The sequence below is a fragment of the Collinsella aerofaciens genome, assembly GCF_040926265.1.
GTDB lineage: Bacteria > Actinomycetota > Coriobacteriia > Coriobacteriales > Coriobacteriaceae > Collinsella > Collinsella aerofaciens_BB.
The window spans coordinates 57,672-114,175 of sequence record NZ_JBCOIL010000001.1; the positions used below are offsets into that span (position 1 = coordinate 57,672).

At 56.6% G+C, this 56,504-nt stretch carries 48 protein-coding genes, 2 tRNA genes and 1 pseudogene (1 of these 51 only partly in view); 10 read left to right on the top strand and 41 right to left on the bottom strand.

From position 1 onward, the window contains the following. The 3 genes in view from rimM to rpsP are tightly spaced (at most 42 nt apart) and all read right to left on the bottom strand, a layout consistent with a single transcriptional unit that may run on beyond the window. Positions 1-332 carry the 5' portion of a ribosome maturation factor RimM gene (gene rimM, locus AB5767_RS00270; RefSeq protein WP_226812527.1) on the bottom strand. 160 nt of this gene lie to the left of the window's left edge, so only the first 332 of its 492 coding nucleotides appear in the window; it begins with the start codon at positions 330-332; the stop codon falls past the left edge of the window. Between the two features lie 34 nt (positions 333-366). Then, positions 367-612 carry a KH domain-containing protein gene (locus AB5767_RS00275; protein ID WP_171021534.1) on the bottom strand — a complete coding sequence of 82 codons (246 nt, stop codon included), beginning with the start codon at positions 610-612 and terminating at the stop codon, positions 367-369. A 42-nt stretch (positions 613-654) separates the two neighbouring features. Beyond that, positions 655-996, bottom strand: coding sequence for a 30S ribosomal protein S16 (gene rpsP, locus AB5767_RS00280; RefSeq protein ID WP_022094749.1), 342 nt, complete (start codon positions 994-996; stop codon positions 655-657). Between the two features lie 201 nt (positions 997-1,197). On the opposite strand from rpsP, the gene dinB reads away from it, so the two are divergent. Then, positions 1,198-2,451 carry a DNA polymerase IV gene (gene dinB, locus AB5767_RS00285; protein WP_368131540.1) on the top strand — a complete coding sequence of 418 codons (1,254 nt, stop codon included), beginning with the start codon at positions 1,198-1,200 and terminating at the stop codon, positions 2,449-2,451. 95 nt (positions 2,452-2,546) lie between these two features. Here the strand turns inward: dinB and rsfS are convergent, their stop codons facing one another. The 19 genes from rsfS to AB5767_RS00380 all read right to left on the bottom strand — a co-directional run bounded on the left by rsfS (position 2,547) and on the right by AB5767_RS00380 (position 22,426). Continuing rightward, complete coding sequence (rsfS, locus tag AB5767_RS00290; protein ID WP_022094751.1) at positions 2,547-3,002, bottom strand: ribosome silencing factor; 456 nt, start codon at positions 3,000-3,002, stop codon at positions 2,547-2,549. Positions 3,003-3,029: 27 nt separating this feature from the next. Beyond that, positions 3,030-3,563: a bis(5'-nucleosyl)-tetraphosphatase (symmetrical) YqeK gene (gene yqeK, locus AB5767_RS00295; protein WP_193221482.1), complete on the bottom strand. Its 534-nt coding sequence runs from the start codon at positions 3,561-3,563 to the stop codon at positions 3,030-3,032. 87 nt (positions 3,564-3,650) lie between these two features. After that, positions 3,651-4,328 (bottom strand): nicotinate-nucleotide adenylyltransferase, encoded by a 678-nt coding sequence (gene nadD / locus AB5767_RS00300; protein ID WP_055285119.1) that lies wholly within the window; start codon positions 4,326-4,328, stop codon positions 3,651-3,653. A 3-nt stretch (positions 4,329-4,331) separates the two neighbouring features. Continuing rightward, positions 4,332-5,798, bottom strand: a complete 1,467-nt coding sequence (gene obgE / locus AB5767_RS00305) for a GTPase ObgE (RefSeq protein ID WP_022094754.1) — start codon at positions 5,796-5,798, stop codon at positions 4,332-4,334. Positions 5,799-5,883: 85 nt separating this feature from the next. Beyond that, the gene (rpmA, locus tag AB5767_RS00310; RefSeq protein WP_006236075.1) at positions 5,884-6,141 is read right to left on the bottom strand and encodes a 50S ribosomal protein L27; all 258 of its coding nucleotides are present in this window, start codon (positions 6,139-6,141) and stop codon (positions 5,884-5,886) included. Between the two features lie 33 nt (positions 6,142-6,174). Then, positions 6,175-6,549: a 50S ribosomal protein L21 gene (gene rplU / locus AB5767_RS00315; RefSeq protein WP_035138585.1), complete on the bottom strand. Its 375-nt coding sequence runs from the start codon at positions 6,547-6,549 to the stop codon at positions 6,175-6,177. A gap of 67 nt (positions 6,550-6,616) precedes the next feature. After that, on the bottom strand, positions 6,617-7,429 hold the full coding sequence (locus AB5767_RS00320) for a TIGR03936 family radical SAM-associated protein (protein WP_368131542.1): 813 nt from the start codon (positions 7,427-7,429) through the stop codon (positions 6,617-6,619). Beyond that, the gene (locus tag AB5767_RS00325; RefSeq protein WP_368131543.1) at positions 7,426-9,303 is read right to left on the bottom strand and encodes a TIGR03960 family B12-binding radical SAM protein; all 1,878 of its coding nucleotides are present in this window, start codon (positions 9,301-9,303) and stop codon (positions 7,426-7,428) included. The genes AB5767_RS00320 and AB5767_RS00325 overlap by 4 nt, the downstream gene beginning before the upstream one ends. Positions 9,304-9,313: 10 nt before the next feature. Beyond that, positions 9,314-10,243, bottom strand: coding sequence for a YcjF family protein (locus AB5767_RS00330; RefSeq protein WP_006236071.1), 930 nt, complete (start codon positions 10,241-10,243; stop codon positions 9,314-9,316). 18 nt (positions 10,244-10,261) lie between these two features. Next, positions 10,262-11,488 (bottom strand): FtsW/RodA/SpoVE family cell cycle protein, encoded by a 1,227-nt coding sequence (locus AB5767_RS00335; RefSeq protein ID WP_195361297.1) that lies wholly within the window; start codon positions 11,486-11,488, stop codon positions 10,262-10,264. A gap of 9 nt (positions 11,489-11,497) precedes the next feature. Then, entirely contained in the window at positions 11,498-13,567 is a 2,070-nt protein-coding gene (gene mrdA / locus AB5767_RS00340; protein WP_368131544.1) for a penicillin-binding protein 2, read from the bottom strand. 13 nt (positions 13,568-13,580) lie between these two features. After that, positions 13,581-14,147 (bottom strand): rod shape-determining protein MreD, encoded by a 567-nt coding sequence (locus tag AB5767_RS00345; protein WP_022094761.1) that lies wholly within the window; start codon positions 14,145-14,147, stop codon positions 13,581-13,583. Positions 14,148-14,158: 11 nt separating this feature from the next. Further along, positions 14,159-15,100, bottom strand: a complete 942-nt coding sequence (mreC, locus tag AB5767_RS00350) for a rod shape-determining protein MreC (protein ID WP_082421788.1) — start codon at positions 15,098-15,100, stop codon at positions 14,159-14,161. 78 nt (positions 15,101-15,178) lie between these two features. Next, positions 15,179-16,210: a rod shape-determining protein gene (locus tag AB5767_RS00355; protein WP_006236061.1), complete on the bottom strand. Its 1,032-nt coding sequence runs from the start codon at positions 16,208-16,210 to the stop codon at positions 15,179-15,181. Between the two features lie 127 nt (positions 16,211-16,337). Further along, positions 16,338-17,642, bottom strand: coding sequence for a tetratricopeptide repeat protein (locus AB5767_RS00360; RefSeq protein WP_368131546.1), 1,305 nt, complete (start codon positions 17,640-17,642; stop codon positions 16,338-16,340). Positions 17,643-17,653: 11 nt separating this feature from the next. Continuing rightward, a complete protein-coding gene (locus tag AB5767_RS00365) occupies positions 17,654-18,196 on the bottom strand; it encodes a peptidylprolyl isomerase (protein ID WP_006236059.1) in 543 nt (180 codons plus the stop codon). Positions 18,197-18,303: 107 nt separating this feature from the next. Continuing rightward, a complete protein-coding gene (locus tag AB5767_RS00370) occupies positions 18,304-19,446 on the bottom strand; it encodes a zinc ribbon domain-containing protein (RefSeq protein WP_368131547.1) in 1,143 nt (380 codons plus the stop codon). A gap of 103 nt (positions 19,447-19,549) precedes the next feature. Then, positions 19,550-22,273: an HAD-IC family P-type ATPase gene (locus tag AB5767_RS00375; RefSeq protein WP_368131549.1), complete on the bottom strand. Its 2,724-nt coding sequence runs from the start codon at positions 22,271-22,273 to the stop codon at positions 19,550-19,552. A 76-nt stretch (positions 22,274-22,349) separates the two neighbouring features. Then, positions 22,350-22,426, bottom strand: a tRNA-Arg gene (locus tag AB5767_RS00380). Positions 22,427-22,630: 204 nt separating this feature from the next. Between AB5767_RS00380 and aroF the strand changes: the two genes are divergently transcribed. The 8 genes from aroF (at position 22,631) to aroQ (ending at position 31,077) form a co-directional block, all read left to right on the top strand. Beyond that, entirely contained in the window at positions 22,631-23,653 is a 1,023-nt protein-coding gene (gene aroF, locus AB5767_RS00385) for a 3-deoxy-7-phosphoheptulonate synthase (protein WP_368131551.1), read from the top strand. A gap of 3 nt (positions 23,654-23,656) precedes the next feature. Then, positions 23,657-24,571 (top strand): prephenate dehydrogenase, encoded by a 915-nt coding sequence (locus tag AB5767_RS00390; protein WP_368131553.1) that lies wholly within the window; start codon positions 23,657-23,659, stop codon positions 24,569-24,571. Positions 24,572-24,607: 36 nt separating this feature from the next. Then, complete coding sequence (gene aroB / locus AB5767_RS00395) at positions 24,608-25,714, top strand: 3-dehydroquinate synthase (protein ID WP_368131554.1); 1,107 nt, start codon at positions 24,608-24,610, stop codon at positions 25,712-25,714. After that, on the top strand, positions 25,708-27,027 hold the full coding sequence (aroA, locus tag AB5767_RS00400; RefSeq protein ID WP_368131555.1) for a 3-phosphoshikimate 1-carboxyvinyltransferase: 1,320 nt from the start codon (positions 25,708-25,710) through the stop codon (positions 27,025-27,027). Before aroB ends, aroA begins: the two co-directional genes overlap by 7 nt. A gap of 1 nt (position 27,028) precedes the next feature. Then, a complete protein-coding gene (aroC, locus tag AB5767_RS00405) occupies positions 27,029-28,126 on the top strand; it encodes a chorismate synthase (protein WP_368131556.1) in 1,098 nt (365 codons plus the stop codon). Positions 28,127-28,179: 53 nt separating this feature from the next. Then, positions 28,180-29,325: a prephenate dehydratase gene (gene pheA, locus AB5767_RS00410; protein WP_368131557.1), complete on the top strand. Its 1,146-nt coding sequence runs from the start codon at positions 28,180-28,182 to the stop codon at positions 29,323-29,325. Then, complete coding sequence (locus tag AB5767_RS00415) at positions 29,326-30,576, top strand: shikimate kinase (protein ID WP_368131558.1); 1,251 nt, start codon at positions 29,326-29,328, stop codon at positions 30,574-30,576. It begins immediately after the preceding gene. A 63-nt stretch (positions 30,577-30,639) separates the two neighbouring features. Then, complete coding sequence (gene aroQ / locus AB5767_RS00420; protein ID WP_368131560.1) at positions 30,640-31,077, top strand: type II 3-dehydroquinate dehydratase; 438 nt, start codon at positions 30,640-30,642, stop codon at positions 31,075-31,077. 104 nt (positions 31,078-31,181) lie between these two features. Here the strand turns inward: aroQ and AB5767_RS00425 are convergent. The 3 genes from AB5767_RS00425 to AB5767_RS00435 form a co-directional block, all read right to left on the bottom strand. Beyond that, positions 31,182-31,258 (bottom strand) — tRNA-Arg (locus tag AB5767_RS00425). Positions 31,259-31,312: 54 nt separating this feature from the next. After that, positions 31,313-32,080 (bottom strand): ABC transporter ATP-binding protein, encoded by a 768-nt coding sequence (locus AB5767_RS00430; protein ID WP_368131561.1) that lies wholly within the window; start codon positions 32,078-32,080, stop codon positions 31,313-31,315. Between the two features lie 11 nt (positions 32,081-32,091). Then, on the bottom strand, positions 32,092-32,937 hold the full coding sequence (locus tag AB5767_RS00435) for an ABC transporter permease (RefSeq protein WP_232219792.1): 846 nt from the start codon (positions 32,935-32,937) through the stop codon (positions 32,092-32,094). A gap of 160 nt (positions 32,938-33,097) precedes the next feature. On the opposite strand from AB5767_RS00435, the gene AB5767_RS00440 reads away from it, so the two are divergent. Then, positions 33,098-34,066: a glycosyltransferase family 2 protein gene (locus tag AB5767_RS00440; protein WP_368131563.1), complete on the top strand. Its 969-nt coding sequence runs from the start codon at positions 33,098-33,100 to the stop codon at positions 34,064-34,066. 105 nt (positions 34,067-34,171) lie between these two features. Here the strand turns inward: AB5767_RS00440 and AB5767_RS00445 are convergent, their stop codons facing one another. The 16 genes and pseudogenes from AB5767_RS00445 to AB5767_RS00520 form a co-directional block, all read right to left on the bottom strand. Further along, the gene (locus AB5767_RS00445; protein WP_368131564.1) at positions 34,172-35,626 is read right to left on the bottom strand and encodes a sugar nucleotide-binding protein; all 1,455 of its coding nucleotides are present in this window, start codon (positions 35,624-35,626) and stop codon (positions 34,172-34,174) included. 14 nt (positions 35,627-35,640) lie between these two features. After that, positions 35,641-36,660, bottom strand: a complete 1,020-nt coding sequence (rfbB, locus tag AB5767_RS00450) for a dTDP-glucose 4,6-dehydratase (protein WP_118267705.1) — start codon at positions 36,658-36,660, stop codon at positions 35,641-35,643. 75 nt (positions 36,661-36,735) lie between these two features. Continuing rightward, on the bottom strand, positions 36,736-37,710 hold the full coding sequence (locus AB5767_RS00455) for a hypothetical protein (RefSeq protein WP_368131566.1): 975 nt from the start codon (positions 37,708-37,710) through the stop codon (positions 36,736-36,738). Positions 37,711-37,719: 9 nt separating this feature from the next. Beyond that, on the bottom strand, positions 37,720-38,157 hold the full coding sequence (locus AB5767_RS00460; protein WP_040360074.1) for a DUF4869 domain-containing protein: 438 nt from the start codon (positions 38,155-38,157) through the stop codon (positions 37,720-37,722). 95 nt (positions 38,158-38,252) lie between these two features. Continuing rightward, positions 38,253-39,152, bottom strand: a complete 900-nt coding sequence (gene rfbA, locus AB5767_RS00465) for a glucose-1-phosphate thymidylyltransferase RfbA (RefSeq protein ID WP_118267703.1) — start codon at positions 39,150-39,152, stop codon at positions 38,253-38,255. 110 nt (positions 39,153-39,262) lie between these two features. After that, positions 39,263-41,539, bottom strand: a complete 2,277-nt coding sequence (locus AB5767_RS00470; protein ID WP_368131568.1) for a glycosyltransferase — start codon at positions 41,537-41,539, stop codon at positions 39,263-39,265. Between the two features lie 13 nt (positions 41,540-41,552). Next, entirely contained in the window at positions 41,553-43,031 is a 1,479-nt protein-coding gene (locus tag AB5767_RS00475; protein ID WP_040360056.1) for a DUF2142 domain-containing protein, read from the bottom strand. A 55-nt stretch (positions 43,032-43,086) separates the two neighbouring features. Next, the gene (locus AB5767_RS00480) at positions 43,087-43,881 is read right to left on the bottom strand and encodes a glycosyltransferase family A protein (RefSeq protein WP_082222967.1); all 795 of its coding nucleotides are present in this window, start codon (positions 43,879-43,881) and stop codon (positions 43,087-43,089) included. 4 nt (positions 43,882-43,885) lie between these two features. Next, on the bottom strand, positions 43,886-44,236 hold the full coding sequence (locus tag AB5767_RS00485; protein WP_082222966.1) for a DUF2304 domain-containing protein: 351 nt from the start codon (positions 44,234-44,236) through the stop codon (positions 43,886-43,888). Positions 44,237-44,247: 11 nt separating this feature from the next. Then, positions 44,248-44,943, bottom strand: coding sequence for a glycosyltransferase family 2 protein (locus tag AB5767_RS00490; protein ID WP_368131569.1), 696 nt, complete (start codon positions 44,941-44,943; stop codon positions 44,248-44,250). Positions 44,944-45,020: 77 nt separating this feature from the next. Beyond that, complete coding sequence (locus tag AB5767_RS00495; protein WP_368131570.1) at positions 45,021-46,295, bottom strand: lipopolysaccharide biosynthesis protein; 1,275 nt, start codon at positions 46,293-46,295, stop codon at positions 45,021-45,023. A gap of 21 nt (positions 46,296-46,316) precedes the next feature. Then, positions 46,317-47,243, bottom strand: a complete 927-nt coding sequence (locus AB5767_RS00500; RefSeq protein WP_006236225.1) for a glycosyltransferase family 2 protein — start codon at positions 47,241-47,243, stop codon at positions 46,317-46,319. A gap of 4 nt (positions 47,244-47,247) precedes the next feature. Further along, entirely contained in the window at positions 47,248-48,225 is a 978-nt protein-coding gene (locus AB5767_RS00505; protein ID WP_115596199.1) for a glycosyltransferase family 8 protein, read from the bottom strand. A 216-nt stretch (positions 48,226-48,441) separates the two neighbouring features. Then, positions 48,442-51,609 carry a hypothetical protein gene (locus AB5767_RS00510; RefSeq protein ID WP_368131572.1) on the bottom strand — a complete coding sequence of 1,056 codons (3,168 nt, stop codon included), beginning with the start codon at positions 51,607-51,609 and terminating at the stop codon, positions 48,442-48,444. A gap of 185 nt (positions 51,610-51,794) precedes the next feature. After that, entirely contained in the window at positions 51,795-54,830 is a 3,036-nt protein-coding gene (locus tag AB5767_RS00515; protein WP_368131573.1) for a L,D-transpeptidase family protein, read from the bottom strand. 178 nt (positions 54,831-55,008) lie between these two features. After that, positions 55,009-56,504: pseudogene (locus tag AB5767_RS00520) on the bottom strand (hypothetical protein); the annotation flags it as partial.

Genomic DNA, 56,504 nt, shown 5'->3' on the forward strand with positions numbered 1-56,504 from the left:
ACGATCGTACCGAGCGAACCGAAGCGCTCGTCGACCACCTCGCGACCCATCAGGTCGGTATAGGCAGCGTCGAGCGAATCGAGCTCAAAGTCGTCACGATTTGCCAGCACGTAGCATCCCGTGATGCCCTCGGCGGCCGTCAAGTCGTCAATGCCCTCAAACGAGACCAGATCGCCATCGCCCGTATCGGTGACGGACACGACCGTGCAAAAGCGGTCGCGCTTGAGCGCCGGCGGCGTCAGGGCGACGCGCATACCCGGCTCTAATACAGAAGGAAGCCCCCGCAGCGGCTGCGCGAGGACCTCCCCCTTCCTTCCGTGCGGCTTGACCACACGGGCGATGTTTTTGTACTGGGACCTCAAGGTCCTAGCCCAGAACCTCTACCTCGACAGCAGTGTCGAGGCGAGCGGCCAGTGCACGGGCGAGCGTGCGAATGGCCTTGATGGTACGGCCACGACGGCCGATGACCTTAGCGACGTCATCCTCGGCGACCGAAACCTCAATCGTAGAGGCGTCGTCACCATCGATGACCTCAAGGCTCACGGAATCCGGGTCGTCGACGATCTGAACAACGAGATATTCGACGAGATCGGCGATGCGATCTGAGAGCATTGCCTCACCCTCGAGCTGTGCAGCGTCAACCTCAGGCACGATTTACTCCTCGGCGCCCTCAGCGGCCTCAGCGGCAGCCTTAGCGGCCTCGGCCTCTTTGGCGAGCTGCTTCTTGGACTTCTTGACGACGGTCTCGGTCTTCTCGCCCTCGTTGGCGGCCTTGACCAGAGCGGCGACGGCGTCGGTGAGCTGAGCGCCCTTGGACTGCCAGTCGGCGATCTTCTCGAGGTCGAGGTTGATGGTCTTGGGGGCGGTCATCGGGTTGTAGCGGCCAACCTCCTCGATGATACGACCGTCACGCGGGGCGCGGGAATCGGCGACGACGACACGGTAGTACGGACGCTTCTTAGCGCCGTGACGAGCAAGGCGAATCTTGACTGCCAAAGGAAACTCCTCCAACCAAGCAGCTTTAGGCTGCAACTACAAACAAACAGTTGAACATAATACGCCATCGACGCGGGCAGGTGAAGTCCGTGAGACCAACTTCTTCGGTGTAGTCGAGGGCAAATCCATATCTTAGACAAGAATTCGGGATTTGCAAGCACATACACGCACCCCACATGAGCTGCGCGGTATACTCATGACATGGAAAGACGCGAACATACATACGGTTATGAGGATGCCATGGGCGTCACGCCGCCTCCCTGGACGGGTCCGGCGGTGGGCCTCATGGACCTCGATGCGTTTTTTGCGAGCGTGGAGATGCTCGACCATCCCGAATGGCGCGGAAAACCGCTCATCGTGGGCGGAGACGCCGATTCGCGTGGCGTCGTGTCCACGTGTTCATATGAGGCACGTCGCTTTGGCGTGCACTCTGCCATGGCCTCGGCCGAGGCGCGGCGCTTGTGCCCGCAAGCCATTTGGACGCATGGGCATTTTGATCGCTACCGCGAGGTGAGCGCGCAGGTCATGGCGATTCTCGCTGACGAGACCCCGCGCGTTGAACGCGTATCCATCGACGAAGCCTTTATCGATATCACACCGGGTCGCTTTGCGCCCGAAGACCCGCTGCTGGTTGCGCGGCGTATAAGCGACCGCGTGGCAGGGCTGGGAGTGACCTGCTCCATTGGCGTGGGCTGCAACAAGACGGTCGCAAAGATCGCAAGCGAGCGGGATAAGCCGTTTGGGCTGACCATCGTGCGCCCCGGAACCGAGCAGCGCTTTTTGGCCGCGCTGCCGGTATCTGCCATGAGCGGCATCGGACGCTCGGCCGAGGAGCGACTGCGCCGCATGCGCATCTACACCCTCGGCGAGCTTTCGCGCGCGCCTGAGTCCACACTGGCCTCTATTTTTGGCGTCAACGGCGAACGCATGCGCCAGCGTGCGCTGGGACTCGAAATCTCAGAAGTCACGAGTCTCGATGAAGAGCGCGAGGTCAAGTCGGTCAGCAATGAACGCACCTTTGCTAAAGATTTGACTGAGCGTGGGGATATTGAGGCGGCTATTGCCCTACTGGGTGAGTCCGTCGGACGCCGTCTGCGCCGTCAGGGGCTGACGGGTGCCACGGTAACGCTCAAGCTTAAGTATTCGTATGGAAGCGGTCGCTCGGCACAGCGCCGACTGCTTCATCCGACAGACGATGAGAACATCTTCGTGGCGGTTGCGCTCGAACTGCTCGACAACATCTGGCAGGAAGGCATGCATGTTCGCTTAGCGGGCATCGGCATGAGCGATTTCGACCACCAAGGCGGGATCCAAACTGACCTGTTCTGCGAGATCGATGACCGCGGAGCCCAATCCAGCGACCGCCGCGACCTATCCGTCGCCATCGACGCCGTCCGAGACAAATTCGGCGACACCGCCCTATCCTTCGGCCGCCAATCCCGCTTCAACGATTAACAGCCTTTGGGCAAAAAGAAAGCCGGGCAGGTGCGGAAAACCGCAACTGCCCGGCGATATGCGTGAGGGTAGCTAACCCCGTCTCAAATGAGCTACTAAAGGAGATTGAGGGGGAGCTGGGGAGCGTCGCCCCAGAGCTTTTCTAGGCGGTAGAAGTCGCGGGCTTCGGGAGTGAAGACGTGGACGACAACCGAACCATAGTCCATGAGCATCCAGGTCTTCTGCTCGCGGCCCTCGATGGAGAACGGATGCTCGCCGCAAGCCTCGGCGACCTTCTCCTCGATCTCGTCGACGATAGAATCGACCTGGCGGTTGTTGGTACCGGTGGCAAGCACAAAGTAGTCGCATACGTCGGAAAGCTCGGTCAGGTCGAGCACCTGAACGTCCTCGCCCTTCTTGTCGTAGGCGGCCTGCGCGGCGGCGCGGGCGACATCCTCGGCGGCGACACCGCTCGCGGACAGCGAGGCGGCGGTGCGGTCGGACGTGGCGGCGAAGCTCTTGTGCTCCACACCTTCAAGAATCTGCTCGTCGGTCATGGTCTCGTCGGCCATGGAATACCTCTTTCTAGACAGCCCGAGCTAGCGCAGCTGGGCGTAATGGTTGTAAATCGTAATAGCCGTGGGATAAAGATAGCGCCCGGACTGGATCACATAGACCAGACCCTGCGCAAAACAGGAGAAGAACAACTCATCGAGCGTCGACTCCCCCACCATCTTGCGCAGCGCATGCGCATAGTCGCCGTGGCGGTTGGGCTCGATGGCATCGGCCACAAAGACCACCATATCGAGCGGCGTCATGTCACAGGCACCCACGGTATGACGGTCGACAGCCTGGAAAACGGCCGGCGACAGTTCGGGAAAAAGCTGCGGAAGTTCATAGGCGGCAACAGGGCCATGCAAAAGCGGCGTCGCGGCGGAAGGAGAGCCGGCAATCTTAATGCCGTAATGCAGAGCGCGCGTAACCAGCTCGTCGTCGGAGAGCACTTTGTCCCAGTCGTGGATCAGACCGGCAGCAGCGGCATCAAAGCGGTCAACGCCGTAGACCTCGGCCAGATGAAGTGCGGTCTCGGCAACACCCAGCGAATGCACATAGCGCTTGCGCTTATCCTTCATGCGAACATCGAGCAGCTCTTGAATGCGCTTGAGCAGCGCGCGCTCATCGCCCTCAAACTGATCCTCTACCGACAACGTAGACCCCCATCACTCAAAATCTTCTTGGCCCAAATCGGCATATAGCCTGCGTTTGCGAATGTAGCCGAGCACGGACTCGCTCGTAAGATAGCGCACGCTCATACCGCGGGCAACACGCTTGCGAATGTTCGTCGAGCTGATCGCCAGCGCCGGAATCTGAATATAGCGCACGTCGAACGGCAGCCCCGACTCTTTGATTCGGGCACGCGCCGTATCGATATCAAAGCCCGGTCGCGTCGCCGCAATAAAGGTAGCAAGCTCAGCGATTCGTTCGGCATCATGCCAAGTCACAATATCGATAATCGCGTCGGCGCCCGTAATAAAGTAGAGCTTTACCTGCGGCGGGTAAAAGTCGCGAAGGGCATGAAGCGTATCGGCCGTATAGGTTACACCCGGACGGTCGATCTCGAACCGGCTCGCCAAAAAGGCCGGGTTCGCGGCGGTGGCGAGGACCGTCATGGCATAACGGTCCTCGGCAGGCGTCACCGGCTTGTCAAGCTTAAAGGCAGGAGAGCCCGCCGGCATAAAGAGCACAGCGTCCAAGTCGAGCGACTCGCGCGCCTGCTCGGCGGTCACCAGGTGCCCGTAATGGATGGGATCAAAGGTGCCACCCATAATGCCGAGCCTAAACTCCTGCCCGTCCTCTAGAGGAAGCTCGGGCAGACCGATTCCACCGCGCAGCGACATGGCTTACTCGCCCTCCGAGGTCTCGGCATCGCCCGCGGCATCCGCCGCATCGACAACCTCGACTCCCTCATCCGCAGCATCGGCCACGTCAATGGCTTCAACGGCAACGTCCTCGCCAGCATCCTCGAGCTCCTCGTACTCCGAGAAGTCCTCGGCGCCCTCAAAGTCAAAGGCGCGCTGGCAAATGCGGACCTCGTCGCCCGCACGGCAACCGGCCTTCTCGAGCGCGTCGTCAACACCCATACGCGCAAACTTATGCTGCAGGTAAATGACGGCTTCCTCGTTTTCCCAGTCGGTCTGGATGACCATACGCTCAATGGCACGACCGACCACGCGGAAGGCACCGGGCTCTTCCTGAACAATGCGGAAACGCTTCTCACGCTGCAGGCGACGGCGCTCCCACTCATCGTCGCGCAGAACGACCGGCTCATCCGAGACAGCCAACTCGGCGCGCAGCTTAGCCACCTGTTCGCCCACGGCAAGCATCAGCGTGTTGAGGCCGGCGCCCGTCACGGCAGACACGGCAAAGAACATATGTCCATCGTCGAGCGCTGCGCGCTTGAGGTCGGCAATCTTGTCGGCCGTGCCCGGCGCATCGCACTTGTTGGCAACGACGATCTGCGGACGCTCCGAAAGCTCGGCGCCATACTGCTCGAGCTCGCGGTTGATGATGTGGTAATCCTCGACCGGATCGCGATCCTCAAAACCACCCGTCATGTCGACGACGTGCATGATCAGGGCCGTACGCTCAATGTGGCGCAGGAACTGGTGACCCAGGCCCTTACCCTCGCTCGCGCCTTCGATAAGACCGGGGACGTCGGCAACGACGTAAGAATATTCACCGGCACGCACCATGCCGAGGTTCGGCACGAGCGTGGTAAACGGGTAGTCAGCAATCTTGGGACGGGCGGCACTCATGCGCGCGATGAGCGATGACTTACCCACGGAGGGAAAGCCCACGAGCGCGGCATCGGCCATAAGCTTCATCTCGAGCTCGATCCAGTGCTCCTCGGCCGGTTCGCCCAACTGGGCAAAGGCCGGAGCGCGACGCACCGACGTCACAAAGTGCGTGTTGCCCAGACCGCCGGCACCGCCGGGCGCCACGACGACGCGCTCGCCGTCGTGCACCAGGTCGGCAATCTCAAACATCGGGGTCTGCGTCTCGGGATCGAGCTCGCGCACCACGGTACCCATAGGGACCTTGAGAATCAGGTCCTCGCCGCTCTTGCCGTTACGACGGGCACCCTGCCCGTGCGTGCCGCGCTCGGCGCGAAAGTGATGCTTAAAGCGGTAATCGATCAGCGAAGACAGCTGAGCATCGGCCTGGATGACGACATTGCCGCCACGACCGCCGTCGCCGCCATCGGGGCCGCCCTTGGGGACAAATGCCTCGCGCCTAAACGACATGCATCCGGCTCCGCCGTCGCCGCCGCACACGTTAATGCGGCTGATATCGGTGAACTGTGACAACAGAATCGCCTCCTACAAAAAAGAGGGAGACCCTTGAATCCTAAAACTCAAGTGCCTCCCACATATGTGCTCTATGAAGGGTGAATTACGCGTTCGCGAGCGGGCGTACGCTGACCCTGTGCTTGATACCCTTGTGGAACTCAACGGTACCGTCGACCAGCGCGAACAGCGTGTCGTCCTTACCACGGCCAACGTTCTCACCCGGGTGGATGTGCGTGCCGTGCTGACGGACGAGAATCGTGCCCGTGGTTACCGTCTGGCCGGCATAGCGCTTCGTGCCAAGGCGCTGACCGCGGGAGTCACGGCCATTACGGGAGGAACCGAGTCCTTTTTTGTGTGCCATTGTGTATACCTACTCTTTCGTTACGAGTGTAATCTACTCGGCGACGGGAGCCTCGGCAACAGCCTCAGCCTCTGCCTTGACAGCCTTCTTGGCGCGGGAGGTAGCCTGAACCTTCACGATCTTCAGCTTGGTGAGCTGCTGACGGTGACCCTTCAGACGACGATAGCGCTTGCGCTTGTGGAACTTGAAGACCAGCTGCTTCTCGCCCTTGAACTGCTCAACGATCTGAGCGGTAACCTTGGCCTTGGCCAGCTTGTCGGGATCGGTGACGATCTTCTTACCATCGTTGAGGAAGATAACCGGCAGGGTGACCTTGTCGCCCTCATTGCCCTCGATCTTCTCGACGGTGATGACATCGTCGGTGGCGACCTTGTACTGCTTGCCGCCCGTGTTAACGATTGCGTACATGTTTACTTGCCCTTCATGCATCAGTTAGTGCAACAGCCGAATATAGTAGCAGGCGAAAATACCCCCGTCAACGAGTATGTGGAGCAAATCCACAAGTTCGCACAGGTATGGGGCTGACGAGTCGGCCCTCGTCGTCCTCGCATGCTTGATTCTGACGCTCGACATCGTAGGAGCAGATGGTCACGAGGTCTTGCATACCGGTGGAAACAATAGGTGCATCCACGCCCGGGGTCAAGCCCTGCAACAAAACATCAGCCGCAGAAAGCAAAATTTCCGGACGCATGGACCCCTCGTTGTCGGCGTGGGTGTCGAGCATGAGCACCAAATGGTCCGGACGCTCCCCCGCCGTGAGCTCATAGCCCACCAGAGTGTGGTCAAGGTCAAGGCGCTTGTTCTTCTTACCGCGCGCGTAGTCGATGCCATGACCTGCACGCAACGTGTCGATTGCGGCGCGCACCTCATCGGCGCTCACGGGTGCCTCGGGGTCCAGGTGCAGGTCGATGCGGTACGACAGGCGCGTGAGCTGAGCCGTAAGCGCCGGCGTGCGCACGTCGATGTAGGCGGCCTCGATGGGCGCCAAATCGGCCGGAGACGCCGCGGCCAGGCGCCCAAAGGCCTCGTCGAGCGTGACGAACTCGGTCATAAACAGGTCATACCACTCGCAGGTCGACGACGTGCCGACGGGCAGCGCCGAGGAGAATCCCACGCGCATGTGCGGAGAGAAGCCCTGCGTGACGGCATAGGGCAGGCCCGCGCGGCGCACGATGCGCTCGATGGTATGAATCAGTTCCAGATGGCCCAGGTACTTAAGGCGATCACGCTTGCCGTAGCGAACGCGCAGCCTAAAGAGCGTGAGATTGTCGGTCAAGCGCTCACTCATGCCCGATCACCCACCAATACGTTCTTGGCATGGAGCGTGGGGCAGATCCCGCAGCCGGTGCACGACGTGCGGGTGCAGTCGGGAGTCGTGACGCCCTCGAGCGAGCGACGGTACTCGCGCTCGAGGAAGCCGCGCGTGCAGCCGGGGCTCACGTGCTCCCACGGCAGGCGCCAGTCCAATTCGTAGGGCAGGTGCACGAGCTCATTGAGGTCGATGCCGTTTTTGGCAGCAGCCTCCTTCCAGTTATCGAGCGAGAAATGCTCTACCCAGGCGTCAAAGCGAGAGCCCGAGCGCCAAGCATCGATGATGACGGGCGTCATGTCACGACCGGCGCGGGACAGCGCGGCCTCGATGAGCGAGGTCTCGGCATCGTGGTAATGAACGCGAACGGCACGGTTGCGAACGCTCGTGATAAGCAGCTTCTGGCGACGCTTGACGTCGTCGTAGTCGAGCTGCGGGCACCACTGGAACGGCGTGGCAGCCTTGGGGATAAAGACCGAAACCGAGATGGACACCGAGATCGAGCCGCGACGAGCCTTGGGCACCACGGAACGACCGAGCTCCAGCACGTGATCGGCCAGATTGGCGATGGCCACGATGTCCTCGTCGCGTTCGCCGGGAAGGCCCATCATAAAGTAGAGCTTCATGCGGTTCCAGCCGGCCTCGAAGGCCGCCTTGGCCGCACGGTCCAGGTCCTCCTCGGTCACGTTCTTGTTAATGATGTCGCGCATGCGCTGGCTGCCGGCCTCGGGCGCGAACGTCAGGCCGCCCTTCTTTTCGCCGGCGACCGACTCGGCCATATCCACGCCAAACGAATCCAGGCGCTGCGACGGAATAGACACGCGAATACCCGTATCCTCCAGGCGACGGTTGAGCCTGCCGAGCACGTCGCGAATGCAGGAGTGGTCGGTCGTGGAGAGCGAGGTCAGCGACACCTCGTCATAGCCGGTCTTTTCCAGACCCTGGATCACCGACGAGACGATCTGGTCGGCCGAGCGCTCGCGCACCGGGCGATACGTCATGCCGGCCTGGCAAAAACGACAGCCGCGGGCGCAGCCGCGCAGAATCTCGATAGACAGGCGGTCGTGGACCAGCTGCGCATAGGGTACGCACGACTGCGACAGCGGATTTGTGGCGCCGAAATCCTCGACGACGCGCTTGTAGACCACGGTCGGCGCATCCTTGCCCTCACGCGGCACGGTGTAGCCATGCGGCGAGCAGGGCTCGTCGTGACGAACCTCATAGAGCGACGGCACGTAGTTGCCGGCAATGGATGCAAGCTGCTCGACAATCTGCGCGCGCGGGACCCCTTCGTCACGCAGGCGGCGATGCAGCTGGCAGGTCTCGAGCAGCGATTCCTCGCCCTCACCGATGAGGATGGCATCGAAGAAGGCCGCGTACGGCTCGGGGTTGTACACCGAGGGGCCGCCGGCGATGATGATAGGGTCGTCTTCACCTCGGTCGGCCGCTAACAGCGGAATGCCAGCGAGGTCGAGTGCCTCGAGGAAGTTCGTCACCGCCATCTCGTGCGGCACATGCAGACCGACGATATCAAACGAAGCGACCGGCGCAGCACCTTCGAGCGACAGCAGAGGAATACCCGCCTCGCGCATGGCGTCACCCATATCGGGCCACGGCACATAGCCGCGCTCGCAGGAGATGCCCTCGGCCTGGTTAAGGATGTTGTAGAGGATGGCGATGCCCTGGTTGGGCAGACCGACCTCGTACACATCCGGGTAGATCAGGCAGCAACGGTAGTCGGCATCGGCCTTGGAAAGCGTGCCCCACTCGTGATCGATATAGCGGCTCGGCTTCTCGACCTTGGCGAGCAACGGCTCAATTAAATGAAAACAATCTTGGTATGCAACGCGCAACGGAAAACCCCTAAGCAGCGAGATCTGATGCGTCCTGGTAGGACGCCATAGGACGGGTAGCGCCCGCGACCGTGGTCACCAGATCGCGAACGCGGGAGAACGTGGCGGTGACCACCTCGTTGGCACGGCTGTAGTCGACATCGCGCTCGTAGAGCGAAACAAGCGCACGGCCCATGCCGTAGGTGCCCGCGGCAGCAGTGAGCGCCTTGACGGCAAACCCAATATGCGGCGTCTGCTTGACGAGTGCGCGGGTGACCGCGCGGATCACAAGACCGCCGGCAAGCACGCCCGCGACCTCGTAGCCGCGCTCGGGCTTAATGCCGCGTCCAAAGACGGCAGCGAGCTCAAAGAGCATGCCCACCTGCGCCAGCGCCATAACGGGATAATCGGCGCCCGGCAAAAACACCAGTGCACCGGTCGCCATATTGGTAAGCGCGCACGAGGTGATGATACGATTGGCCGCCGCGATGCGCATGAAGGCAAAGTTCGCCGCAAAAGCCGTTTCCTTGTCGGTGCGATCGAGAATCCAGCGGGCAAGCGTCTCGAGCAGATACGTCTTATCGGTTGCCGCTACCACGCCGAGCATGGGCGTGGACTCCTCGATAAACGGCACCTCCACAGCAGACTCGGCAAGCACGCACACGGGCGCGCCGGCGATCACGAGCTCCTGCACGGCACTCTCCAAGCGGTCGGAACCACACGAGAGCACCAGCACCACATCGGTATCGGTCTTTGGAGCAATTCGCTCCTCCCCCAGACGCTCGACGCGCACAATACCCGAGGTCGTTTGCGGCACAAAGGCGTCACGCACCGTCTCGGCCAGAAAGCGCGAGGCGGACGAATCCAGATAGACCGAGACGCGCACAGGTGTATCGGAATCCTTCTTAACGGACGCGCCCATCTTAAAAGCGCGGGTCAGCTTATCTACGGGAATTTTCATGGCAAACCCCTCCAGCGGTTACGCGGCGCCCGAACGATGCCGCCATATGGATTGTACGATACCCACCGTCAGCAGCTGAATCATCATCGAAGACGAACCGAAGCTAATAAATGGGAGCGGAATACCGGTAATCGGCATCACGCCGATGCACATGCCGATGTTTTCGAAGGTCTGGAACGCCCACATGCCAACGATGCCCACACACGAAAGACGCAAAAACAGCGACTCACACTTAAAGGCGACGCGAATCGTCGAAAAGATCAGCAGCACGTAGAGGCACAGGAGCAAAAAAGAACCGCAAAAACCAAAGGTCTCGGACAGGAAGGCGAAGACGAAGTCGGTGTGGAACTCAGGCAGAAAGCCGCCGGCCGACTGCGTCGCATGGCCCAAACCCTTACCAAAGAAGCCGCCCGATCCAACGGCGATAAGCGACTGCTGCAGGTTGTAGGCATCGTCCGAATCGGCATTATCGGGGTCGATAAAGACCGTCAGACGGTTCATCTGATACTGCTTGATGAGCACATCGTGGCCGAGCAACGAATCAAAGACCGAATCGAGCGCCAGAACGAGGGCCACCAAGCCCACGAGCAGGGCCAGAGTCGACAGCACCCATTCGCGGCGTGCACCGCTCATGCAGATGACGATGGCGCCCGAAACAAGCACGACCAGGCCCGAGCCCAGGTCGCCCATGGCAACGACGGCCAAAAACGGAATGGACAGCATGCCGCAGAGCTTGACGTAGTCGCGAACGGTATCGATGCGACCGTTATATTGCGAGCCAAGCGTAGCAATAAAGAAGATGGTGATGAGCTTGGCAAGCTCAACCGGCTGGAATGTCAAGCCGATACCGGGAATCTTGATCCAGCCCGTCATGCCCAGACCGCCCGTATAGGACAGGCCCGGAATCTTGGGCGAGAAGATCACGATCAGGTCGATGACGAGCAACGCCGTCGAGAAATTGGAAATACCGCGCAAGTCGGTACGCCAGACCAACACCGCCAGCACCGCCCCGATGCCGATTCCCAGCAGATGGCGTGAGAACGAGGCATCGGCCTTAAACTGCGAAGCCGACCAGATGATGATGGCACCGTAGGCGACGAGCGCCACAGTAGCCACGAGCACACCGATATGCACCTTTTGGCGAAACGTGCCGCGCGAGGCCGAAAGTTGCTTGTTGACGCGGTCCAGGCTGCTGCGAGAGCCGGTCTTGGTTGAACGGAACAGATCCGCCGGAGAAAAATCCATCGCAACCTCCTATCGAACCGAAGAATCGCCCGAGGCCGAAGAGGTATCGGGCTCGTCATAAATCACGCCGAGCACGTCGCGCACGACATGCATCGCGGTATCTGAGCCGCCGCCGCCCTGCTCCAGGACAGTAGCGATGACATACTTGGGGTCATCGGCCGGCGCATAGGCGCAGAACCACGCGTATTCGTCCTCGCCACTTTTCTCGCCCGTGCCCGACTTGCCGTATACCTGCGGCGTCAGGGTGCCAAAGTGCGCCGCCAGGGACGTCGATGCCGTGTAAATCACGTCGTGCATACCGTTGCGAACAAGAGCCAAATCCGAATCGCTGTTGATCTTGGCCTCCAGGCGCTTCTTCTTGCCCTTGCCGTTGTACTTATAGGCATCGCCGTCGCCATCGCGCGACACGGCAGACAAAAACACGTGGGGCACGTACTGTTTGCCGCCGTTGGCAAGACCCATATAGGCGCACGCCATCTGCAGGGGCGTCACCAGGATGTCGCCCTGGCCGATGGCAATGTTAGTCATATCACCGGCATTCCACTTGCGGTCCTCGGCAGAGGCGTCGGTGAAGTACGACTCTTTCCACTCGGCATCGGGAATACGGCCCGCGCCCTCACTCGGCAGATCGATACCGCAGGTCTTGCCTAGACCCCAGCGACGAAAGACCTCCTGCAGGCCCTCGGAATGTTTCTCGTCATAAAAGAACGCCTTGCCCATGTCGTAGAAGACGGGGTCGCACGAGTTGGCGATACCCGACTGCAGCGTCATGGTGCCGTGGCCGGAATGCAGCCAGCAGTACTTGCCCCACGACTTGCCCAGACCCGTCCAATAGCCCGTGCAGTTGGTCGTCTGCCCCGACGTGTAGGTTCCAAACTCAAGACCGGCCAGTGCCGAGAGCGGCTTGATGGTCGAGGCCGACATGTACTGTCCGCTAATGGCGCGGTTGAGCAGCGGGTGCGAACCCTTGTCATCATTGAGCTCGGTCCACACGTCATTTGAGACGCCGCCGATAAAGACGGACGGATCGAACTTGGGCTGGCTCGCCATGCCCAGGATCTCGCCATTGTTGGGATCGAGACACACCACAGCGCCGTTGCCGGCATTGCTGTAGCCAGTGGTCTTGGCAAGCTCGATAGCGCTCGCCAGCGCCGTCTCACAGGCCTGTTGGATCTTAAGGTCGAGCGTGAGCTTAATGTCGGAGCCGGCCTTCGCGGGCACGGCGCCGGCCTGACCGGTCACATTGCCCGAGGCATCGACCTTGACGGTCTGCTCGCCACGAATACCCTGCAGCAGGTTTTCGTAGTAGCTCTCAACGCCCGCCTGGCCCACGATATCGCCCGACTGGTACGTAATCTTGCCAGCAGAAGCATCATCATCGCCAGAGGTTTTCTTATTCTGGGCCTCGAGCTGCTCGGAGGTAATGGTGCCGGTATAGCCCAAGATATGGCATGCCGTCTCGCCGTATGGATACTGGCGCTCGGTACGCTCGGCAATCTTGACGCCCGGGAACTCGCCGGCGTGTTCCTTGATATAGGCAACCGTGGAGCGACGGACGTCCGTCGCGATGGTATGCAGGCTCTGAGCGCCCTCTGTATTGTCCTGAATATTGCGAAGGACCGCCACATAAGGCATTCCAAGCACGTTGGCAAGATGGCGAACCAGAACCTCATCCTCGGCAAGGTCGCGGTAGGCCACGACAGCAAGTGAGGGACGGTTCTGGACAAGCGCCACGCCATTGCGGTCGAGGATGCGGCCGCGCACAGCGGGTGTGGTAACGGTGCGAGTCTGATTACTATTGGCCTGCTTCTCGTAATAGTCCGACGAGACCATCTGCATGCCCCACAGCTTGACGGCAAGTGCCGCAAACATCGCGCCCACACCCGTGGTGAGGATGGAAAAGCGGCCCTTAAAGGCGGTCGCCGCGGTATTGCCCTCGCCCTCGGTGGCGCGCGGGGCCGTTCCATGCTGTGTATCGTAGGTAAAACGGGAATCGCCTCGACGCATGATGACCAGCGCGACCACGATGGCCACAACCAGCACGATACCGGCGATAATAACCGTCATCTGGGAAGACATCTACGGGCCTCCCCTATTTGAGCTTGCGGGTCTTGGGCTTAAAGCGCATACCCGTCTGGCGTCCGCCACGTGCGGAGAATCCATAGCCGGACTGCGGCACGACGCCGGACATCAAAAACGGAATGGCAACCAGACCCGTCAGGATCGAGGACGGCAGCGCATGGCCGAAGATCGCCACGACAAAGCTCGTCTCCAAACCCATAAACAGCAAGATGATGCTGTAGATCACATTAATGACGAGCGCAAAGGCGCCCACGGTGACGCCGCGCGCACTCGGGGTACCGCCCGTCTGACCGACGGCGCTGTGCACCAGGGCAAAAGAACCCACGGTCAGCAGGAGCGACATAACGCCCACCGGCACGGCAGCGGACAGGTCATAAAACAAGCCGCTGCAAAAACCGCACACGACGGCACGGGTCGGGTCGCCCGAGAACACGCTTAGGCACACCAGGATAATCATGAAGTTGACGCGACCTCCCGCAATGGAGATCTGCGGTGCCAGGCCTGCCTGCAGCAGCACACACACAATGGCGGCGATTACAAACGTGCGGGAGCTCATCCCCTGCTCGTGTAGATCCATGGACATGCCCCCTATTCGCTCGAGCCAGAATCGGTCGTCTCGGACGTGTCGGAACTGTCATCCGAGCTCTCGTCCTTCGTCTTGGTCGCAGCATCGCGCGACGTTCCCTGCGGCGTGCTGTTGGCCGTGCTCACGTCCTCATCCGAGGCCGACTGTTCGTCGGTCAGCGAGGTGATGACCAGCACTTCCTCGTTGTTCTCGGCCGTGGTCTGAGCGCGCACCACAATGGTGTAGTACACGTCGTTTGCCGATTTCTCAACCGACGAGACGGTGCCAAGCGGAAGGCCCTTGGGGAACACGCCACCGATGCCAGAGGTCACGATGATATCGCCAACCTTAACATCGGAGTCGACGCTCACGTACTCAAGACGCAGCGTGCCGTCAGCCTGACCCTGCAGCATACCCTGGGCGCGCGTGTCCTGCACCATGGCGGACACGCCCGAGTTCTCGTCGCCAATCAGGCGCACGGTAGAGGTCTTGGCCGATACCTCGATAATCTGGCCGATAACACCGGCAGAACTCGTCACGGGCATGTTGATGGTAAGGCCGTCGGCAGAGCCCTTGTCGATGGTAACGGTCGAGGTCCAGGCATCGCCGGAGGCACCAACGATACGAGCTGCGGTCGATTTGAGGTTGTAGGTCGATTGCAGCCCGACCAGGCCCTCCAGGCGCTCGGCAGTCTTTTGAGCCTCAGAAAGCTCGGCGACCTTAGAGGTCAGCTCCTCATTTTGCTTCTTGAGCTCGTCGAGCGTGTCCTGCGACGCCGTTAGGTTAGAGAACACGTTGCCAATCGCATTGAAGGGAGCCGCCACAGCCGAGCCCACAAAGCGCACCGGAGAGGTAATCGTCGTCACGCCCGAACGCACGGCATGAATCGGCCCTGCCTCGCCCTCGCGGATGTAAAACGTGAGCAGCAACACCGAAATCAGGCTGAAAACAATCAACGGGCGCATACCCGTTGATTGTCGCTTGGTATTCAGATTTGTGGAGAAACCCGAAGATCGTGCCAAATGGAATCCACCTTTTGGAAATTAAGCATTGGTCTGGACGAAGCCGCCATCAAACGCATTGGCCTCGAGCACGCGGGCACAGCCGTTAACGACGTTATCGAGCGCCGTGGGGCTGACGTTGACCGAAACACCGGTCTCATCGCGCAGGCGCACGTCGAGACCGCGCAGCAGCGCGCCGCCACCAGTCAGCAAAATGCCGTAGTACATAAGGTCCGAGGCAAGATCGGGAGGCGTAGCGTCGAGTGCGTCCTTGACGGCCTTGGCCATCTCGTCGAGCGGCTTGTTGAGCGCGCGACGAATCTCCTCGCTCTCGATGCGCACGGTCTTGGGCAGACCGGTGATCACGTCGCGGCCGTTGACCTCGACGTCGAGCTCGTCCTTGAGCGGCACGGCGGAACCGACCTTGATCTTGATGTCCTCTGCCGTACGCTCGCCGATGGCAAGGTTGTAGGCATCGCGAACGTGCGTGAGGATGGCCTGATCGAACTCGTCGCCGGCAATACGGATGGACTGCGAGACGACGATGCCGCCCATAGCGATAACGGCAACCTCGGTGGTACCGCCACCGATGTCGATGACCATGGAGCCCGTGGGCTCCTCGACGGGCAGGTCGGCGCCGATGGCAGCCGCCATGGGCTCCTCGATCAGATAGGCCTGGCGAGCGCCTGCCTGGATCGTGGCCTCAAAGACGGCGCGCTTCTCGACCGACGTGACGCCGGAGGGAACGCAGACGACGACGCGCGGACGCGGGGTCCACGGATAGCGCTTCTCGGAAGCCTTGTCGATAAAGTAGCGAAGCATGGCCTCGGTAACATCGAAGTCGGCGATGACGCCGTCCTTCAGGGGACGAACGGCCACGATGTTGCCGGGCGTACGGCCGAGCATGCGCTTTGCCTCGATACCGACCGCCAGGATGCGCTCGTCGTTCTTGTCGATGGCGACAACAGAGGGCTCGCGAATGACAATGCCCTTGCCGCGCACGGAGACAAGCGTATTTGCGGTGCCGAGGTCGATGGCAAGATCGCCCGCATAGCTACCGAAGAACATATCCATCAAAGAAAACAACGCAACTCCTGATGTGTTGGATGATTGCTGGAAAACTACTAGCTCATGATACTAGCGCAAGCCCGGCACCTCACTTGCGGTGAAGCGCCGGGCAAAGCTAAATCCCATAAGGTCACTACTGGTTGTCAGCAGCCGAGAAATCCATATCGAGCGAGGAAACGGCCCAGCCGATATGATTGTCGGAGCGCACGAATTTGACGGTGTACTGCTGCTCGCCGCCCTTGGACAGCGAAGCCTTGACCTTGGCGGCCGTCTCGGTCATGGACTGATCCATGCCCTCGACGGACACGGTGGCGCCCTGCGGAATCGAGGAGATGATCATCGACTTGGCGTCCTCGGACAGGCTCGAGGCCAGGCAAGACTCGGCCTTTGCGGTGTCACCGTCCCCGGCAGCCTGGAACAGATCGGAAACGACAGACTCCTGAGACGGGAAGCCAAAGCCGCGCGTGTAGGCAAAGCCCAGACCGCCCGCGGCGATCAAAATGAGCAGAAGCAGCACGATGAAGACTTTGAGACCCGTGTGGCGATGGCGACGACGGACCTTGGCCTGCTTACGATCCTGACGGTCCTGCTGGACCATCTCGGACTCGGACAGCGTAAAGAAGCCGGTGTCCGAGGGATCGGGCATAAACTGACCGGTCGCGCCCGTAGGATCGAGCGGATCGACGGCAGGAGCGTCCATCGCGGGCGCCGGAGCCGTGGCCATAGCCGTCTGGGCAGACAGTGCGGCAAGCGAATCATGCACGCGGGCAAGCTCATCGGCCTGCTCGGAGGTGAGCTGGTAGATGCCATCGGCAGTAGCGGCGTTAAAGGCGTCGAGTGCGTCGGAGGGGCGGCCGGCGGCAGAAAGCGCCTGACCCATGCCGGCATTGAGCGCACGCGTGTCGTCGCGGGGGCCGGCAAAGTCGATAGCCGTGCGGTAGGTCTCCACGGCATCCGCCGGACGGCCGAGCTTAATGAAGCAACGACCGAGCTCGCCGAGTGCGGCGGCAGGAGCCGGATTGGCGCCGTCGATGGCAGCCTGACGGAAGGCAGTACCCGCGTTGGCATAATCGCCCGACTGGAACAGCGCATTGCCCAGGCCCAGATAGGCCTTGAACGGCGTGGCATAGGAAGCATCCTGCGTAGCAGCAGAGAACGCCTGGGCGGCCGTCGTGTAGTCGCCCACGGCGGCGAGCGCCTTGCCGCGGTTGGTGAGCAGCGCGCCGCGCTTGCCGTAGGTGCCGTCGTTGAGGGCGGCAGCATAAGCCTCGGCGGCCTCGGCATACATGCCCAGGTGCATCAAGGCGTTGCCACGAAGGTGATCGGCCTCGCCCATAATCTCATCGGGAGTCTTTGCCGCCCCAAGCATCTGGGCTGCAGCGGAAAAATCACCCGCGCGGTAAGCGGCGCGGCCCTGTTGGATCAGCTGGCTATTCAAGGAAGTCCCCTTTACTCGTGAACGATCTCGACATGGACGATCTCGTCGCCGGCACGCAGCTGCGAAATCACATCGAGACCCTCGACCGTGGTACCAAAGACGGTGTAACCGGAATCGAGGTTATGCTGGGCGCCCAGGCAGAAGTAGAACTGCGAACCCGCGGAATCGGGGTCCATGGAGCGTGCCATGGCAAGGGCACCATCGACATGGCTGTTGCGCGGATTGGTGGCAAACTCGCCCTTGATGCAGTAGCCGGGGCCACCGGTACCGGGCATGCCGTCGGGGCCCTCAAGACCAGCGGCGACGTCGGCGCCGGACATATCGCGGGTATTGGGGTCGCCGCCCTGGATGACAAAACCGGGCACATAGCGATGGAACTTAAGGCCATCATAGAAGCCCATCGTAGAAAGCTCGCAGAAGTTCGCGACATGAATGGGAGCGCCCTCGCCGTCAAACTTGACCTTGATGGTACCCTTCGACGTCTCGATAACGGCGCACTCGTCGCCGGCAAGCTGATACTCGGGCGTGTAGAGCTCTTTCTTAAAACCAAACATGTGGTTCCTTCCTCGTGCGTTTAAAGCATATTTGTAAGAATTGTAGCAATAAGCATGCGCTTACATCAATTGCGCACGTAGGTTATGCCGACTATGGCGAACTAATTTTAGGAACGCTGCTGCGGCTTCCAGGAGCCCACGTTGGCGTCGTACTGATTCAGCGCGCTGTTGCCGCTTTGAGCGATGGGCGCCAGGATCTCGCTTTGGTGAGAACTCATCGACTCGCCATCGGGAATGGCCAGCGAGATGTCCCAACTCTGGCAGATCACGTCGACGCGCTCGTACATCCACTCGGCAAGCTGCTTTAAGTGGGCGATGTCATCCGCATAGACCGTATCGTCTTGCACCTTAAGGTTGTTGAGCTCATCTTGCGTCTTTTTGATCTGGTCGCGCAAGGCGTAGGCACTCTGCGACAGTTCCTGACGGGTGGACAGCGGCGTTCGAAGATAGCCGTTGTTAAAAGAATCGATGACCTCGCCGATCTGGTCCTCGTCACCGTAGGACACGATGGTCTGATACAGACCGTCGAGCCTGGTATAGAGCTGATCATCGGTGAGCACGGTTTCTTCCTGGACCACCTCGGCAGAATCGTCCTGCTTGGTATCGTCCTCAGTCGCCTCGCCCTTTTGGCGCGTGGGGAAGGTGGTTTGTGCAGCTTGGCCAAACTGGTCGTAGAAGCCAGGCATGACACCCATGGGATCGGTCGTCACGAACCAATAGGCACCGCCGCAAACGACGGCAAGGACCGCGATGATAATGAGCGGCTTGGGGATATGACGCTTGTGCTTGTGATAGGCGTCCTCGTCGGGATGCACCTTGCGCTTGGGTTTTTGAGCATCGTCATGCAGGGAAACGGACGTGGGAATATCGACCTTGGGGATACCGAAATCCTTATCGAAAGCCGACAGCACGCAGGTCTCATTGGGGTCAGCGGCGTCCGAAAGCACCGCAGCGGCAGAGGCCGGCGCATGCGGCACCTCGGTATCGATCTGCTCTTGCGTTAGGCGCGGAAAGCCCGCCGTGCGGCCCGCTGCCAGGTCGGATGCGGCCGCGTCCTCGGAGAGGATACCCGGAGCGGGACGTCCGCATTTGGGGCACGTACGATCATGCGGAGAAAGACGGGCACCGCAACCCTCACAGAACACAAACTCGGTGTGCTCGGGACCATCGCCCGGACCCACATAGGCGTTGCAGTAGGGGCAGAACGAGGCGCCGTCCTCGATAGTCTTAAGGCAATGCGGGCAGATCACGGCATCCTCTTTTCGAAGCAATTCAAACAATCGAGGTTAGAGCATAACATCGCCACGGCCCCACAGGAGCAAGGCACCAATTCAACATCGCCAGGGCGCGTAGTTACTTCTTCTTTTTGCTTGGCATCGAGACTTTGATGCCTTGGGCGGACTTGGTCACACGAGAGCGCTTAGCTCCGGTACTCTTCTTTTTCTTGGGCTGGGCCTGGGCCACGCCCTCGAGTGCGCGGGCCTCGGCCTCGCGAGCGGTGCGATCTTCGCGGCGCTGCGCCATGTCGGCGGCGACGCGCTTGGCAAAACGTTCGGCCGTCGAGCCCGTCGAGCTCACCTTGCCGCCACCGCGACCCAGGCGGACGCGCACACCGCGGCCAAAACCAGTTGCGGCATGACGACGACGCGGCTTGAGCGAATCCATCATCGTGGCGAGCTTAAAGAACACCGAGCAGGTAAAGACCACGATAACAGCCAAGATAACCATCTGGCCCATCGACAGGTTGGCAATAGACAGCAGCTCCGGGAATCCGATAACGCCCACCAGGATGCCGGCGACTACAAACACAAAGAGCACCACACGTAAGGGCGTGAGAGGCTGCGAGATGCGCCAGATTAGGCTGACGCTCGCCGCGCACGACGTAAGCAGGCACATCGTAGACAGCGTGAGCTGGCTAAAGCCAAACACGTGCGCCACAAAGATATCGAGCGCCGCAGCCAAAATGACCGCAATCGACGCCGGCAGTGCACGCTTGAGTACGTTGCTCAAAAACGCACCCTTCACACGAGCATTGTTGGGCTCCAGGCCCAACACAAAGCCCGGCGCGCCGATGCAGAAGAAGTTAATGAGCGTCATCTGGATGGGCTCGAAGGGGTACGGCGGCAGCGCGATACACAGCGCCGCCAGGCCCATCGAGAACAGCGTCTTGGTCAGGAACAGTGAGGCCGAACGCTGCAGGTTGTTGATGGAGCGACGGCCCTCGGCCACCACGGCGGGCATCGAGGCAAAGTCGTTGTCGACGAGTACGATCTCGGCCACGTTACGCGCGGCATCGGAGCCGGCCGCCATGGCCACGGAGCAGTCGGCCTCCTTGAGCGCCAGCACGTCGTTGACGCCGTCGCCCGTCATGGCCACGGTGTGCTCGCGGCGCTTGAGCGCCTGCACGAGCTCGCGCTTCTGCTGCGGGGTCACACGACCAAAGACATGGTAGCGGTCCACTGCGGCATCAAGCTTGGCCGGTGTATCGAGCGTCGTGGCGTCCACATAAGCGTCCGCCCCCGGCACGCCCACCACGCGCGCGATCGACGACACCGTACGCGGGTCGTCGCCACTGATCACGTTGAGGGTCACGCCCTGCTCGTTAAAGTAGCCGATGGTCTCGGCCGCCGAGGTACGAATCTCGTCGCGGATGGTCACAAAGCCCACGGGCTCGGCCTCGCCCACCATATCCCCATCGGGCGTAAAGCCGTCCACGCGCGCCACCACGAGCACGCGGCAGGTATCGGCAAGCTCGGCGACACGGTTCTCGACCTGCGAAAACACACGATCAGAGAGCACAAACTGCGCGGCACCCATCACATAGGAGCCCTGCGCAAAAGAAGCGCCACTCCATTTTTTAGACGACGAGAACGGAATGACCGACAGCGGCTCAGACACCTCGACCGGGCGATCGGCGTAATAGTTGAGCAGCGCCTGGCAGGTCTCGTTGGCATCGGCCGAAGTCGCACGCGCGACGTTAGCCAGCGCAAAATCGAGCACTGTGGTATCGACGGGAACAGCCGCCTCCTCCGAGTCCACGCCAAAGCCAACACCCTCAACAGGCAGCGGGTAGGTGCCCTCGACCTCCATACGACCCGACGTGATGGTGCCCGTCTTGTCCAGGCACAGCACGTCGACGCGCGCGAGCGTCTCGATGCAGTAGAGCTGCTGCGCCAGCACCTTGCGGCGGGCCAGGCGCACCGTGGCGATGGCGAGCACCGACGAGGTCAGCAGCACCAAGCCTTGCGGGATCATGCCCAGCAGGGCGCCCACCGTGGACAGCAGCGCCGACGAAGGCACATGACCAGCCAACAGCTCGGAGAAGCACCACGAAAGCGCGCTATCGCCCGGGGTTCCCGCGGCATCCCACAGCTCGCTCACACTCGAAGCAAACAGCGCCAAACCAAGCGGGATCATGATGATGCTCGCAAAGCGCACGATGGCGTTGAGCGCGTTCATGATCTCGGAATTGACCTTTTTGACGTACTTGGCCTCGTTATTAATTTTGGTCACGTAGTTGTCGGCGCCGACATGAATCACGCGGGCGCGCAGCAAGCCCGAGTCGATAAAGCTGCCGCTCATGAGCTCGGAACCGGGCTGTTTCTTAATAAGGTCGCTCTCGCCCGTCAGCAGGCTCTCGTTCACGAGCGCCTCGCCCGAAACCACCACGGCGTCAGCGGGAATCTGATCGCCGCGCCCCAGGCGGATGATGTCGTCGAGAACGATCTGGTCCAAGTCGAGCTCCACCTCGGCACCGTCGCGCACCGCGATGGCCTTCTTGGAGGTCAGCAGCGTGAGCTTATCGACCATCTTCTTGGAACGCATGGACTGAATGACGCCGATAGCGGTGTTCAAGAACACCACGAACAGGAACGTCAGATTCTTAAACGAACCGGTCAAAATGACCAGGAAAGCCAAGATCACGTTGATCAAATTGAACAGCGTGCAGAGGTTCTCGATGATGAGCTCTTTGACCGACTTGGTCTTGAGCTCCATGTTGCGGTTGATCTTACCGGCGGCGATGCGCTCCTCGACCTCGGCGGTCGAGAGTCCGCGCTCGATATCCGTTGCTGCCATACCACGTCCCATCACGTCGCGTCGGTATAAGAAAAACCGCCCGGACCATGCGAGGTTCGGACGGTCTTACGTTCGATGGTGCCCCATGTTGGATTCGAACCAACGGCCTTCTGCTCCGGAGGCAGACGCTCTAATCCCCTGAGCTAATAGGGCCAACGTTTGGCATTATACCCAAGTGCACCACGGGCTATCAAAATAAAAGAAAAAGCTTTGCAATTCCGAGGAAGACGCGACGCAACGGCCCACTTTAGAAGGCAAAAGCGAGTCAGATAGTATAAACTCTCATGCACCATATATACACGGCTCGCGATGCGGGCCGTTTTTGCAAAAGTTATCCATCGAGGTGAGAGGCACGCCATGATTGCAATTCTAAAGCAGAGCGCCAGCGACGAGGCCGTCGGCCATATCGTCAACTGGATTGAGAAAAAGGGCCTGAAGACCGATGTCTCGCGCGGCGAGAACGAGACGATCATCGGCCTGGTGGGCGATACGACCAAGATCGACCCGTTCCTGCTCGAGTCCATGGATGTCGTCGAGCGCGTACAGCGCGTCTCCGAGCCGTTCAAGCGCGCCAACCGCAAGTTCCACCCCGAGGACTCCGTCATCGACTGCGGCCACGGCGTCAAGATCGGCGGCGACCAGTTCCAGGTCATCGCCGGCCCGTGCTCCGTCGAGGGCGAGAACCTCATCCGCATCGCCCGCCGCGTGAAGGCCGCCGGTGCCACGATGCTGCGCGGCGGTGCCTACAAGCCCCGCACCTCCCCCTACGCCTACCAGGGCATGGGCCCCGCCGGCCTCGACCTGCTGTGCGAGGCGTCTGCCGAGCTCGACATGCCGATCGTCACCGAGATCATGGATCCACGCGACGTGCAGGTCTTCTTGGACAAGAAGATTGACGTCATGCAGATCGGCGCCCGCAACGCCCAGAACTTCCCCCTGCTCAAGGAGGTCGGCAAGACCCAGACCCCGATTCTGCTCAAGCGCGGTATGTCCGGCACGATCGACGAGCTGCTTATGGCAGCCGAGTACATCATGAGCGAGGGCAACGACAACGTCATCCTGTGCGAGCGCGGCATCCGCACCTTCGAGACCCGCACCCGCAATACCTTCGACCTCAACGCCGTGCCGGTGCTGCACCACCTGTCGCACCTGCCCGTCGTCGCCGACCCCAGCCACGCCACCGGCTACACCCGCTACGTTGAGCCCATGGCGCTCGCCGCGACCGCCTGCGGTGCCAACGGCCTGGAGATCGAGGTCCACGACGAGCCGAGCCGCGCCTGGTCCGACGGCGCCCAGGCCCTCACCCCCGATCAGTTCGACGACACCATGCGCCGCATCCGAGCCATCCGCGAGGTCGTCTGCCAAGAGACCATGGAGTAGCTCATGGGTACGGTGAGAAACGCGCGTGTTAACCAGGGCGGCCCCAAGTGCGCCGGTATCGTCGGCCTGGGCCTCATCGGCGGTAGCTTTGCCCGCGGCTATGCACAGGCGGGCGTTCGCGTGCTGGCCTGGGACCCCGATGACGATGTCATGACGGCCGCCAGCATGGGCACTGTCGCCGGAGAGCTCAACGACAAGACACTCGGCGAATGCGACATCATCGTCCTTGCCTGCTATCCCGAGGCATGCATCGAGTGGCTCGAGGCGCACGCCCAGGCGCTCGCCGACGCCACCGACACCGACGCCATCATGGGTCCCGTGGTGATCGACACGGTGGGTGTCAAGGGCATCGTGTGCGAGCGCGCCTTTGAGCTTGCCCGCGAGCACGGTTTTTACTTTGTGGGTGCACACCCCATGGCGGGTACCCAGTTCTCGGGCTACGCGCATTCCCGCGCCGACCTGTTCCAGGGCGCACCGCTCGTGCTTGTACCGCCCGCAGTGGACGATGCACTTAAGCTTGAGCTTTTGGGCCAGGTGCGCGAGATGGTGCGCCCCTTAGGCTTTGGCAAGTTCAGCGTAACGAGCGCCGCCGAGCACGACCGTGTCATCGCCTTTACAAGCCAGCTCGCGCACGTCGTCTCCAACGCCTATGTTAAGAGCCCGACCGCTCAGGTCCACCACGGCTTTTCGGCCGGCAGCTACCGCGACCTCACCCGCGTAGCGCACCTCAATCCGCAGATGTGGTCCGAGCTCATGATCGACGACGCCGATGCGCTCGCCTTCGAGATTGACCATCTGATCGAATCGCTCGGCGCCTACAGTCGCGCCCTTAAGGACCGCGACCAGCGCTATCTGGAGAATCTCCTTGCCGAGGGCGACCGCATCAAGCGCGCGCTCGACGACGAGGCCTCCCACTAGACAACCCATCACGCCAGGTCGAAAGGACCGAAGCTTATGGCGATTACCATCGATATCGACACCGCACGCCCCTACCAGGTGCATGTGGGCACGTTTTTGCTGGAGCAGGCTGGCCCACTCGTACGCGCCACCGCCGGCGGCACCCGTGCCGTCATCGTGACGGACACCAATGTAGGCCCCCTCTACCAGATGCCCGTTAAGCAGAGCCTCGAATCCGCAGGCTACGAGGTGAGCATCTGCACCTTCGAGGCCGGCGAGGCCCATAAGCGTGCCGAGACCTACGTTGGCATTTTGGAGTTTGTGGCCGAACACGAGCTTTCGCGCTCTGACGTGATCGTGGCACTCGGAGGTGGCGTCGTGGGCGACGTGGCGGGCTTTGTGGCCGCTACCTACATGCGCGGTTGCATGTTTGTGCAGATTCCCACAAGCCTGCTCGCCATGGTGGATTCGTCGGTCGGCGGCAAGACGGCCATCGACCTGGCAGCTGGCAAGAACCTGGCCGGCGCCTTTTGGCAGCCGAGCGTGGTTATCGCCGACGTGGGGTGTCTCGCCACCCTCACGCCCGAGCAGTTCGCGGACGGCTGCGGCGAGGTCGTCAAGCATGCCGTGATTGCCGACCCCGAGCTCTTCGCCGAGCTGGAGAAGACCCCGCTCACGCTTGAGCTGCTGAACCGCGACGTGGCCCGTGTGGCGCTCATCATCGCCCGCAATATCGACATTAAGCGCGCCGTGGTCGTTGCCGACGAGCGCGAAACCAATCAGCGCAAGCTCCTCAACTTTGGCCACAGCGCCGGGCACGCCGTCGAAGCCTGCGAGCACTTTGAGCTCGGCCACGGCAACTGCGTGTCCATCGGCATGGGCATCATCACGCGTGCCGCAGCCCTGCATGGCGTTTGCGATGCCGAGCTGCCCGATCGTATTGAGGAGCTCTGCGCCCGCCACGGCCTCAAGACCCGCTGTGACCTAGATGCCGATGCCGTCTTTGCCGAGGCGCTCCACGACAAAAAGCGCGCGGGCGACACCATCGACCTGGTAATTCCGCACGACATTGGCCGTTGCAGCATCGACCGCACGCCGCTTTCAACCTTCCACGATTTGATTGCCGAGGGCCTCGGCCAGAAGGGAGACGCTTCCGCATGTTAGCCCGCATCACCCCGTCCCCGCTCAAGGGCACCGTTCCCGCCATCGCGTCCAAATCGATGGCGCATCGCCTCATCATCTGCGCCGCGCTTGCCAACGGCGAGACGCACGTTACCTGCAACACCACCTGCGCCGATATCGAGGCCACGGTGCGCTGCCTCACGGCACTCGGCGCTCGCATCGAGACCGTCGAGGACGGCTTCCAGGTCCACCCCACCATGAAGAGCATTGAGTATGGCCTGCTCAAGGCCCTTGCCGGCGGCACGCTCGACTGCGGTGAGAGTGGCTCCACGCTGCGCTTTATGCTGCCTGTCGCCTGCGCGCTGGGCGCGGAGGCCACCTTCGTGGGCCAGGGCCGCCTGGGCGCCCGCCCGCTCTCCCCGCTTTCGGACGAGATCATCGCCGCCGGTTGCGACCTGCAGGGCCTGGGCGGTTTTCCGCTCAAGACGAGTGGCCGCATGCGCCCGGGCACCTTTGTGCTTCCGGGCAACGTAAGTTCGCAGTATATCTCCGGCCTGCTGCTGGCAGTCCCGCTGCTGGCCCAGCCCTCCTGCGTGCAGGTAACCGGCCTCATCGAGAGCCGCCCCTATATCAACCTGACGATCCAGGCCATGAAGGCCTTTGGTGTCGAGGTCAACGTCGAGCGCATTCCAGCCAAGGACGGTCAGCCCGAGGTCACGAACTTCCGCGTGAACAGCGGCTCGTACCGCACGCCCGGCAGCGTGGCCGTCGAGGGCGACTGGTCCAACGCCGCCTTTTGGCTGTGCGCCGGCGCCATCGGCACCAACCCCATCACCGTCGAGGGCGTGTCGCTGAGCTCCGCACAGGGCGACCGCAACGTGCTCGCCGCGCTTTCGCGCTTTGGCGCCCGCATCGTGCGCTCCACCAATGCCGCCACCGTCCAGTCTGACAAGCTCGCCGGCTTTGAGATGAGCGCCCACGACATTCCGGACCTGGTGCCCGTTATCTCGGTTGTAGCATCGCTGGCCCAGGGCCGCACGTTCATCCGTGACTGCGCACGCCTGCGCATCAAGGAATCTGACCGTCTGGTCACCACCACCCGCGAGCTTACCGCGCTGGGCGCGCAGGTGCGCATCGCCGGTGACGACCTCATCATCAAGGGCGTCGATGCCCTTACCGGCGGCGAGGTCGATTCACACAACGATCACCGCATCGCCATGATGGCCGCCATCGCCGCGAGTCGCGCCACCGGCGAGGTCGTAATCCACGGCGCCGAAGCCGTCAATAAGTCCTATCCCGATTTCTTCGACCACTACCGCCTGTTGGGCGGCAAGGTCACGCTCGAGGAGGAATAGCATGTCCTCGACCTTTGGCAACGTCTTGCACGTAAGCATCTTCGGCCAGTCGCACTCCCCCGCCATCGGCTGCTCGCTCGATGGCATTCCGGCAGGCATCGCCGTTGACCTGGAGCAGCTGCAGGCCTTTTTGGACCGTCGCGCCCCCGGCCGTGACGAGACCGCGACCAAGCGCCGTGAGGCCGATACCGCCCACATTATCGCCGGCATAGTTAATGGACACACCACGGGCGCGCCTATCGCCGCGATCATCGAGAACACCAACACGCGCTCCAAGGATTACTCCGAGTTGCGCCGCAAGCCCCGCCCGGGCCATGCGGACTTTCCGGCACGCGTGAAGTACCACAACATGCACGACGTCGCCGGCGGCGGGCACTTCTCCGGCCGCTTGACGGCGCCCTTATGCATCGCCGGCGGCATCGCGCTGCAGGCGCTCGAGGCCCGCGGCATTAACGTGATGGCGCACGTGGCGCAGATCGGTGGCATCTCCGATCTGCCCATGGACGACATGGTCTATCGCGAGGCCGACCGCAAGACGATCCTTACGAACGATCTGCCGTGCATTGACGCCGCCGCAGCCGGCCGCATGCGCGAGGAGATTCTGGCCGCGCGCGACGAGCTCGACAGCATCGGCGGCATCGTGGAGTGCGGCATTTACGGGCTTCCCACGGGCATAGGCGACCCCATGTTCGATGGCATCGAGAACCGCATCGCGCAAATCGCGTTTGGCATTCCCGCCGTAAAGGGCGTGGAGTTTGGCATGGGCTTTGCCGTGGCCGCCATGCGCGGCAGCGAGAACAACGATCCATATCGCATCGATGCCGAGACCGGCGAAATCGAAGTCGAGTCCAATAACGCCGGCGGCATCCTGGGCGGTATTTCGACCGGCGCGCCCGTCATGTGGCGCATGGCCGTAAAGCCGACGCCCTCAATTGGCCGCGAGCAACAGACCGTGGACATGGACGCCATGGAAAATGCCGAGCTCTCGGTCCACGGCCGCCACGATCCCTGCATCGTCCCGCGCGCCGTCCCCGTAGCCGAAGCAGCCGCCGCCCTCGCCATCTGGGACGCCCTCCTCGAGGACGCCGCCCAGCGCTAACCCGACTCACCTGGGTTGCCCGTCAACTCAGCCGTTACGTGAAAGGGGCCTCCATGGACCTTGCTGACATCCGCCAGGCCATCGATGGCATCGACACCACGCTCCTCAACAGCTTTGTCGAGCGTATGGACATTGCCACCGAGGTCGCCAAGTCAAAAATCGAGATGGGCAAGGCCGTCTTCGACCCCGCCCGTGAGCGCTCCAAACTCAACAATCTCGCCAGCCGCGCGCCCGAGCGCTACGAGGCGCAAACTATCACCCTGTTCCGTCTCCTCATGAGCATGAGCAAGGCCGAGCAGCAGCGCTACATCAACGAGCTCAGGGGCATCACGGTCTCGCAAAAGGCCCATGCCACGGCCGCAGCCTGTGACACGCCCTTCCCCCAGACGGCCACTGTCGCCTGCCAAGGCGTCGAAGGCGCCTACAGCCAGATCGCCGCGTGCAAACTCTTCGACGTGCCCGACATCGCGTTTTTCGAGACCTTCGAGGGCGTCATGCGCGCCGTGCGCGACGGCTTTTGCGAGTTTGGCGTACTGCCCATCGAAAACTCAACCGCCGGCTCGGTAAACGCCGTCTACGACCTGCTCGCACAGTTCGACTTCCATATCGTGCGCTCGCTGCGCCTCAAGATCGACCACAACTTGCTCGTCAAGCCCGGCACCAAGCTCGCCGACGTGCGCGAGGTTTACAGCCACGGCCAAGCCATTGCCCAGTGTGCGGGCTTTATCGAGTCCCACGACCTGCACGCCACCAAGTACCCCAACACCGCCATGTCGGCCGAGATGGTCGCCAGCTCCGGGCGCACCGATGTTGCCGCCATCGCATCGCGCAGCTGCGCGACACTCTATGGCCTGGAGGTGCTGGAGTCCAACATTCAAGACTCCGACAACAACTACACGCGCTTTGTCGTCATCAGCCGCGAGCCACGCGTCTATCCCGGTGCCAACCGTACCTCGCTCATGATCACCACGGCCAACGAACCGGGCGCCCTTTATCGCGTACTCGAGCGCTTCTATGCGCTCAACATCAACCTCATCAAGCTCGAAAGCCGTCCCATCCCCGGTCGCGACTTTGAGTTTATGTTCTACTTTGATCTGGACTGCCCCTTTGGCAGCAAGGCCCTCGACGACCTGCTCGATTCCATCGACGACGTGTGCGAAAGCTTCACCTACTTTGGCAGCTACACGGAGGTGCTCTAGATGACCGATACCGCCGCAACCCGCCCCTACGGAGTGCTGGGCCGCGTGTTGGGCCACAGCTACACCCCAACCATCTACAAGGAGCTCGCTGGGCTCGAGTACGTGCGATTTGAGCGCGAGCCCGAGGACCTCGCGGCCTTTATGACAGGCGACGAGTGGGAGGGCACCAACGTGACCATCCCCTACAAACGTGCCGTCATAGAATACCTGGACGAGCTGAGCCCGCTGGCCGAGCGCATGGGCAACGTTAACACTATCACACGCCTGCCCGATGGCCGCCTGCGCGGTGACAACACCGATTACTTTGGTTTCCAGTGTCTGGTCGAGGAGCTGGGGGTTGAGGTTACCGGCAAGAAGGTTCTCGTGCTCGGAGCCACCGGCGGCGCCGGCACCACGGCAAGTGTGGTGCTGGGAGATCTGGGCGCCATCGTTGTGCCCGTGGGCCGCACGAGCGAGGTCAACTACGGCAACATCGCGCAGCAATCCGACGCCGCCCTGCTCGTCAACTGCACGCCTGCCGGCATGTTCCCCCACTGCCCCGATGCGCCCTGCACGCTTGAAGGACTTGACGTGCTCGAGGGCGTCATCGACATCGTTTACAACCCCGCCCGCACGGGCCTGATGCTCGAGGCCGAGCGCCGCGGCATCCCCTGCATCGGCGGCCTGCTGATGCTCGTGGCCCAAGCGGCACAGGCCGTCGAGCGCTATACCGGCCAGGTCACCCCGCGCGGGCGCATCCTAGACGTAACGGAGCGCTTGTCACGCCGCGAACAGAACATCGCGCTGATTGGCATGCCGGGCTCGGGCAAGACCCGCGTGGGTGAACAGATTGCCCTGCGCACGGGTCGCGAGCACATTGACTTGGACCGCGCGCTTGAGGAACGCCTGGGGATGCCCTGCGCCGACTATATCGTCGAGCGCGGCGAGGCGGCCTTCCGCGAGCAGGAAACGGCGGCGCTGTCCGACATCTCCAAGCGCAGCGGCCTGGTGCTTTCCACCGGCGGTGGCGTGGTCACGCGAGACGAGAACTATCCGCTGCTGCACCAGAACAGCAAAATTGTGATGCTCAACCGCAAGCTCGAAGAGCTCGCCCACAAGGGCCGCCCCATCACCGCACGCGACGGCATCGATAAGCTCGCGGAACAACGTATGCCACGCTACCGCGCCTGGGCCGACCACATCATCGACTCACGCGACTGCGCCGCCAATACCGCCCAAGCCCTCCTCGACACCCTCCCACCCGCTCTCTAAAAAAACCACCACAAAGGGGACAGGCACCTTTGTGGTGGTTTCTCGACTGCAAAGGAAGCAACCATGAAAGCACTCGTCATCAACGGCCCCAACCTCAACATGCTCGGCATTCGCGAGCCGGGCATCTATGGCAGCGACAACTACGACCGCTTAGTGCAGATCTGCCAGGAAGCGGGCGCCGCACAGGGCTTCGACGAGGTCGAGGTCTTCCAGTCCAACCACGAGGGCAACATCGTCGACAAGATCCAGGAGGCCTACGGCAAGGTCGACGGCATCGTCATCAACCCGGCTGCCTACACGCACACGAGCGTGGCGATCCTCGACGCCCTCAAGGCCGTCGCCATCCCTGCCGTCGAGGTCCACATCAGCGCTGTCGAAACACGCGAGGACTTCCGCCAGGTGAGCTACGCCCGCCTAGCCTGCTTCGCCACCATTACGGGCGAAGGCCTCCAAGGCTACGCTCACGCGCTGGAGCTGTTGAAAGAGCATCTCGAAAAGTAAAATGCCAACCCCAACAAACAGCAGCGGCTTGCTTGCGCTCGGCTTCAGCAGCATACAAGACGAAAAAAGCCCGGACCACCAAGCGGTCCGGGCTTAATAAACGATGGTGCTCCATGGCGGATTCGAACCGTCGACCTTGGGATTAGAAGTCCCCTGCTCTATCCAACTGAGCTAATGGAGCAAATAACCGCACGCCCACGCAAGCGTAAGCCTGTCAGGCGCAAGTAATTATAACCTAGTTGAACTGCTCGCGGTACGCCTTGCAGACCTCATCGACCGGGCCGTCCATGCGAAGGTCACCCTTCTCGATCCAAACGGCACGCTGGCAGATGCGCTCAACCTGCTCCATGGAGTGCGAAACAAACAGAACCGTCACGTCGCCGCTCTGGATAAAGTGCTGGATGCGGGCCTCGCACTTCTGCTGGAAGAACACGTCACCGACGGACAGTGTCTCGTCAACGATCAGAATATCGGGCTCGGTGATCGTCGCGATTGAAAAGGCAATACGCGCCACCATGCCCGAGGAGAAGTTCTTAAGCGGCATGTCGACAAAGTTCTGCAGCTCAGCGAACTCGATAATGCCGTCAAAGTTGGCGTCGATGAACTCCTTGGTGTAGCCGAGCAGGGCACCGTTCAGATAGATGTTCTCGCGGGCGGTCAGCTCGGGGTCAAAGCCGGCACCAAGCTCAATCAGCGGCGCGATGTTACCGTGCACCTTAACGCTGCCCTCACTGGGCTCAAGCACGCCAGCGATGATCTTGAGCATCGTAGACTTGCCGGAACCATTGGTGCCGACCAGACCCACAACTTCGCCGCGATGAATATCGAACGAGATGTGCTTAAGCGCCCGAAACTCCTCAAAGAACAGCTCGTGCTTGGCAAGCTTAATGAAGTACTCCTTGAGGTTGGTCAGCGACTCAGACGCCATGTTAAAGATCATGGTGACGTCGTCGACCTCGACAGCCAGAGGCTGCTCGCTGTAATCAACAACAGATTCAGTCATCACAGCACTCCTTAGATGTAGAGGATGAACTTGCGCTCGGACTTATGGAACACGGTGTAGCCAATAACAAGCGCAAGAACCGCCCAAGCAACGCACATACCAAACGTCATAAGCGAGGGCGTAGTCTGGAACAGGAAGATATCGCGCATAAACTGCAGGTAGTTATACATGGGGTTCGCATAGACCAGAATGCGCACGAGATGCGGCATTTGCGCAACGAAGTCGGTCGTCCAGAAAATAGGCGTGATGTAAGTCCACGCCGTAATGACGACGCTCCACAGATGCATGACATCGCGGAAGAAGACCGTGAGGGCGGAGAGCATCATGCCCAGGCCCATGCAGAAGCACATAAGCAGCAGTAGGCAGACCGGCAGCAGAATCAGGTGCCAAGAAGGCATAACGTGGAACCACAGCATAACGATGGCAACGGCGACCAGCGAGAAGGCAAAGTTGACCAACGAGAAGAGCACCTTCTGCACCGGGAAGACCCAGCGGTGCACTTTAACCTTCTTGAGCAGCGGAGCCGCGCCCACGATCGACGTCAGGGCCTGGTTCGTAGACTCGGACATGACGGCAAAGGTGACGTTACCCACGATCAAGTACAGCGGGTACATCTCGGGCGTAATTGAGCCATTGCGGCCCTGGGCGAAAATCGTCGAGAACACGATGGCCATGACGATCATCATCAGCAGCGGGTTGAGCACCGACCATGCGACGCCCAGAACGCTACGGCGATACTTGATCTTAAAATCCTTGGTAACCAGCTGACGAAGGATAAACGCATCCTTCTCAAATTCGTTCTTAGCAAACGTCGCAGGCAGACTGCGAGTTTCTTGTTGCTTTGTCTGATCCGACACGGATGCAACTCCTTTACTCGTAATCGTTGACAAACGAACAGTATAGACCCGACGACCATGCAAACGATTCACGCAACAAAACTGGAGAACTAACCCACATCTTAGGATGCCATGACCAAACGGCTATACTTTCAAGGATTGAATGTATAAGGAGCATTGAGTGAATTCTGAATCCATCGCCGTCATCATCCCCTGCTACAACGAAGCGCTCACGATCGGCAAAGTCATCGACGACTTTCACCGCGAGCTTCCGCAAGCGACGGTCTATGTCTATGACAACAACTCGTCGGACGATACCTCACGCATCGCCACCGAGCACGGCGCCACGGTCCGCTTTGAGCCCCGTCAGGGAAAGGGCAACGTGTGCCGCCAGATGTTTCGCGACATCGACGCCGATTGCTACCTGATGGTCGACGGCGACGACACCTACCCCGCCGAGGCGGCCAAAGCCCTCTGCGAGCCTATCCTCAGCGGCACGGCCGACATGACCGTAGGCGATCGCCTTTCCAACGGCACCTATGCCGAGGAGAACAAGCGTGCCTTCCACGGCTTTGGCAACAATCTGGTCCGTGCCATGATCAAGTGGATCTATGGCTACAGCTTCGATGATGTCATGACCGGCTACCGTGCCATGAGCCGCCCGTTCGTTAAAACCTTCCCTGTGCTTTCCGAGGGCTTCCAGATCGAAACCGAGCTCTCGATCCACGCCGTCGACCACCGCTGGCGCATCAAGGATGTGCCCATCGAGTACCGCGACCGTCCGGAAGGTTCCGAGTCCAAGCTCAATACCGTAAGCGACGGCATTAAAGTCGTTGCGATGATTGGCACGCTGTTCAAGGACTACCGCCCTCTGAAGTTCTTCAGCCTCGTCGCGCTTCTGTTTGCGGTGATCGGCCTCGCCTTGGGCACGCCCATCGTTGTCGAGTATTTCCAGACCGGCCTCGTTCCGCGCTTCCCCACCGCCATGCTCGCCGCGTCGTTTATGTTCCTGTGCGGTCTGAGCCTTGCGACCGGCTTCATCCTCGATTCCGTGGCAAAGGTCGAAACAAAGCAGTGGGAGGTCAACGTGTACAGCAAATACGCCTACGATGACCAGCCCGGCAGGTCCGCCACCACGCCAAGCGAGTGAAAGATCTTCCGCAAAATACTATTGGCACCACTGCGCAGATAGCCATCAACAAGAAAAGCCGCCGTTAAAGAACGGCGGCTTTTACTCTCGAAAAGTTGATAGCGGCTAGAGCGTCTTGAGGTACTCCCCAAGCTCTTCCTCCCAGTCGGGCATGTGGAACCCGACCGACTCGAGCCTGGAAAGGTCGAGCGCGGAGTGGACCGGGCGCGGGGCGACGGGTCCCTCGGCGCCGCCGTAGTAGTCGGCGGTGCTGACCGGCACGACCTTGTCCCCGTTGCCGTTGGCGGCCTCGAAGACGGCGCGGGCGATGTCGGCCCAGGACTTCACGGCGCCGGAGCCGGTGCAGTCGTAGGTGCCGTAGGGGGTGTGCGTCCCCAGCACATGGAAGATGGCCCGCGCCATGTCGCGCGTGAAGGTCAGGCGGCCCAGCTGGTCGTCGACCACGGTGATCTTGTCCAGCTTGTCGTCCGGGTCGGCGACGCGGTCGGAGAGCGCCTTCATCGTCTTGACGAAGTTGTGCCCCTCGCCGATGACCCAGGAGCTGCGCATGATGTAGTGGCGCGGGCAGCCGGCCACGGCGATGTCGCCCGCGGCCTTGGTCTGGCCGTAGACGGACAGCGGGCTGAGGGGCTCGTCCTCGGTATGGACCTCGGCCGTGCCGTCGAAGACGTAGTCGGAGGACACGTGCACGAGGGTGATCCCGTGCCCGGCGCAGGTGCGGGCGAGCAGGGCCGGGCCGGTGGCGTTGGCCTTCCAGGCGGTCACGCGGCCCTCGGGGGCCTCCGCTTTATCGACCGCCGTGTAGGCGCCGCAGTTGATCACGGTGCCGTAGAGCGACCAGTCGTACTGCGCGTAGGCGTCCGGGTCGGACATGTCGAAGGTGTCGATGTCGCAGAAGTCGAAGTCCTTGGCGACGCCGCGCTCCTCGGCCAGCGCGCGCACCGCATGGCCCAGCTGGCCGTTGCAGCCGGTGACGAGGGTGCGCTTCGGCGCCATGGGGACGACGTCCCTCAGCATCGGGTGGTTGAGGTCCGCCTCGGAGACGGTGGCCTGGTCGAGCGGGATCGGCCACTCGATGGCGAGCTCGGGGTCGGCGAGGTTCACGAAGGTGTAGGTCCTCTTCAGCTCGAGCGACCAGTGGGCGTCCACCAGGTAGGTGTAGGCGGTGCCGTCCTCCAGGGCCTGGAAGGAGTTGCCCACGCCGCGCGGGACGTAGATGGCCTTGCTGGGATCCAGAACGGTCGTGAACACCTTGCCGAAGGTCTCGCTGCCCTCGCGCAGGTCCACCCAGGCGCCGAAGACGGAACCGCGGGCCACGGAGATGAACTTGTCCCAGGGCTCCGCGTGGATGCCGCGGGTGACGCCGCGGCTGTCGTTGTAGGAGACGTTGTTCTGGACGACCCTGAGGTCCGGAATGCCCAGCGCGGTCATCTTGGCGCGCTGCCAGTTCTCCTTGAACCAGCCGCGCGAGTCGCCGTGGACGGCGAGGTCGACGACCTTGAGGCCCACGATGCCGGTCTCGGCGACGGCGAGGTCCTTCTCGAATGCGATGTCTGCCATGTCTCTCTCCCCTCCTACTGGCCCTGTGCGCGGTAACGGGCCTCGGTGGCCTCCTTGGCCGGGCGCCACCAAGACTCGTTGGCCACGTACCAGTCGATGGTGGCCTTCAGGCCCTCGGCGAAGTCGGTGTGGGCCGGCCTCCAGCCCAGCTCGCGCTGGAGCTTGGTCGAGTCGATGGCGTAGCGGCGGTCGTGGCCGGGGCGGTCGGCGACCCAGTCGAAGTCCTCGGGGTCGCGGCCCATGGCCTCCAGGATCATGCGCAGGACGGTGATGTTGTTCTTCTCCCCATTGGCGCCGATGAGGTAGGTCTCCCCCATGCGGCCCTTGGTGAGGATGTCCCACACCGCGGAGCTGTGGTCCTCGGTGTGGATCCAGTCGCGGACGTTCTCGCCCTTCCCGTAGAGCTTGGGGCGGACGCCGTCGACGATGTTCGTGATCTGCCTGGGGATGAACTTCTCCACGTGCTGGTAGGGGCCGTAGTTGTTGGAGCAGTTGGAGATCGTGGTGTGCAGGCCGTAGGTGCGGGTCCATGCGCGCACGAGCATGTCGGAACTCGCCTTGGTGGAGCTATAGGGGCTCGAGGGCTTATACGGCGTCTCCTCGGTGAACTTGGCGGGGTCGTCGAGCGCCAGGTCGCCGTAGACCTCGTCGGTGGAGACGTGGTGGTAGCGGACGCCATATTTGCGGACGGCCTCCAGCAGGCGGAAGGTGCCCTCCACGTTGGTGCGCAAGAACGGCTCCGGGTCGGCGATGGAGTTGTCGTTGTGGCTCTCTGCGGCGTAGTGCACGATCGCGTCGTGGCCGGGGACGATCCTATCGAGCAGCTCCGCGTCGCAGATGTCACCGACGACGAGCTCGACCCTGTCCTCGGGCAGCCCCGCGATGTTCTCGGGGTTGCCGGCGTAGGTCAGCTTGTCCAGGACGGTCACGTGGACGCCCGGGTGGTTCTTCACCACGTAGTGCACGAAGTTGCTGCCGATGAAGCCGCAACCGCCCGTGACGATGATGTTCTTAGGTTCAAAAATCTCAGACATGAAAATCCAATCTGAAGCAAGTACAGCTTCTTTAGTATGCCGCAGGAAGTGACGCCGCGACACTATTCAACAAAACTATCGGACATTTCGGCATGCGATAAGAGCCATGACCTTCGCAGAATTACTTCCCCTACAAAACGCCTCCGGAATGCAGTCTTTGTCGTACCGGAAGACCGAATTCCCAGTTTTATCGCGTAAGTACTTATAGAAGAAGTCTTCCCAGCTTTTAAACTTCTCACTGTTTACAAAGGCTTCTGGGGTTTCCAAAACCGCCTTAACATCTAACCCTGAAATTACGCCAGAGCTCAGCAGAAGCCACTCGAATGACTCGGGAAGACAAACCGTAACAGTATCGCGATGAATGTCTTGCAGCTTAAGGACGCGGTCCGCATAGCACCCAAATGCCGCTCCGTCCGCGACAACAAACACGCGATCGTCGAAATGCTGATCCAACCAGCCCAAAATCGCGATGTTCGTCATGGCCGAAGCACAGGTAAGCTCACTATCAGCGAAATGCCGTTCAAAGAACTGGAAACCAGACTTACTGTCCTCGCATAGAAGGATAGAAAAGTCCTGTTTTGGCGCCGATCGGGAAATAGCATAACGATGATTTCCGCGATCTTGATAAACAGGGACGAAGGAATGGTATTTTCCGCTCGTCTTAATCTTGTAAATCTCATCCACGCTATACGGAAGATTGGGGAAATCAGCCCTTGAGATCAGCACGAAATAATTCGAGGAATACAGCACATGATGGGCAAACTCATCAGAATGGATCTCTTTTAAGCCCTCATCGACAAATACAATCGAGTCATGAACGGACGAAAGCTGGTTTCGCCAATCATAATCGGTCAGGGCGACACAGGGACAATCGCATTGCAAGGAGACACCCGACTGCTCGCCCGTTCGCATGTAGTCTGCGACCATGTCAAACAGTGTCGTCTTACCCGCGCCACTATCGCCACGCACAATAGTGATGTTCCGCTTGATGGTAAATGTGTACTTAGTTCCCCTGCGGCGGGAAATCTTAACGAGATGCGAACCGTTCATAAGCAGTACCTACAGATACGGAATCGACTCGTGAATCAATTCGGCCATGTTGTGAACGATTCGGCCGCTATTCACGACTTTAATTTTAAAATCCTCGCGACCAAAGTCCATCACATGATAGAGATTCACAACGAGCTTGCGGTCTTTCGCCATGTCAAGAATCCACTTGGCACAGTTGTCACCACAGGTAGAGGCGTTAAAAATATGCTTACGATCAAATCTCATAAGCAGCAGCGTTTTCACGCCACCAGAAAGCTGGAGTGGGGAGATGGATCCAAGCACGGGGCTTTCGATGACGTTTTCGGAGACAACATCCGATCGATCGACATCTTTAATTATCGAGACTGCATAGGGATCCGTAATCCAAGTAGACCGGTAAGAGTTTTTGAAATATGTCGCTGTGTTGTAAATCGCTTCTGGCATATCGCCAAAGTAGACGCTTAACACATCCACTCCCAATCATATTATCTTTATGGTCAACGTAATCATAACGAAAGGGGCCACCAGATAAACGGTGACCCCTAAAAGAAAACAAGCTGGCGCTAGTACTCGCGCGGGCTGTTGACGATCTCGCCGGCGGCGACCTTCTTCAGGTGCTGCCCGTAGACCGACTTGCCGTAGGCCTTGGCGGCTTCCTCCAGCTCGGCGGTCGTGATCCAGCCGTTCTCCCAGGCGATCTCCTCGGGCACGGACACGGGCAGGTCCTGGGAGTGCTCCACGGCGCGGACGAACTCCGCCGCCTCGTGCAGGCTCTCCATGGTGCCGGTGTCGAGCCACGCGTAGCCGCGGCCCAGGGTGACGACGGAGAGCGTCCCCTCCTCCAGGTACATCTGGTTGAGCGTGGTGATCTCGAGCTCGCCGCGGGCCGACGGCTCCACCCTATGCGCCTTGGCGGCCACGTCGCCCGGGTAGAAGTACAGGCCGGTGACGGCGTAGGAGCTCTTGGGGCGCTCGGGCTTCTCCTCGATGGAGACGGCCCTCCCCTCGCGGTCGAACTCCACGACGCCGAAGCGCTCGGGGTCGTCCACGTGGTAGCCGAAGACCGTGGCGCGGCCCGACTCGGCGTTCTGGACGGCGCGCGTCAGGTGGCGGGACAGGCCGTTGCCGTAGAAGATGTTGTCGCCCAGCACCAGGGCGCACGGCTCTCCGCCGATGAAGTCCTCGCCGATGGTGAAGGCCTGCGCCAGGCCGTCCGGCGAGGGCTGCTCCGCGTAGGAGAGGTTCACGCCGTAGCGCGAGCCGTCCCCGAGCAGGCGCTCGAAGTTGGGCAGGTCGGTCGGGGTGGAGATGACCAAGATGTCCCGGATGCCCGCCAGCATGAGGGTGGACAGCGGGTAGTAGATCATGGGCTTGTCGTAGACCGGCAGCAGCTGCTTGGAGGTCACGAGCGTGAGCGGGTACAGGCGCGTGCCGGACCCGCCGGCGAGGATGATGCCTTTCATAACATAACTCCTTAAAAAATAAAGCAGCCAGACATTGCATGCTTGCGGCAACGTTAACTTAAAGGTCTACGTTGCCGCAAGTATGCATCCATCACATTAAAACTATAGTATCAGTCATATAGGCGAACGACTCTATCCGTCAGTTTTGACCAGTCCCTCTCCTCCGCAGTCTTCAATCCCCCGTCATACAGCGTCTTACGAAGACCGTGATCATTAACGATGCGATTAATGCAGCTCACCGCAGCATCAATATCTCCCCGGTCATAAAGCAAGCAATTCAATCCGTCGCGAAGGAACTCTGCATTACCTCCATTGGGAACAGCAACAACAAAGCCGCCGGTCGCCATCATCTCCAGCGGGGGATATGAAAAACTTTCGAGAATGCTTGTCTTCAATAAAATATGACACTGGTTATAGATGTCTGATATTTGATCATGCGGTACTCTACCGAGGAAATTATCAATACGGTACCAAGGCTTCTTTTTACCAGTGTAGTTCATGTACCAAATCTCATATCTTTCAGAGTCAAGCCTTTCCACTACCCTGAAAGCTTCATCAACATTTTTATAATCAGAACCGCAATCCCCCTCAATTAGAATCCTAATTTTGGGCAAAGAAAAATCGCGCACAGAATGAGGGAACGCAGCAAGGTCAAGTCCGTTTGGCACAGACTTACAATCCTGACCGAACCTGTCCTGAAGCCATTCCTCACACCAAGGCGAAATTGTCAAATAGTCAATATCATTATTCAAATACGTGGCATTTGCTTGAAGGCGCAGTCTATCTCCTGGAAGATAAAAATCGGTCTCCAGATTCTGGACCAAGTACTTTTTCTTACCAATACGTGGATAGCGCCTAACAAAATCAAGAGTGTCCCAAAGGGTTGCAACTGCGGTATCAATTGCACCCGACAAAGGACATTTATCGAGCTTACCGCTAGGAACGACACGATTAAGAACAGGAATACGATGTCCGAGAACTTCAAGCCACTTTGTTGAATCATCAGTATTAAGCAACAATACATCAACGCCAGCGTCTTGAAGAATGCACAGATGCCTAAGGGCGACTAAGACACCACCGCTAGTATTCACGCTCGGCATGACCATTGCGAGATTGGGAGATTGTTCTTTTACAATAATATCTCGGATTGCTTTAGCAGCCGAAACAGTAGTGCAGTGCTCATGGCAGTATAAATATGCAGATTCGCCGACGCTCTTCCTAAGATCAGAATCTAATATCAGACGATTGAGGGCAGCACACCAGTCCTCAACACAATCGCAGAGAAATCCAGTAACGCCATCCTGAATCATCTTCTTAAAGGCGCCAACATTGCTAGCAACCGTAGGAACCTTAACAAGCGATGATTCAATCCATTTATTCTCGGATTTAGCTCGATTGAATAGAGTATTCTCCAAAGGAGCGATATTGATATCACAGGAAGCTATATAATTTGGAAGCCGACGCCAATCGCAAAATGGGAACGTGACAATACGTTCAGAAAATGGCATCAAGTCATCAGGAACATCGAGTTCCCCGCCCACCATCAGGGTGACGTTGTGATGAGTCTCCATTACCTTAGATAATGCTGGGAGTACTGAATTGAAATCTGCATTATGGGTAATGCTTCCGCTAAAATAGCCGATTCTGATTTCCTGAGTTTTCTGTTTTTCATCCCTTCGCTCAACCGCTCGCTTATAGGGAACCCTATCCTCGGGCAAGACGCTTGAGCTTTGCAAGCTGGGGAGTACATCTCGACGATAGATAGCAATATTCGAATAATCAATCATCGATTCAGATGCTACATTTCTATTTATATAGACCCTGGGAACATATTTTTTTAGTTCTTCCGCCATACCCTCAGTAGTAGTGATAGCGCAATCGCAAAGCTTCAGTGTTTCACCCATTCGCCTGACTCCATCGTCATAGCAAGACTTATCATGAGCAGACATTGCATTAACGAACGGAATAGAATCGGTATAAGCAGTGTCGATAACCAAATCATCAATGTCATAAATAACACGCTTATTGAGTTTTTTTGCCTGCCTAATTAAAGATTCAACTTCATCACTTAGGGGACAACGGAAAATAATAAAAGTACGCGCATGCCTAAGAATATCCTTTTCCATCTCCCAGGCATTAACCTTTTGGACCGTTAAGCCGGCAGCCTCAAGTTCCTCAATCTGATGATCGACACGGTACCTAATAGGATGCGGAACGGAATAATCACATCCATTAATAAAAATAACATCAAAAAAAGAATTGTCTTGGCGAGAGCCAAAATCAAATCGAGGCCTATGCATTGAGAGTACATGGGAGACCTTCTTGGGGACGTTATAAAAGCCCTCTTCTTTAACGGTGTAACCAATGCCCTCAAGAAGGTTCAACATGAAACACTAACTCCTAAAACGCAGAAAGAATTGAAATAAAGTCAACAAATAGAATAGTACTCATTATCAATGAAGAACCAAGCAAGACATGTCCTTCAGAACTTGATTTTATCGGTCGCAAGATATTCAACAGAACCGGAAGGACCAGTGGGAATAAATATCGTCCTTGGACCCCCATGATAATATCTTCACGCTTATCAACAGTAAGAGTCCAGTTCCTCATCGTCATAACAATCAGGAAGAAATTGACGAATACAACAGCAATCATTACAAAGCGATCCGTACTGCAGAATAATTTTTTATTATTTTCATCGTTATAAAACAGAACAACGGACTGAAGAATGATGTAAAGCCAAAAACAAAATGGCCAAACATTAATCGAAAGAGCGCCAAGATTGTAACCTGCATAGGATTGAAACCAGAATGGCCCCATCTCCCAAATAGACTTAATAAAGACCTTTGCGCAATGCAGCGGCGCTCGCATCAAATCAAAAGAATCTGGCATGAAACTACCATGATAAAGAGACACGAACGCACAGCTCGCAACAAAAGCTATCGCAAAGAAGGAAAAGATGAACTTTATATAGCTGTCTGTTCCTTTAAGTTTTTTCCAGTGAATAAGATTCAAGAGTACCAACGGGAAAAACATTATCTTTGAAAGAAGCAGTAAAACGGATAGCAGTATTAACGCCAGCAGAGATCGATATGAGTACAACGAGTCCGCATAAATCTTAACAACTACAGCAACGTACAAAATGGCAACAATGTTTGCGACAGAATCAGCCGAAACAGACGCTTCCTGCTGCAATAAAATGGGATTTAGTAAAAAAATCAAAACAGCATTTTTACCAACTGGCATCAGTTTGATTATCCAATAAGCCGCGAAGCAATATATTAATCCAGCGCACACGCGCGAAACTGAAAGGGCCACAAAGGCATTGAAACCCGTTTGCTGCGCAAATCCTAGAATTACTCCCGGAATTAAATAAAGATGAGGGTAATAGCTCCCCAAATACGTATGGCACACAAAGACGCTAGACCAATCGGTAGGCTGAGTCATTGCATTAAAATAATCTGCGTACGATGAAGGAAACTGACCCAATTGGAAGCAAGAGACAACATCAAAGCCATTGCCGTTACGAGACAATAAGGCGGCCGCCTGCCAAATATGAGAAGCCTCGTCTGGAACATTAGCGGGCAGCATGAAAAGGCCAAAAGCAGTTACAGCGGGCACACCAATCACCACAAAGCAAATTGCGGGATTGTGCTGCTCTTTAATTAATAATAGGACACCAACGAACAAGCAGGCGATTAAGGGCAGAGCCGAGAGCCATAGCCCAGGCAATCCGATAGCGCTGGCTTTAAAGGCGCAATAGTAGAAAAATCCCAAGCAAAGAGAGAGTGCAGCTATAAGTGGATAAACGATAAACGTCAGAGCTTTTCGATAACTATCAGATAGTTTCAGATGACCAGTAAAGGTATCTAGATTCATAACTCTACAACTCCGTCTCGATAAATGTTCAACTTACGCCGGCATTGTTGCAGCGTCATAAAGAATTGCTTCTCATGCTAAGCGAATACAGGCTACAGACTATTGGAGCAAACCACTTGGGCCAGAATTTTTGAAGCATAGTTTCATCCTCCGACCTCCTTGTATCATCTTTAATCAACGCCGTGGTCTCAGAGCCTTCATGAATTCGATGAAACATTAAAACCTCGGGAGAATAAACGAAAGATCCGTCGATTTTCGAGAATCTTTCCCATGCCTCCCAGTCCAAGTCACATTTCATGTCTGTCATAAATAACGGTGTCTGTAAGATGCTTAGATTAAATGTCACAGAAGGACAGCAGATGGCGGAACCGAACCTCAGGATATCCCTTTTATCCTTAACCGATGAAAGAGCGCCGTGGCGAGCAAACTTACGAAGTAAAATTCTCTTAATTTTCAGAATAAGGAGGTTTTCTTCATATACGCCATTTCTTATCTCACCATAATTAGAAAAGAAGATTAAAGGTCGATCCGCTTCTTTCATAGCCCGCAGCATAGTTTCCGTATAACTAGAGCTATAGATATCATCCTGATGAGCTATAGTCACAAGCTTTGTATTTGAATTCGCAATAGCACAATTCCAGTCATGAGATATGCTAGGCGACCCCTCGTTAACAATTACCGGAATCGAATAATTAGACGCTATACGATCAATATAGGAATTAGGAGTTGACGTCGATATAAGGATATTACTTCGGGTGCTTTGGTTCACTAAAGAATCTAAACAGTCAGACAAGTACGGAGACTCGCCGTATGCGCACAATACAAATGTATGATCTTTTGCCAAGCACATGGCATTACTCCCTATTTTTTGATTCAAGCTCTTTTTCAAGCAATGCAATTCGTTGAGTTAAGTTAGCAATTGCAGAAGATTGTTTACTTGACAGACATGCCATAGAAAGAACAATGCATATCAAAAATAAAAACCCTAAGACAAAAACAAAATTGGCTGGAGTCTGAAAACCAAATAAACTTGAAATGAAGTAAAGAGGTTGCGGAAAGAGGCCGCATACCAACAAAACCAATGCAAGAACAATCCAAAGAAGTGAATACTTGAGCTGAAGGCTATCCTTTAATACAAGACGCAGCACAAAACAAAGCAAAACTAAACAAGCAGTAATGACACCAAACTGTAAGGAAATATGCATAACAACCCGTCCTAATTCGAGAATGAAGAGATGATAATCGCCAAAGTAACCTTTATCATGTAATAAATGCTACTAAAACCAGAAATTGACGACTTTCCCCCCTGTCGTTCTTTCATTACGACAGGCACTTCTGTAACGCGAAGGCCCTTAACCATAGCCGCAACAGCAGAATCCGGCTCCGGATAGTCTACGGGATATTTTTTACAGAACAGATCTATGGCCTTAGATCCACATGCGCGAAAACCAGAAGTGGGGTCGCTAACACGAACGTGAGTTGTAAGATGAATTACCGCAGAGAGCCATCTAATTCCAAGACGCCTCAAGAAGGTTGACTTGAAGCCTTCAGATTCCTCAAGAAATCGCGATCCGATAACTAAATCAGACCCATTATTTATTTCATCAAGCAAGCGCGATATGTAATGGGCGTCATGCTGCCCATCACCATCAACTTGGATGTCTACATCATAGCCAAAGCGTTTGGCATATTTGTGTCCGGCTTGAACCGCGCCTCCAATGCCAAGATTCTGCGATAAATCCAGGACATTAACCCCCGCATCGCGACAAACACGCAAAGTGTCATCAGTGGAGCCATCGTTAATAACTACATAATCGTATCCAGCTTCCTCCACAGAAGAAACCGTATCTAAAATGTTCGCCTCTTCATTAAAAGCTGGGATGATAACCAGCGCTCTTAATTCATGCATCATCTGAATCCTCAGTACAGAATATCAATCAAACAGCCCAAGTCGAACTGAAAAACCCTATCGAAACAAGGAGAGCGAATTTACAGTTCGGATGTGACAGATTGCTTCGCCTTCCGATTTAATAGGTTAATTATACAAAGGAAGGAAAATAATAATCCAAAACCGTATGCCACCAAGATAATGATATTGATGACATTTGCATCAGAAGCAAATACCGGATTCACAAAACAATAACGAGAAAGAAACACGGCCAACGCTAACGAAGCGGCACCAGAAATCGTGCCAATAATCGGTTTCCCAAATGCAATAAAGACATCAATAGTGAAAAAGTTCAAACCAGTGAATGCGGTAGCAACGAGTGCCAACGGAAGATAATCTGAGTGAAGGCCAACTTCTTTGCCATAAATAGCAGTAAGCACAGGTTCGCCTATGAAAGCACTAGCCATGGCACACATCGCCGTCAAAACGAATACGGAAACGAGCATCTTAATAAATACTAAGCGTAATCGGTGAGTTTCGTTTTCTCGCCACATTGCCGAAATAGGTCCAAGCAGGGGGGCATATAGATAAGATACGAGAGCCTGAATTACGGCAGTCGGAGTGGCAACGGCGGCATAAAAACCCAACGCCTCATTTCCATAGGAAAGGCCATAGAACTGTCTTGTTACGCTAACAACAGCCGTGCACGCAAGAGATGCAACAAAACCGGGAAAGCAGATACGCGACAATTTGATAAGGGAAGTAAAATCAAAATCAGGTATAACGGCACAAAACCGTTTTGTCATTCTAAAATCATATGTAAGCACAACAGCTATGGTAACAAAAGCCATTGAAGCAACGGCTATTACCAAGTTATCAAATAGCAACAAGCACAACGAAAAGGAGACTAGAACTCCTACGCCACGAACTATTTGAGAGATAGCCGCAATGTCCAATCTGTTGTTTACCTGATCCACACCGTGAAGAACATCGACAAATGAATCACCAGCTTTAAATAGGCAATAAACAGCAACAACTGCCCAATCGTTGAATGCAACAGAGACTAAACAATAGAAGAAGCAAATTACACAGGCAAGTATTGTTGCAACGATTCTATGAGCGATAAAAATCCCAGTCGTAAAATCAGAATAGCTCTCAGAAACCTGAACGGGGCGCGCTCTAAGCAAAACAATGGTCGCAAAAATATTACCAACAGACATAGCCACAGCAAGGCTACCAGACATGCTAATGTCGGAACCAAGTGTCACCACAAGAACAGTAATCAGCCAGTTGCAAATCAAATACGCCATCGAGCCGACGCTGTTCCAAACAAGACTCTGCTCAACAGAGAGTTCTTTCGTTTTTCTATTAGACACAATCACTCCAGCAGTGGATCATCAGGCCTTGTTGAATAAAAACAAAACGCGAAGAAGTAAATCAGAAATCAAAGTAGGTCGCAGACGCTTTGGGAAAAATGCTTTCCTAAGTCTTGAAATAATCCCATCATCATTGGTGAAAATATCAAGCTCATGTTTCTGCTCAAAACTAAGCTCATCATAAAACACCGCAGAAAAATGGCTTAACTTTTTACTCTCATCTTTCGATCTATCACCAAATAGCTCGTCCTTAAAATAGGTCTTTAAAAGATCAAAATAACGATTATCTCCAGACGTGACCGCAGAGGAATGACGAACATGTGAAGCCGTACAGACGGAATCAAACAATACCTTTCCAAATGCCGAAGCACACCGAATCAGCCAACGATCATGCATTTCATTCCCTGGATCTACCTCAAGAATAAAGGCCCTGCAGGCAAGGCGATTAAATACTATCGTGAAGCCTAGTCCGGGAGTATAAAACAAGGTGTTATGAAAAGAGAGGTACTTGTCCTGCGGAGCCGACTCGCGTATCGTCTCGCCATCTTCGTTTACATATGAAAAGGAAGAAAAGTAGACAGTCGGCACCTTGTCTCCACTATTTTCAATTGCCCTGACTGCCCGTTCAATTTTATCGGTCTTCCAAATATCATCCTGATCGGCAAATGCATAGTAGTCATATTCGGGAACCCGTTTGATAATTTCATAAAAACTATTTGGGCACCCAAGATTACCGATTGAATCTTGAATTAAATGAATGCTGGAGTTTGACCGACAGTACCATTGTGCAATTTCAACAGTTTCATCCGTTGAACCATCATCACGAATATAGACGGAGCAATTAGGCCAAGTTTGCTCCAAGATACTATCAAGCTGTTTGGCCAAATACTTTCCGCCGTTATATGTGGGTAAAACAATGCAAACAGACTTGTCTTTGATTTTATCCATAATCCTATTTATTTCTTTGCGAGGCACGATATTTAAGAAATGCGGGAATCAACCCGCTGATCACTTTATAACGAAGCTGAGGAAAAGGCCTGGTTAGGAAATTAAAAGTCCGCCAAGCAAGAAAATAAGCGCCCCAACCATCTTCATCTTTCGCGTCCTTCCAGAACGTTTCTGATAAATAAAAGTGATACTCATTATTGAAGCGATGAGTATTCCCCCGCCGCCATGGCCTCTCTTCGCCGAGATAATGGACAACGATGGGCTTCGATCTTGCGGTATTAAAACTGTTTTCATCCGAAAAGCCCGGCATTAACGAGTTTAAGAATATAAACGGATAGTAGTCAAAGATATTGGAATAATTGAACGCAGGGGATAAACTGCAAATCTTATCTTTAAGTACTGCATTTAGAGCATCTTGATCATTCGCAAACAAGCGTCCTGAGCGGCGCTCGCAATAATCCAATAATTGATCTTCGCAACAAGTTGATCTCCATTGCTTTAAATCAACGAGCAACACGCCAGCATTGTGGTACAGACAGCCATTTAAGTCTAAATCATTAAGTCGAGATGGGCCGACCGTTGGCTCGGGAACCATTCCAACCACGCAACCCTTAAGATCTTGATTCCAAAGAAGAGCAATATCCCCAAGAACAATCGTATCGCCATCGAGGTAAATAACTCTTTCGATCTCATTAGGTAGAAAATGTGCCATCAAAAGCCTAGCAAGAACTATTTCATTCCATCCCGATGTATCAAAATCAAACCCGAGAGCATCTTTGAAGTTCGAAATATCATAAAATACAAGGTTTTGGTTGTATTCGGTCACCATCTCCTGGAGCAAACGCTGGTTATCCTCTGTAATGCCATTAGAGAAGACATGAAAAGTAATGTCTTGAATACCGGAATGATTTGAAACAACCGAGCAAATATTGGCGGCCAACTGTGGGACAAAATTGTTATCAACCGTATAAAGCAAATTCATGATTACCAAACTTCACCTTAATTCACCCAATAGAAATTAATGATGACGACTTAATGAAAGAGGCCGAAACGAAATCCTTACACAAAGGATAAAGTCTAGCACGGTTTGTCTCTTTCAAATAACTTGCAACTAAGGAGGGTGAATTGAGGGGACTACAACCCCATCAATTCACCCCCACTTCATTAGCGTTGGTATATAGGCAAATTGGATCTATATTTAGCTTTTCTCAACCAGCCTAACCTCAAGCGCTTCTAGATGCAGAGCCTCACCAGTTGTACCGGCACACTCGCCCGATTTAACCCAGTCTAGCCAACCTTTGCTTTGAACGTGTGCCCTATAGACAACGTCATAATGCTTGGCAAGATCTCCCGTCAGTTTTATTTCAACAGCCTCAACAGCAAGAGACTTCCCCGTAGTACCGGCAACCTTTCCATTTTTGACCCACTTTTGCCAGCCGATATTTTGAACGTGAGCTCGATACTCGATGCCGCCGGAATACCCTAGGTCAGGCTTGCTAATCGTCAACGCCTCAACAGCAAGATTTCGGCCAGTTGTGCCAACGGTCATGCCTTCGCAAACAGGCGACTGCCAACCAAGGTTTGAAACATGTGCCTTGATTGAAAACGCTCTCTGAATAGAGGGCTGACTCGTATCCCCAGGAGCGGGCGAACCCTTTTCGACCAAAACGACCTGAAATGCCTCTAGCCTCAAAACGAAACCGGTCGTTCCGGCAACTTGATCATTGCAGGCCCAACCGAGCCATCCCTTATCCTGAACGTGAGCTCGATAATAAACGTCATAGTGATTGGCCATCTCACCAGTCAGGCGAATCTGAATAGCCTGGACAGACTTGCTCTGGCCCGTAGTACCAGAAACTTTCCCCTCCTTCACATAGCCCTGCCAGCCATAATCGGAAACATGTGTCCTGTACTCCAATGCACCATCATAGGGAGCATTCTGCAGATTGAGAGTAATAGCCTCGACGGCTTTTGACTGCCCAACGGTACCGGAAGCATTTCCACCCTTAGAGGCCGATTGCCAGCCGTCATTTGAAACATGCGAAGTTGCCAAGACGTCAAGAGGGCCTCGTGACACCTTAACAACATCATAGCCCGACTCGCCCTTCTTGAAATAAGTCAGAGCACCGCTATTGTGCGAATAGATAGCAAAGTCGTAATTTGCCGAAGCAAGTATGGAATCCGAAAACTCTACGAGATAGCAAGAGTCTCCCTGTTTGCAAAGGGATCTGATAGCAGCATCCGTGTCTTCGGTAATCGGAGAAGCAAACCAATCCATAATGGAATAATCGATGACGGCACCCGGCTTCAAGGCCTCGGCCTTTGTGGAATTCCAAAGTCCACCAGCAGCATCGGCACTGGCCGAGTTATACGTACTAGACCCATAACCAGACAGACCGATCTCCGGATTAAAGAAGAGGATCAGCTCTGCAGCGACGGAAGAATCGACATCGGTAATGCCAAGACGGTCAAGCTGTTCCTGCTTTTGGGGATACATACCCGTCGGTGTGTTTGGATGCCCCTTGTAATAATACAAATAGTCATCGCCATAGATAACTTCGGTCAAGTTGGCATAGTCGTCAAAATTCTGCTCGTAAGAAACGTACGTTCCAAGCAGCATCATTACCTTTTTGCCCTGCTGAGTCGCCGCATCAAAATAGCCATCGTTAAAGTTGTACAGCGCCTTAAACGCTTGGACTGTATCCTCTCCCCTATTCTGCAGGCTCGTAAGCATGCCCGAAACATTCACCTTCTTAACGCCGGGATCGGACGCGATCTTATTCGCAAAGGCATTATCGTCACCACTCGTAAACAGATTCGTTCGAGTCATCCACCACTGAGTGCCAGGCTCAATACTCAGCACGGCATACATAGAATCCCAGTGATCGTGATAATCGCTATACGACTTTGAGACCTCACCGGTTTCGTATTCCTTATTCTTGGCGGCGTTCCATAAAGTAATCAGTTCCGCTTGCTTAGAATCTGGATCCTTAACGTCAAAGGCTTCGTTGGTAAAGACATACGTGGCGGATCCATCGGACAACAGCCGAATGGAGTATTGGCCTGCGGGAATCTTGTTGGCGTAAATCATCCTATGGATCAACGAACAGGTGATGTCATTGATATACAGATTGAACTTTGCCTTGGGATTGATCTTGTAGAGAGCAGCGACATAATCCGCGAACGCCTGATAGCTCGAACTAGAAGCATTCTCCTCATGAGTCAGATACGGAAGACCGTACATCCCGGATGGAAGCGAGTTCCAGTTATAGGCACTTGGACGATCGAGCATTACAATTGACGGAACGGTCGTTCCAGCAGAAGAGGTACTGATATCCCAGAAAGATAGCGAATAGAGAACAACGGGGAAAGAAGCACTCAAAGGGGCAAGGTTGTACTCACTCGCAGAAATGCCAATTGACTGATGGTCCTCTTGAACGATGTTTCCGTTCTTCAAATACTGCAACGTAACGTCAAACGGACCATAATCGCTAAATTCAATTTCACTGGAGCTAGAGCCCAGATCTCCGAGTGCAATCGTGCTTGAGACGGAACGGGTGACCCTCCCTCCATACGACATGGAGCCTGCCACCTTTATCGAATCAGCGATCCCGAGTCGTTTTATATCCTCGATCTGCGGGATATTCAGGGTTACTTTAGTCGTCTCCCCAACCTGAGAAAGAGAGCAATTAAAGACATATGGGACATAGGCACCAGCAGTATCGCCGGGCGCCGCGTCACCCTTTTTTACAATGACGATCTGTATTGCTTCAACGGCATAAGACCAACCGGTGGTTCCCGCAGTCGACCCATTTGAAGTCCATCCAAGCCAGCCGAAATTAGAAGCATGAACGCGATAATACAGGTCATAAGAAGCCGCCCTGTTGCCCGTCAGCTTGAGCTCGACGGCTTCAATCTGAAGGCCCTTTCCCGTTGTGCCGGAGACGGCTCCATTAGAAACCCAATCCTGCCAGCCTTCATTTTGAACATGAGAGCGGTATTCGATACCAAGGTCTTCTGAATTAGGGAGGGAAACCCTGAGTGCTTCAAGCCTACGGGACTGGCCCGTTGTGCCAGAGGTCGAGCCATTCGATGTAAACGTCGGCTCCCAACCAATGCCTGAAATGTGAGATTTATAGCTGACGTCCGGGGCCGCCTCTTTGGGCTCCACGGTAGCATCAATCGAAGGCGCCGTTTCATCGGCTACAGCAGCAGTTTGATCCGAGGGGTCGGATTGGGTCTCTGGAACGGATTCATATTCGTTGGAACCAACATTTTGATCTGCCCAACAAGCCAAAGGGCTCAAAAGCAGCATCGTCATGAAGCAGGAAATCAGAACAATAAATGCTCTAAATTGCCTTTTCAAAAGAATCGCCTCCTAGATAGACGGTCGTCAATAACCATACTATCGGGAGTTAGCTTCATTAATGTCACCAATTAGGTGAACGAAGAAAAAGGAGCCTAATCCAACGGCAAGGGCCCTTTCCTGTTGCCAAGACTGCGGCAACAGGAAAGGGCCCTCTAACAAGCTCTCACCGCTTACGGGAATAGTTAGTAGATTACCACCTTGGTAGCAAGGGGCACGTTATCCCAAATCCATTTAGCGCGATCAATGGGCAAACGCACGCAGCCTTGTGAAACATGCATTCCCATTCGGCTGTCCATGGGATTAAAAGTTCCCTGGTAGTACGGTATTGAATGGAACAGATAGTCACCGTAAAACTGCGTGTAGTAGTAGCAGGTATACCCATGTCCAAACGAGTAGCCCTTGCCGGTGACGGTATACTCACCCGTAGGCGTTGGAGTACTAGGGGCGCCGGTAGAGCAAGTCCAGTATTGAGCGTAACTCCACGACCCGCGCTGTCCACGAAAAACTCCAAGGCGGCATGCTTGCCTGTCAACCATAATGAGCCAGCTTGTGCTGCTCGAATATCTATTAGCTCGATTAAGCATAGTCATCATATCTGCCGGCAACAAGGGCTGGTCAGTAAACGGACGCGCAGTAGAACCGGGAGCACCAGCGCCCTTGGGAACAATCTTCACTTGAACAGACTCGACTCTGCAGCCTATCCTAGACGTACCCGCAGGCTGCCCATTTGAGGTCCAGTCGAGCCACCCAAAGTCTTGGCAATATGCTCGATACCAAACATCAAAGTAGTTCGATAAATCACCGGTCAACTTAATCTTAAGAGCCTCGATACGCTTTGCGCAGCCTACTGTGCCAGCGACATTCCCATTGGAAGTCCAACCTTGCCAGCCCACATCCTGTACATGGGCGGAGTACTCAATACCGCCCGATACGCTACTGGAGACATTCAACTTCAGCGCCTCAATAGCAAGCGATCTGCCGGTTGTGCCCGCAACACCACCGTTGCCAACGGGATTCATCCAACCAAGCGTGGCGACATGCGCCTGGAGCGTTAGAGCTGGAGCAGAGATAAATGCGGGCGCAGACGATGAGCCAGGATTCCCGCCCTTCGCGACAAGCTTAATTTGGACAGCTTCTATCTGGATATTTAACCCGGTAGTTCCAGCGGAATCGCCGTTTTTGGCCCAACCCAACCAACCATAACCAGCCGAATGAACTCGATAGTAGATGTCATACTGATTCGCGAGGGGACCATTAATGCGCAGCTCAAGAGCCTGAATGGCCAATCCTTGTCCAACGGTCCCAACATAACCGGCAGACCGCCATTCCTGCCAACCAATATTGGCAACATGAGCTCGTGCCTCAACCAGAGAATCATCATCCACACCGGCCAGCACCACATTCAGAGCTTGAAGCGAAAGCGATTTTCCCGTTGTGCCGGCATCCTGCCCATCTAAAACAGATGGAAACCACCCACGGCTAGCGGAATGGGCCTGATAAACAACATGAGCGCAATCGGCGGAAGTATCGGAAACAAATGCTCCGTCCGTTACTCCGGGAGCGCCACTGCCTTTACTGATAATCCTTACTTCGACAGCCTTAAGGAATGAACCCGGTATCGTTGCCCCCGCATCCGCGCCATTACACGCCCAGCCAAGCCATCCTTTTTTGGAGTCAAAACACCGGTACCAAACGTCATAGGCATTAGACAAATCACCAGTAAGAGTCAATCTCACGGCCTTCAAAGTACGGCCATCATTTTTAGAATTGAGCGCGGCACCGTCAGAAACAACTCCGCTCCATCCACTAAATTCATAGCAGCCTGAATAACCGATTGAACCTGAAGTCTCTTGATTATCAAACGAAATAGAAAGCGATGTTAAAGGCTCAGAGCCGCTCTCGGAACCCATTAAAATCGTTTTACCCTGCACAGTGCCCAAGCTATTGCCATTAAGGCCATACGAACTGCCACTCAGAACATCCGTAGCTCCAATAAAATGATTCGCTGTATCTCCAGGAGCAGAGCAGCCCTTTTCGACCAACATAACCTGAATACCCTGAATGGCGGCACCCTTCCCCACCGAGCCCGCAGGAGACCCGTTGGACGTCCAGCCCAACCATCCGCCCAATTTGGAAGCATACACACGGTACCAAATGTCGTAAGTTGCAGATATCTCGTCATTGAGCTTAAACTGAACGGACTCAACTGACCGAGACTGCCCGGTCGTGCCAACAGTACCTGAAGACCAGCTTTGCCAACCAATGCCAGAGACGTGCGCGCGAGAGGAAATAGAGCCTCCGTGGCCATACCAATTAACACTAAGCGACAGTGCCTCGATTGCATTTCTTGAGTCAATGACCCCCGATGTCTTTCCGTCCGCGACAACACCCATCCATCCAACATTGGAGATATGAGATCGATAGGAAACAGTAGGCGGTTCCTGGGAATGGTCCCTAAAGGCATCGCCTCGCGCTGGCGCATCTTGAGCATTTTTTGGAAGCACCTTTATCTGAATAGCTTCGATCTGATAAGCATAGCCCTGTGTTCCAGCAGGCTCACCATTTGAGGCCCAGCCAAGCCAACCAACATTTGCAGAATGAACGCGATACCAAATGTCATACGAGTCAGAAAGACCGCCCGACAAAGATAGCTTGATCGCTTCGATGGCTCGCGACTGTCCAACTGTTCCAGATGTCTGCCCGTTACCCACCGGCTGAGGCTCCCAGCCGATCCCGGAAATGTGTGATTGGACCGAAATGCTGTCATTCCCCAAAGGGGTGCCATCTTGTGAAAGCAGATTGATCTTGAGGGCTTCAACGCGCTTAGCACGACCTGTTGTGCCAGCCGTCATTCCATTTGAAACGGGAGCCTGCCAGCCAATATCCTGTACATGAGTCTGGTATGAAACAGAACCAAAGACAGCGGATACATCATTTTCGGGTTTCGGCGAATCAGTCGCATTGGAAGCAGACTCGCTAGAAACGGATGAGGGAGAATCATTGTCTGACACAGTCGGCTGCTCGACTTCAACCCCCTGCTGTTCATCATTTAGGACGAAACTCTCGTCTTCCGAGCTGCTGGCGGCGCTATTGGAATAATCAGTAGACTCCGGCTGCACCGGTAAAGAATCAGCCCAGACAGAAAGGGGCGACAGAAGACAATGAAGAATCAGTAATGGCGTCATTGCCGTTGCTAGCAGTCGTTGCGTCTTTTTCATTCGACTTCCCCATCAATCGACCATCTTTAGCATCATTATTTATCGTTTCGGCAATTGCTTAAATACCGAAAACGTGAATGGCACTTAAATAGAAACGAACGGACCGTTGCAAAACGACCCGTTCGTTTTTAACCAGAGTAACTGCTAGAACCTGTGCGAAGGCATGACTTTCGATCAGCTATGCAAGCGGCACGTTGTCATACCAACCCCACTTTGGCTTATATGAGGTGGAATAATAATCCAACCAGTACGCCATATCGAGCGTCCTGATCTGACCGACATTATCCATAACCTGGTTATTGCCAATATAGAGACAAACGTGACCGTAAATGCTGCCCATGCGGGTATGCGTATGCGAAGGAACGGCAATGACCATTCCAACTTTCAGCTGAGAATAATCGGTGAATTTACAATAATCCCAGTAGTAATCGCAGGCATCTGTATGGACGTTCCTAAATCCGGCACGCTCGTAGATATCTGCAATCCACTCGGAGCACAATCCCGGGCCAGGAGACGGTACCTGTCGGGCAAGATCAACAATCTTCTTCTGCATAGGATTTGCAAACGCAGAAGGCTGCCCAAGCAAACATGGCGAAACGGTGCTCCCGGGGGCATTGGCGCCCTTCCTTGTAAGTCGAACTTGAACAGCTTGGACATGCGTCCCATAGCCAGTGCTACCGGCAACGGCACCATTTTTAGTCCAACCAAGCCAGCCGACATTATCGACATGGACCCTATACCAAACATCAAAATAGGTTGCTAAGTCACCAGAAAGAGAAATTTTAATAGCCTCAACCGAATTAGATTCAGCGGTAGACGAAAGCTGCTCCCCGTTTGTCTTGCCAGAAGTCCAGCCTACATTCGAAAGATGCAGTTGATAAGCAATCCCGCCGGCAACAGATGAAGTAGTTTTAGCCGAAAACCCGGTGATGGGAATTCCCTGACCGGTCGTACCGGACACCTCTCCGGCAGGGACATAATTCTGCCAAGCACCTTTCACCTGAGCGGAATACGTCACCGTAGGTATTTCAAGATGGGGATAGCCCGATGTATCAGGATGGGAGGTACCCTTCTTAATGAGCTTAATCTGAACAGCCTCGAGAGAGCATGACATACCGGTGGTGCCGGCCTCCTCGCCGTCCTTGGCCCAGGCCATCCAGCCGATGTTGGAGGCGTGCACGCGGTAGTAGACGTCGTAGTCCTTGGCGAGGGAGCCCGTGAGCCTCAGGCGCACGGCCTCGACGGCGCGGCCCTGGCCGGTGGTGCCGCCCTCGGAGGCCGAGGGGGTGTCCCAGCCCTGCCAGCCGACGCCCGAGACGTGGGCGTCGATCTGGACGCACGAGCCGTCTGAGTAGTCGGAACTGTCGAGCGAGAGCTTGAGGTCCTCGAGGGCGAGGCCGCGGCCGGTGGTGCCGGCGGTCGCCCCGTCGGACACGGCGCCCTGCCAGCCAACGTTGGAGACGTGGGCGCGGTAGGTCAGGGACATGGGCTTCTTCTTGAAGGCGTAGTCGACGTTGGCCCCGTCGGACGAGGGGGCGGCGTCGCCCTTCTTGACGAGCCTGATCTGGACGGCCTCGACGCTCCTGCCGAAGCCGGTGGTGCCGGCCTCCTCGCCGTCCTTGGCCCAGGCCATCCAGCCGATGTTGGAGGCGTGCACGCGGTAGTAGACGTCGT

Coding starts and splice junctions, on each gene's coding strand:
- AB5767_RS00275 (WP_171021534.1), bottom strand. CDS start 612: ATGCTCTCAGATCGCATCGCCGATCTCGTCGAATATCTCGTTGTTCAG.
- dinB (WP_368131540.1), top strand. CDS start 1,198: ATGGAAAGACGCGAACATACATACGGTTATGAGGATGCCATGGGCGTC.
- rsfS (WP_022094751.1), bottom strand. CDS start 3,002: ATGGCCGACGAGACCATGACCGACGAGCAGATTCTTGAAGGTGTGGAG.
- yqeK (WP_193221482.1), bottom strand. CDS start 3,563: ATGAAGGATAAGCGCAAGCGCTATGTGCATTCGCTGGGTGTTGCCGAG.
- nadD (WP_055285119.1), bottom strand. CDS start 4,328: ATGTCGCTGCGCGGTGGAATCGGTCTGCCCGAGCTTCCTCTAGAGGAC.
- rpmA (WP_006236075.1), bottom strand. CDS start 6,141: ATGGCACACAAAAAAGGACTCGGTTCCTCCCGTAATGGCCGTGACTCC.
- rplU (WP_035138585.1), bottom strand. CDS start 6,549: ATGTACGCAATCGTTAACACGGGCGGCAAGCAGTACAAGGTCGCCACC.
- AB5767_RS00320 (WP_368131542.1), bottom strand. CDS start 7,429: ATGAGTGAGCGCTTGACCGACAATCTCACGCTCTTTAGGCTGCGCGTT.
- AB5767_RS00330 (WP_006236071.1), bottom strand. CDS start 10,243: ATGAAAATTCCCGTAGATAAGCTGACCCGCGCTTTTAAGATGGGCGCG.
- AB5767_RS00335 (WP_195361297.1), bottom strand. CDS start 11,488: ATGGATTTTTCTCCGGCGGATCTGTTCCGTTCAACCAAGACCGGCTCT.
- mrdA (WP_368131544.1), bottom strand. CDS start 13,567: ATGTCTTCCCAGATGACGGTTATTATCGCCGGTATCGTGCTGGTTGTG.
- AB5767_RS00345 (WP_022094761.1), bottom strand. CDS start 14,147: ATGGATCTACACGAGCAGGGGATGAGCTCCCGCACGTTTGTAATCGCC.
- mreC (WP_082421788.1), bottom strand. CDS start 15,100: ATGCGCCCGTTGATTGTTTTCAGCCTGATTTCGGTGTTGCTGCTCACG.
- AB5767_RS00355 (WP_006236061.1), bottom strand. CDS start 16,210: ATGGATATGTTCTTCGGTAGCTATGCGGGCGATCTTGCCATCGACCTC.
- AB5767_RS00365 (WP_006236059.1), bottom strand. CDS start 18,196: ATGTTTGGTTTTAAGAAAGAGCTCTACACGCCCGAGTATCAGCTTGCC.
- AB5767_RS00375 (WP_368131549.1), bottom strand. CDS start 22,273: ATGGCAGCAACGGATATCGAGCGCGGACTCTCGACCGCCGAGGTCGAG.
- aroF (WP_368131551.1), top strand. CDS start 22,631: ATGATTGCAATTCTAAAGCAGAGCGCCAGCGACGAGGCCGTCGGCCAT.
- AB5767_RS00390 (WP_368131553.1), top strand. CDS start 23,657: ATGGGTACGGTGAGAAACGCGCGTGTTAACCAGGGCGGCCCCAAGTGC.
- aroB (WP_368131554.1), top strand. CDS start 24,608: ATGGCGATTACCATCGATATCGACACCGCACGCCCCTACCAGGTGCAT.
- aroA (WP_368131555.1), top strand. CDS start 25,708: ATGTTAGCCCGCATCACCCCGTCCCCGCTCAAGGGCACCGTTCCCGCC.
- aroC (WP_368131556.1), top strand. CDS start 27,029: ATGTCCTCGACCTTTGGCAACGTCTTGCACGTAAGCATCTTCGGCCAG.
- pheA (WP_368131557.1), top strand. CDS start 28,180: ATGGACCTTGCTGACATCCGCCAGGCCATCGATGGCATCGACACCACG.
- AB5767_RS00415 (WP_368131558.1), top strand. CDS start 29,326: ATGACCGATACCGCCGCAACCCGCCCCTACGGAGTGCTGGGCCGCGTG.
- aroQ (WP_368131560.1), top strand. CDS start 30,640: ATGAAAGCACTCGTCATCAACGGCCCCAACCTCAACATGCTCGGCATT.
- AB5767_RS00430 (WP_368131561.1), bottom strand. CDS start 32,080: ATGACTGAATCTGTTGTTGATTACAGCGAGCAGCCTCTGGCTGTCGAG.
- AB5767_RS00445 (WP_368131564.1), bottom strand. CDS start 35,626: ATGGCAGACATCGCATTCGAGAAGGACCTCGCCGTCGCCGAGACCGGC.
- rfbB (WP_118267705.1), bottom strand. CDS start 36,660: ATGTCTGAGATTTTTGAACCTAAGAACATCATCGTCACGGGCGGTTGC.
- AB5767_RS00455 (WP_368131566.1), bottom strand. CDS start 37,710: ATGAACGGTTCGCATCTCGTTAAGATTTCCCGCCGCAGGGGAACTAAG.
- rfbA (WP_118267703.1), bottom strand. CDS start 39,152: ATGAAAGGCATCATCCTCGCCGGCGGGTCCGGCACGCGCCTGTACCCG.
- AB5767_RS00470 (WP_368131568.1), bottom strand. CDS start 41,539: ATGTTGAACCTTCTTGAGGGCATTGGTTACACCGTTAAAGAAGAGGGC.
- AB5767_RS00475 (WP_040360056.1), bottom strand. CDS start 43,031: ATGAATCTAGATACCTTTACTGGTCATCTGAAACTATCTGATAGTTAT.
- AB5767_RS00480 (WP_082222967.1), bottom strand. CDS start 43,881: ATGTGCTTGGCAAAAGATCATACATTTGTATTGTGCGCATACGGCGAG.
- AB5767_RS00485 (WP_082222966.1), bottom strand. CDS start 44,236: ATGCATATTTCCTTACAGTTTGGTGTCATTACTGCTTGTTTAGTTTTG.
- AB5767_RS00490 (WP_368131569.1), bottom strand. CDS start 44,943: ATGATGCATGAATTAAGAGCGCTGGTTATCATCCCAGCTTTTAATGAA.
- AB5767_RS00500 (WP_006236225.1), bottom strand. CDS start 47,243: ATGGATAAAATCAAAGACAAGTCTGTTTGCATTGTTTTACCCACATAT.
- AB5767_RS00505 (WP_115596199.1), bottom strand. CDS start 48,225: ATGAATTTGCTTTATACGGTTGATAACAATTTTGTCCCACAGTTGGCC.
- AB5767_RS00515 (WP_368131573.1), bottom strand. CDS start 54,830: ATGAAAAAGACGCAACGACTGCTAGCAACGGCAATGACGCCATTACTG.